This is a genomic window from Geovibrio ferrireducens, assembly GCF_026226615.1.
GTDB lineage: Bacteria > Chrysiogenota > Deferribacteres > Deferribacterales > Geovibrionaceae > Geovibrio > Geovibrio ferrireducens.
Window position 1 is genome coordinate 1 of record NZ_JAJAPB010000014.1, and the last position, 57,671, is coordinate 57,671.

Here is a 57,671-nt window from a genome sequence, read left to right on the forward strand (position 1 = left end):
TTTCTCATTTAACAATAAAAAATTCTCCCTCCGTGGGAATTTTTTATACACGCTCACGCCGCAGTGAATGCGGCTTCGCTGCGCACGGCGGCAGCACATCCTGTGCCTTACATTTTCTCAGGCTTGCAGAGGTGCTTGTCCTTTACGGCTTCTTTTCCGCATTTGCAGATGTATTTTGGCTTTTCGCCGTCAAGTTTTTCTTTACGTTCGGATTTTGATAGTTTGCACATCTTTGCCATGACCGCACCTTAATAAGATATATTCTGTCTTATTAAGATACACCTTAACAAAGCAAAAGGCAACATAAGCTTATGACTAATGCCCGATCTGCTTACCGATGAAAAACTCCTGAGTGTTATGAGGCTCTTCCCCTGATTCCGGCTTGAGTTTCCTGTATGTTTCCCCTTCCAGAACCCATGATTTGGTATTATCCTTAAGGTTGCTGGAAAGTATCGTCATCATAAAGTCCTTGGCGTTTTTATCAGTAATCTCGAAAAGATGCTCAACCCTTGAGTGCATGTTGCGCTCCATCCAGTCCGCTGTGGATATGAAAAGCCGCTTTTTGCCGCCGTGATAGAAACAGATTATACGGGGATGCTCCAGAAAGCGGCCGATAATGCTGCGGATGCTGATGTTTTCCGTCAGCCCCGTAACCCCCGCTGTCATACCGCAGATTCCCCGTATTATCATCTCTATCTTAACACCTGCGCAGGAAGCATCATGGAGTTTCATAATAAGCTCCTTATCTATCAGCGAGTTGATTTTCACGATCATCTCTGCCTTTTTGCCCGCCTTTGCATTTTCTATCTCGTAATCTATGAGTGAGAGGAGCTTCGCCTTGAGCCCGGTCGGTGCGACGCTTATTCTGTCCCAGTCAGCGTAGTCAGTATAACCCATCAGGAGGTTAAACAGGTTTGCGCACTCCTTGCCCACAGTTTCATCCGCTGTGATGTAGTCTATGTCCGTGTATATCTTCGCTGTCGCCTCATTGAAGTTTCCTGTGGAAAGATAGCTGTAGCGGACTATTCCCTGCGGTTCCCTCCTTATTATCTGGAGGTTTTTGGAGTGGATCTTAAGCCCCGGTATTCCGTAAGTGACTATGCAGCCCGCTTCCTCAAGCTTTTTTGCCCAGCCCACGTTGCGCTCCTCATCAAAGCGCGCCTTGAGCTCTATCACCACGCAGACCTGCTTGCCGCGTCTTGCTGCCTCGGAGAGGGATTCCACTATGCTTGAGCCGCGGTTAGCCCTGTAGAGGGTCATTTTTATTGCCAGAACCTGATCATCCGCAGCAGCGCGGCGTATCAGGGCGGAATGAAACCCGAAATCGTGATACGGGCGGTAGAAAACAAAGTCCCGCTCCTTAAGCCTGTCGAAAATATTCTCATCCGCAGTCAGCCCGTAGGGCACAAACGGCTTGTGCTCAGGGTACATAAGATCCGGATTGCCGTCTGCAATGGAGAAAAGGAATGTGAGGTCAAGGGGTTTGTCCACAATGTAAACATCCTCATCATCAAAGCCTATATGTTCCCGGAGAAACTTAAGCACCTCATCCGGCGCGGTTTTGTCAAGCTCAACCCTGACCACATTCCCCTTCTTGCGCGAGGGGAGCTTCTTTTCTATAATTTTCAGCAGATCCTCCGCCTCGTCCTCCTCCACTGTGAGGTCGGCGTTCCTTGTAAGGCGGAGAGTGTAGCTGTCCGTTACCTTATATCCCGGATAAACCTGCGGAAGGCAGCGGGCGATTATCTCCTCGCTGGTGATGCAGTATGTGCGGTGCAGGCGTATTTTGAACACTCTCTGGAGGTTTTCGGGAATAATTATTATGGAGTAGTGGGTTTCGCCCGCTCTCTCAAGCTTTACAAAAATGCACTGACGCAGGTTGTAGATAAACGGAAAAGGGTTCGCCGTGCTCAGGGTAACGGGGGAGATAAGGGGCTGTATCTCGTCATTGAATATGGATTCCACAATGTCAGAGAGCTCGCCGTCAATCTCCGGCTGGATGACTATGTGGTGTCTGGCGCATTCCTTTATCACTTTGCGGAAAATCTTCTGCTGATCCTTAACCAGCCTGTGCGCGGTTTCGGATATTTTCGCCAGAAGCTCTTTCGGGGTGTAGCCGGAGGCATCCTTAATATTGTATTTCGCGTCCACCTGATCATAAAGCCCGGCGACGCGGATCATAAAAAACTCGTCCAGATTGGACGAGAAGATAGCCAGAAACTTAAGCTTTTCCAGAAGCGGGACACTCTCGTCCTCCGCCTCTCTCAGCACCCGCTCATTAAACTGGAGCCAGCTTATTTCCCTGTTTATAAATTTATACTCACTCATAAAGTACCTTCATCTCCAGTTCAACGGGAATACCGAATGTTTCAAGGAACATACTCTTTTTCTGGTCAAACCCCAGTTTTTCCAGATACGCATGCTTTCTGGTTCTTGCTTTTATTATTATCCTGCTGCTCAGCACCTCAACATCCACACTCTCCACAAGCTGCATGTGGCTTGTATCCAGCGAGTCCGCTATGCGCAGAATGCTCACCAGCTTTCTGATGGTAAGCTGTGTTTCCATATTCAGATACGAAAGTCTCGTCTCTGCGGTTTCATCCGTGCCCACCCTGTGCATGAGGACAAGGAAGGCGATTATCTTTATCTGCTCCTGATCCAGGCCGGGCATGTCAAAAGCCTTAGCTATGTAATACGAGTGCTCATGGTGCATTTTTGCATCAATATAATAGCCTATGTCATGGAGAATCGCCGCCGCTTCAAGGAGCATCCTCTCGTTCATGCCGAGGTTGTGGAGATCGCCCAAGGCATCGAAAATCTGAACGGAGTAGTCGGTCACCACTTTAGAGTGGGGCTCGTCAAAGTTATAGCGTCTGCCCAGATGATAAAGCGTGTTGCGGAGCCTGCCCCTGAAACCGTTGTCGCGTATATTGTTTGAGTAATACCTCGTGAGCACGTTGGGGAACGACTTGCGGCTGAACTGCACCTTGTCCGTACCCACAAACTGCATAAGGCGCAGATAAGTCTCAAGCATGGGCACAAGCACCTTCGCCTCGCTTATCCTTATGCCCAGCATGGTCATGTTCTCCTGAGAGGTCTTGTCCTTAACTCTTTCGTAAAGCTCCTCAAGCTTTGTGCGGTGGAAATAGTTCTCCTTCGGGTCGAAGATGAACTGGAGGGTGTTTACCGAACTGCCGGAGCACACCAGATATTTTATCTTAGGCGAACCACCGAGGGACGAGTTTATGGTGTTGAACATTGTCTCCACATACTGGTTATACGCCTTGTACCTGCTGTGTATGGGTATTCCCTTGAAAAGCTGGCGCAGACGCAGACTGCCGTATGGGAGTGAGCCGGAGAAAATGCTTGTGTCGTCCTTAAGTATGTTTATGGATACGTTGCCGCTTGAGATATTGGCGAACAGAACACCCCTTTTCTCGTAGCTCTCAAAGTTTTTTATGTCGTTCTTAACGCCGATGTATTTTATGTATATCTCATCCGAAGGCTCAATAACATCAAGCTTAAGCCCTGTCTTGTTCATCACATGGTCTATGAGGAAATAGCGGTTGCGCGCCTCCCTCACTCCGCTGGTGCAGACGCATTTGTAGTTTTTCTTTATGCCGTACTCATCCAGCTTATGGCGGAACATCTGTAATATATTCGTTGCCTTGTAAACACTGTCCAGCGTTATGTAGCCCTTGGTGAAGGTGTCCTTGCCGAGACCGAGGGGCTTCACCAGAGTTTCCATTATCCGCTCCTGCCCTTCATTAAACTCGGAGATCTGCATGCGGAAAGCGCTGGCGCCTATGTTAATCGTTGCAAAAAGACCGTTTTTCATAGAATAGCCAGCTCCTTACCGCTTATCTCTTCCAGAAGGTCCTTTTTCATCTCGAACTTTTTCTTTTCAAGGGAAAGGTTGTACTCGGAAACAAGCTTAATCTCTATCTTCTTGGGCTTAACATGCACTTCCACATCCCTCACCAGAGACTTGTGCGATCTGTCCAGCCCGTCCGCAGCGCGGAGAACGGCGCTCATTGCCGCTGTTTTGTGCCGGTCGGCCTCGCCCATCATATTAAAAAGCCTGTGGGATGAGCGGGGCGGGCTCTTGCGGTGGTATCTGGCGATGTTGCCTATCATGTTTATTTCATCGTGGTTGTAGCCCATGAGGTCGGAGTTCATTATAAGGTACTGCGAATGTTTATGGTGCTTGGAGTATGAAATATAGTTGCCTATGTCATGCAGAAGGGAGGCAGCCTCAAGCACAGGCCAGTCGCTTTTTTCAAGACCGAGCTCAGCGTAAAGCCCGTCGAACATCTTTTTACAGAGCTTTGTCACCTGCCTTGCGTGGCGCTCCTCAAAGGTGAACTTGTTGCCTATCTCTATGAGTCTGGCATGGCGGATATTGTCCATATTCTGCTGAAAAGGGAGCTCAAGCCCCATCTTGTTTATGGTGTCTATGGTGAGTCCGCTTCTCAGTCCGCCGCTGAGGGTGTAGAGCCCTTCGCCGTCGGTCTCTTCCAGTACGGCATCCACCTGCATGGCGGCAGCCAGAATAATATCCGCCCTTTTCTCCTCCATGCCGGGAATCTGTATGCGCTCACTCATGGTTTTATTTTTTATATCATTTATCAGCTTTTTGAGGTGCTTACGCTCAAGGTATTTTACTGTTCTGTCAGCCCTCTGGCCGCCTGTCAGGTAATGGATTGTGGAAAGGTTGCCCATTGAGCCGCCGGTGCAGATAACCAGATCGATGGATTTGGGCAGCTTTAACCTGCGAACCTCTTTCACAAGGAAATCCTTCAATGTCTGGTACTCTGAGTTGGTCACAGGGTCGTTTTTGAAAAACATTTTGGTCAGCCTGTTGCAGCCCAGCTCCACACTGTGCGCTTTTTCAAGCCTTCCTCTGTTCACAATGGAATATTCCGCGCTGCCGCCGCCTATATCCAGCACAAGGGCGTGGTACTTGCTTATCTCAAAATTTGCCGAAGCAGCGATGAAGGTATAGCGCGCCTCCTCCTCGCCGCTGATTATCTCAACGCCGAAGCCGCAGGTGTCCATCACCTTCTGAATAACTTCGCTGTAGTTTGATGCCGCCCTGAATGAGGCTGTTGCCACAGCCCGGATCTGGTGCACCTTCCAGTTGTCTATTATTGCGCGCACCTCTTTCAGGCTCTGCAAAAGTCTGGCGAGGGCGGGCTCTGTAATCATTCCGGACTCGAACACCTCATCGCCGAGGCGCACTGATTCCTTGTATTCTTCAAGAACCCTGTAGCTCTTATCCTTAACCTGTGAAACCTGGAGGCGGACAGTGTTGCTTCCTATGTCCACCACGGCTATGTTTATTCCGTTTCCTAACATTGATACAGCTACCCCGGAATTACGAAATTTGTATGAGTCACATTACATTACAATACCAGTGTTTGTAACCATTTTAAGACGATTTTACAAAATATTTACAATTTCCCGCCAGATATTAGCATAAGCATCAGCCGCTTTGCTTTTCGGACTGAACACGCCTACCGGGGCGCGGTGAAGCCCCATTTTCTCAACCTCTGCGGAATAAGGCACATGGTTTTCAAGAAGCTTTACCCCCTCAAACTCAGTGCTGTCCATCACTTCACGGTGTATTTTTTTGCGTCTGTCAGCCATGGAGAAAAACAGAGCGGTTGTGACATCCTTCATTTTGTTCTCTTTCAGGAAATCAAGGAGCATTCCGCAGGTGCGGAGCGAAAGAACAGTGGGAATGAGGGGAACCGCCAGCACATCGGCAGCTTTCATAATACCTTCCGAGAGAAGGGTGATTCCCGGCGGCGCGTCAGCTATGGCAAGGTCGTAGTCCCCGCTTACGCTCCTGAACATGTCACGGACGGCTTTTTTCGGCTTATCCGCCGCATCCAGAAAAAGATCCATGTTCCGGCAGGAGAAATCAGCAGGAATTATATCAAGATTCTCAAAATCAGTGGCTTTTATCTCCGCCTCAAGGTCGCTTTTCCCCTGAACAGCCTTCTTCATGCTTTTGTTCAGCTTCGGCTTGACGCGGAAATAGAAAGTGGAGGCCGCCTGCGGGTCAAAGTCCCAGAGAAGCGTCCGCATTCCGCTCTGCGCCGCACAGTAAGCCAGATTCACCGCCGCCGCAGTTTTGCCCACCCCGCCCTTTATACTGTAAACCGCCATTATCTTCATCAGCCAGCTCCGTGTTTTTTATTTCAGCATTTCATTTATAAGTCCGCGTGTTTTTGCAGAGACAAAATCCTCAATCAGTTCAAGGCATTTTTCCCGTTCCGCCTTTTGAAGCTCATCCAGATAACGCGCAAGATAACCTGACGCAAGGGACATACTGACAGGCTTTTTAAGCCTTTTTGCAGCCTCTTCGGTATAGTACATCAGCTTTTCACGCTGAACCTCATAATCCTGATGAGCGCCCAGAGCATCCTGAAGCCTTTTCAGCCTTTTGGTGACTCCGTCCGCAGCCTTCTCCGGGAAAATAGTCCTGAAAAATTCAAGAGCATAACGCAGCTTTTTGCAGCCTATGCGCACCCTGTGAATCTCCTCCGCCGGGCTCTCCCCGTGCAGATCCCGCCCTTCCTTATATATTCTGCCGTATGCTTTTTTTATCACTTCCGCAGCGGAATCCCGGACACTGCGTCTGCCCTCTTCCGTGTGTGTTTCATGGGAGAGAAAGCTTCTCCATTCCGCTTTCAGGTCAGCATACTCCGCTGAACCCAGAAGAGACACAATCCGCTCATGCTCTTTTTTCCGTGAGCGTGCCAGATACTTCTCCACCGGCATCAAATCATCACGCATATCATCCGGCAGAAGGGTTCTGTATTCCTGTATTTTTCTGAGATAAACATCCAGATCACGGGCAGAATTTGTGCGGGAAAAGAGCTCGGAAAGCTTTGTCCGGAAATATGCATGCTCCTCCGGCGGAAAAACACCCTTAAACATTGTAAAGGCTGAGCGTGAACGCCTCAGTGCCACCCTGAAATCATGGAGAAACTCAGAGTCGAGCCCCTCAGCCGCCCCTGCTTCGTTCTGTTCCATAATATTGAGCAGTTTCAGGAGAATATCCCTCAGAACATCCGCAACGGGTGCATCAGGTGCGCAGTCAGCCTCTGCTGATGTGCTGTATGCACCGGGTCTGAGGCCTGATTTCCTCAGGGCATGGACAATGGGGGATCTGAGAGTTCTCTTTCCTCCCTGATCCTCCAAGGCGGCCTGAACCATAGCCCCTTCTCTGTCATAGCCTTTCAGCGGCATAAGTTCCGCGAATAAGCATGAGAAATCATTGATGCTAACAGTGCTCAGCCTTATACGGCAGATAGTTTTGCCGTCCTCATTGATGATGCCGAAGCAGTCTGTTTTTATCGCACACTGCGCTTTTATCTCCAGAATCCGGGGGCTGGTGTTCATCCGCACCAGTTCACGGAGCTTGCCTTCGGGTATATCTTCATAGTTTTTCGGCGCGGACACAGCCTCCGCACTGACTGTTTTTCCGTTTCTGTAAAGCCTTAAAAAAGAGCCGGAAAAGAAGAGAACACATTCCGCCTGCCAGAGCAGCCAGTCAAACGTATCCAGCAGAAAGCCGGATTCCTCCGCGCCGCTCTTAACGGCCTCGTCTCCAAGGCTCCAGCCGGTAAAGCTTTGCAGTTCATCCGGTGAAAAGGATTTAAGAACAAAAATATTATTCTTCAAAATATCAGCCTCAGTCAGTCAGCAGTTTCTGCTGTATGAGGTTAATGAGATGCCTGTTTTCCAGATGGCATATTGAGCCCTTCTTAAGCACCAGCTCCATAGCGTTTCCCGCCATGTAAAACGAGAGGAACTCAGTCATATCCGGCTCATGCCCCACAAAAGCGGTCGTGGAATAACCGGGATACTTCTTCACAGCCTCAAGCCAGCCCGCTATATCCGCTCCCGGATTCAGAAGAGGCTCAGTAACAAGCCCGCCCTTGGTCACTGCGCACACTATCTCCGCAGTCTGCACCGCCCGGACGGCCTCCGAGGTAATAACATGGTAAGGCGCAGGATAAACTGAGAAGAATCTCCGCACCGCCCTCTCCATCCGCCGTTTTCCCTCACCTGTGAGGGGGCGCAGCATATCGTCCCCCGTCCATTCATGCCTTTCTTCCGCGTGGGCATGGCGGATAAAATACTGCCTCATCACATTCACCTGATTAATTCTAACATTAAACAATGATTTTTCGCCCGTTTTTTCCATAATTAAAAGGATTTCCCCTCATTTTGCCGTTTCGCTGCGCATTTTCAGGCATTCATTTTTATAACTTTTTGCCGTACTATCGATTATACATCTTAAAATAATTATGGGTTTAATACTCTTGTGGCAGAAATGTCAGAAATTTGTCAGGCAAAGGGTGATGTTTTGAAACTTCATACACTTATACGTAAACAGACGCTCACTGTTGGCATAAACAGGGCATGGGAGTTTTTCGGTGATCCGGCAAAGCTTGCGGAGATTACGCCGCCGTGGCTGGGCTTTAAGGTCAGAACAGAGCTCCCGCCGGAAACATACGCCGGAATGGTTGTCCGCTACACAATTACCCCCTTCGGCGGGATTCCCGTTCAGTGGATTACCGAAATAACCCACGCGGAAAAACCGTTCTTCTTTGTGGACGAGCAAAGATTCGGGCCATATAAATTCTGGCATCACCAGCACATTTTCCGTGAAACAGATAGCGGAACAGAAATGACCGACATGGTGGACTACATCCTCCCCTTCGGTTTTCTGGGTGAGCTGGCGCACATGCTTTATGTGAAGCGGAAACTGGATGAAATCTTTACATACAGGAAAGAAACACTGGATAAAATTTTTTCCTGATGTCTGCTTGCATTAACAGGTATTCCCTGTTATCGTTCAGATTATTTTACAGAGGTAGCACGAATGCCCGAAATATACGTTGTGGGACACAAAAACCCTGATACTGATTCCATAGCCTCCGCATACGGATATGCAAAGCTCAAAAATAAGCTGGATAAAGAAAATATCTACACCGCCGCCCGATGCGGAAACCTTAACAAACAGACAAGATTCATTTTTGATAAATTCGGAATAACACCCCCTGTCTTCATAAAAGATGTTTACCCTAAGGTCAGTGACGTAATGACCAGGCAGGTAATAGCCCTCAATGAAAATGAACCGCTTTTCGGCGTAATCAGAAACATAGACGAGCTTAAAATACGCATCACTCCCGTTGTTGAAGGCGGGAATATATTTAAAGGGATAGTAAGCATATTCGAGCTTTCGGACTTCCTCGCCACTAAAGACGTAACTGCAAAGCCTGTTTTCCATTTCAGGGCGGAAAACTTTGAAAAGGTCATAGGCGGCTATAACTTTATAAGAGGCAGGAACGAGGAGTTCAAGGCCTCGGTCATCATCGGCGCCATGCCCTATGAGCGCTTTAAGGAGCGCATGGAGAAGAAGGAATCCAGCGACATGGTGCTCATCGTCGGCAAAAGACGCGACATCATAGAATATGCCGTCAAAAAACAGCTTCCCGCCATAATCCTCACAGGAATAAGGGACGAGAGCGATGTGGATCTTGATTTTTCAAACTACGAAGGCTGGGTTTTTATCTCCGAACTGGACACAGCCGAGACTGTGCGCCGCCTCCAGCTGAGCATACCCACCAAGGCAGTAATGAAGACCGACATACCTTCCGTGGACGAAGGGGACTACCTTGAGGAAGTGAAGGACAAGCTCCTCCAGATTGACCATAAAGGGCTTCCTGTGCTCAGGGACAACAGGCTCATAGGCATTATCACCCGCTCCGATCTTATCAAAAAAACCCAGAAGGGGCTTATACTCATGGATCACAATGAGCTTTCCCAAGCTGTGGACGGTGCGGAAACAGCTCAGATTCACGAGATTGTCGATCACCACAGGCTGGGAACCATCAAAACGAAAACACCCATACACTTCTTCGCAAAACCTGTGGGCAGCACATGCACCCTTGTTTATCAGCAGTATATCATCAACGGAGTTGAAATAGACAGGGAGACAGCCTCCATCCTGCTTTCCGGCATACTGTCCGATACCGTCATCCTTAAATCCCCCACAACCACCGAGGAGGACAAAAGAGCGGTGAATGCGCTGGCCGAACTCGCCGGAATAAATTACGAGGAATACGGAGTGGAGATATTCTCCGCCACGGACAGCCTTAAAACCAGAGACCCGCAAAGCATCATCAACACGGATTTCAAAATATACGAGGAATACGGCATCAAAGTGGGCATAAGCCAGGTCGAGGTGGTTACCCTTCAGGAGATGGATGAAGTCAAGAATAATCTGATTCAGGCAATAAGCAGAAATACAAATGAAAAAGGGCTGGACTGGGGCATGCTCCTTGTCACAGACATTATTATGGAAAGAAGCATACTCCTCACCACCGGATTTGAGGCGGCGGAGAAAATACTCGCCTACAACAAGACGGAGGACTGCTGCTTTGACCTGCCGGGTGTGCTTTCCAGAAAAAAACAGCTTCTGCCTGAGATACTGCGCGTACTCGAAGAACTCAACGGATAAATATAAGCTTTCGGGGGAGCCGACAGATGAACTACATTCTTGCATTAACCGGATTTTCTCAATCTGTTTCCATAAGCGCCACTCAGATTCTCCTTGGGATCATGATTATATGGACAACATGGATAATTTACAAAGAAGGTGATTTTTCCCTCTTCAAATCAAGGATGTTTATTTTCTTCTGCATACTCTACGGAAGCATACTGCTGACATTTTTATTCACGGAAAACCAGTTTGAGCACACAAAATCCCTGAGAAACTTCTGGGGCATGGCATTTCTTTTTACCGCAATGTTCCTTGTTACCGATACTGAGAAACTGAGAACAGTTATACTCTCTGTAATCGCCGGCGGGTGCTTCGCAGGCGTTTATGCCATTTACGAGTATTTTTTCATGGACGCTGGCAGGGTAAACGGCTTTATGACACATGCTCTTACTTTCGGGAACAGTATTGTAATCATCCTCATTCTCTGTCTGTTCACGGTTATTGATAATAAATTCAAATCACGCTACGACAGGCTGCTCTGCTGCACTGCACTTCCTGTCATGTTTTCTGCGCTGCTTTTGTCCGGTTCAAGAGGCCCCCTGCTCTCTCTTCCTTTAGCCGTAGCGGTTATGCTTGTCGCCAGATACAAAGCCAAAGGACTGGTATACAGCCTCATTCTCTGTACCCTGTTCACAGCGGCAGCCTTTACTGTCCCTTCGCTGTCTGAACGCTTCGGAAAAATATTTTCAGCGGAGTACAGAGTTTCAAACAGTTCAATAGGCACACGGGTAGTTTTATGGGAAACATCTGTTAAAATCATCAGAGATAACCCTGTATTCGGAGTAGGTTATAACAACTTCCAGAAAAATGTCCGCAAATATACAGATAAGCCTCTGGCATCAATGGCCCATGCGCATAACTCATACCTGCATCATGCGGCAATATACGGACTGACAGGACTTACGGCTCTTCTGCTGTTTCTCGGCGCAATAGGGCAGGAACTGGCCAAAGCGGTTAAACGGAAAATACCTTTTTCATTCGGAGTTCTGGCTGCTTTTCTCGTATTTCTTCTCTGCGGGCTGACTGAGAACAATCTGGGCGATTCCGAGGTGGCGATGCTCATGTGGCTTCTGGCAGGAAGCGTTATGGGGATAACTTTTAACGGAGATTCTGCTTAAGCTTCATAATCCTTACGTATGAGCGCTCAATCATTTCCATGCTGATCTGCCCCGTTTCAACAGCATTTTTTATGATCTCTGCTGCTTTTTCGGGAAACTCAGGATCATTGAAAAAGAAATTGGAATAAACAAGCACATCCGCCCCCGCCTGCACAGCCCGGACAACAGCCTCCTCCAAAGAAAAGTTATCCCTCACCGCACCCATCTGGAGGTCGTCCGTGAATATCACACCGTCATAGCCCATATCCCTGCGGAGAATATCAAGGTGCTTCTTTGACATTGTAGCGGGGTAAACAGGGTCTATTCCGGAGTTAAAAACATGGGCTGTCATAACAGATACGGCAAGCCCCTTCTCTATGAGAAGCCGGAAGGGCTCAAGCTCTTTTTCTGTCCATGTTCCGGTAACATCAGTAAACCCCAGATGAGAATCGTTCAGTGCGCTGCCGTGACCGGGAAAATGTTTCAGAGAAGTCACAATACCCGCCCTGCTGTGCGCCTTCACAAACTCTCCGGCGTATGCCGCCACAGTTTCAGCATCAGCGGAGAAGCTTCTGCCCAGCCTGCCTATAACCGGTGAGTCCTGATTTACATTGAGATCTGCTGACGGAGCGAAATTCACATTAAAGCCAGCCGCACTCAAATCGGCAGCCATTTCGGAGTACTGCCTGAAAGCCTGCTCAGGAGTGAGTTTCCCCGCTGTGTCCCGGTGGGATTTATAGCTTCTGAACCCTTTTTCCGCCACCAGACGCTGGACTTTTCCCCCTTCCTGATCCACTGCTGTGAAGAGGACAGGAGAGCCCTTTCCGGCGGCAGCTTTTAAATTGTTGTTAAATTCTCTTATCTGACGAGGGTTTTCAATATTGTATTTATAAAGCACTACGCCGCCGACTTTCCCCTTAGCTATCTGGTCTTTAACAAGAGCTATCCCTTCTTCGGATGTATCTTTGACACCTACCATGATCATCTGTCCCGTCATCACGGAAAGATCCGCGGCAAGGCAAAAACCGGAAAGAAAAAAAACTGACACGCATACAAAAAAAGCCTTAATCATCATAGCCCGAATAATACTACCGACAGATAAAAACAGCAACAGAACTGTTTTACGCGTTGGTAAAATGACCTTTTATTTTAAGCTGTCTTTAAATATTATCATGCTTATGGTAATATAATTTAATTCAACCAACAAAGGGGTTTAACATGAAAAAACTGGCAGTACTTCTCAGTATCCTGCTGCTCACGCTCGTCTTTGCGGGGTGCGGCGGAACAAACCTTTTCGAAGGCGCAGCGGACGACAGCAGCAGCGCGGCAAAAGAGTTTGACGCTATACGCGCTCTGGACAAAGGAGATTATGACAGCGTAATCAGCTACTACGCCTCCAAATCAAATCTCAACCCGAAACAGCAGGTCTATCTGGCTTCGGCTTATCTCGGCAAGGTCAATGTGGACTTCATCAACCTGATCGAAGTGGCAGATTCCGATCTTGACACCTTCGACATCATCGCATCTATCTTCGGCGGCGGTGAAATTGCGGCAGATCCGTCCTCTTCCTCATCGGTCAGAGCAAAAGCGGCGCTCACAATCTCAGACTACCTTAACGCAATTGAGCTCGCTCTCGGTGTGCTTGATGAAAATTCAACTGACAAAAACGTCAGAACTCTCAAAGGTGTCCTGGGCGCACTGGACACAGTACTGATTATCGCCAAAACCGTAATGGATGTAAGCGGTGTTGATTACCTTGTTCTCTCTCAGGAAGGGATAAGGGATGCTCTCAACGGCGTTATGGTTGATGAAAACGATGTCGTAAACAACGCCAGCGATGCAAATGACCTTGATGAAGCCAACGCGCGCATCAACAGAAACCTCACTGCGATAGCAGGCGCTATTGATGTTTTCAGCAGCATCAAAGGCGGCGACTCCAGCGACATCAAGGAAGATTTTCAGGATTTCCTCGATGATCTGGACTATGACAGCAACGATATTTACGATGCGGGTGATATTGCAGATTACATCAACCACGTGATAGTAGGGGGGCATGTAGGATGAAAAAATTAATAATTCTTATAACGATACTTATACTCCCCTCGGTGCTGTTCGCGGCCTCACTGGAGTATCCGTCCATAGTGCGCTCCACAAAAGCGCTCGGAATGGGTGATGCATACTACGCAATGGGTGAGGATCAGTACGCTCTTTTCTACAACCCCGCAGGACTGGCGAGGATTGACAAATCCAGATGGAGCATACTGAACCTTCAGATAGGCGCCAATGACAACCTCATGGACAATAAAAACGCCTACAGCGATACAGACTGGGACGATGAGTCCGAAGTCGCAGACTTTCTCCGTGACATAATCGGAAAACATCAGAACTTCAACGGTACTTTTTTCCCCGCCTATTACAAAAAGAACTTTTCTTTGGGCGTATTCGCCAGTGCGCAGGTGACAGGCATAGCCAGAAACAAAGTGTTCCCTGAACTGGATGCGGACGCTGTTATTGACTACGGAATTATAGGCGGTATATCCCGCTCATTCATGAGCGACAAGCTCGATGTTGGCGTTAGTGTGATCCTCATGAACAGACGCAGCCTCAGCGAAACCTATTCTGTAGCAGATATAGCAAGCGATGAGTTTGACGAAATAATTGAAGACGACCTCGAAGAAGGGACAGGGCTCCTTGCAAATGTGGGCGTTATTTACAACATTACTCCCAAAAACACCTCAAACCTCAGAGTGGGCGCCGCTGTCAACAACATAGGAACCACCAGCATGGGCGATGCGAAAGACCTTGAGACAACTTTTAACCTCTCAGTGGCTTACTCTCCCAAGTTCGGCCCCTTCTCAACAGACTTTGTTGCGGATTTCAGGGATGTGTTCCAGGCAAATGATCAGGACAGCGATATAGCCAAAAGAGTGAACCTCGGCGCACAGGCAAAATGGAAAGCTCTCGCACTGAGAACAGGTCTGCATCAGGGTTATTTCACAGCAGGCTTCGGTGTGGATCTGCGTTATGTAACGCTTGATTACGCTTACTATCAGGAAGAACTCGGCGCATACGCCGGACAGCTTGAGGACGAAAGACACGTTCTTACTCTCAGCTTAGGTTTCTGAGAATATAAGCATGATTTAAACACATAATGGGGGCGGAAATTATTCCGCCCCTTCTTTATTCAAGTCCGTACAGTTTGAGCTTTCTGTAAAGGGTTGCCACGCCTATACCCAGTCTGTCAGCAGCCAGCTTTCTGTTGCCTTTCACATAAGCCAATGCCCGTTCAATGGCGCTTCGCTCCATATCTTCCAAGGTAAGGAAACTTGTATTCTCATCATTTTCATTATCCGAAGAGATAATCTCAGGCGGAAGATCAGAAACGCTCACAAGCCTCGATTCGCACAAAGCAGCAGCCCGCTGTACAGCGTTTTGCAGTTCCCTTACATTCCCCGGCCACTCATATTTCAGCATCACTTCCGCCGCAGCGGGAGAAAATCCGGTGACATCTGTTTTCATTTCTGCGGATGCCTGTTTCAGAAAAAAATGTGCAAGAGGGAGTATATCCTCCGTTCTGGTTTTCAGAGAGGGTATCCTCAGCTCTATGACCCTGAGCCTGTAATACAGATCTTTCCTGAAACGGCCGCTTTTTATCTCAGCTTCCAGACACCTGTTGGTTGCAGAAATTATTCTTACATTTATCTTTCTTGCTTTGTTTTCCCCAAGTCTGCGGATCTCCTTTTCCTGAAGAACACGCAGCAGCTTAACCTGCATACCGGGAGAGGTTTCCCCTATTTCATCCAGAAAAAGTGTTCCTCCCTCCGCTTCTTCAAACAATCCCTTGTGGTCTCTGTCTGCTCCGGTAAAAGCACCTTTCACATGGCCGAAAAGTTCACTTTCCAGAAGAGAGTCGGTAAATGCACCGCAGTTCACCGCTATAAACGGGCAGGAGGAACATGAAGAATTATTGTGAATATACCGGGCAAGAACCTCTTTACCTGCGCCGCTGTCCCCTGCGATAAGCACCGGGCTGCACACTTTGGCTGTCCGCTCAGCGAGGTTCACAATATCCTGCATCATTTTGCTGCGGATAACCATCCCCTCCACAGCATGCTTTTTCATCTCAAGACTGTGAAGATGCATTTGGGTTTTTTTAAGTTTTTTTTCGGTGCTGCATATTCTGTCGGTAAGCTCTTTCATTATGTCATTTATTGAATCCATCCCATAGAACGGAAGCTGCTCATGAATTGCATCACCCCACTGATCGGCAAAGCGGCCTTCTATCTCGCAGTAATCATCCCCTTTGCCGACGCACTTGGTCTCTATGAAATAGACATCCCTGCCATGCTTGAACGATTCATAGCCGCTGGCAAATCCTGTCAGGGTCCAGCACACGGGTTCGTCAGACCTGCCGAAATGCATAAGGTGCTGTTCTGCCTCGTATGAGTTTTTAATTATGGAGTGAATAAGAGGCCTGCCTGCCGTTCCGTCTGTCTGCTCAAGCATTGTGGTGATAAAAAGACCAAACAGAATGTGCAGATGCGCCCCGCCGGTAGAACTTCCGAGCAGCTTCGGAAATTTATTTTTCAGCATCTCAGCAGTACGCCACCCGTGGGCGTACCCGTAACGGGTGAGAACATTCTTTGCGCCGTATTTACCGAAAATCTGTATGAGCTCCTTACGCAGCAGCCCCTTGGAAATACTGTCATCAATCAGCACACGCTGATTCATGAAATAAATTACTTTGCTCTCCGGATCAACCTTCAAAAGGTCATTGATTCTCATATTAAGAATATCCATAAAGTTTACCCTGAATAAAATAATAAAACTTAAACACTGTATCATCTTTTCTCCAGTCACCGCAACAGAAACTTATCATCATGATAGTCATGGCTATCATAATGATAGTTCTTCAAACATGCTTAAAAAATAAATATGTTTATTATAAATATATTAACCAACAAGACAAAAGTGGCATATCACATGCTTTATAGAATACACATTAATAAGCACACTAAACGCCTTTACTGCTGCGGCAAATATCCCTACGGAGAAATTTAACTTTTATTAAACACCGGAAAAAGAAGCTCTTTTTCCTGAACCACATAATAAGGAGAGTCAAATGGACGAAAAAACAAAATTATCCAGACGCAGTTTCCTCAAAACAGGTCTCGCCGGAGCGGCAGCGGCCGCAACCGCAGTCAGCTTCCCTGCCATAGCTGCGGAAACCAAGGAAGGGCATCCGCTGCCTAATGAATGCACTCAATGGAGCTGGGAAAAGCCGGTAAAACCCATCCCTGATAAGCAGATCAAAAACACAGTTACATCTGATGTTGTGGTAATCGGTGCGGGACTTTCTGGGATAGCCGCCGCTCTTTCCGCTGCGGAGTTCGGCGCCAAGGTTCAGCTTGTGGAAAAAAACAGTACATGGGCAGCCAGGGGCGGCCATATCACCGCTTTTGACAGCACAGTTCAGAAACGTATGGGAATAAAAAACGATTACAGACAGATTATCCGTGACTGGATCGCATGGGCGCAGGGCAGGGTTGACGAAAGGCTCCTCTGGAACTTCGCTGAAAAAAGCGGAGCTTGCATGGACTGGGCTGTGGGCATAGGCGAAAAATACGGACTGAAAGTCACCATGTGGGAAGGCTATTACAAAGGGCCGGACTATACAGAATATCCCGTCACTCATTTTTTCCACGAAGAAAATGCCGATCTTTCATATGTTTATGGTAACTCTACAGGCATAGGCAACGTTACTCTTGTTCCCGCTCTTGAGAAAGAAGCAAAATCAAAAGGGGTTGTTTTCAACTACGGAACCCCCGCAGTACAGATACTGAAAGACTCAAGCGGAAAAGTAACCGGACTTATAGCAGGCAAACAGGGGAAATATACTAAGTTTCTCGCCCCCAGCGTTATTATCGCCACAGGCGACTATGCTTCAAACAATGAAATGAAGAAATGCTTCTCCCCTTTCTCGCTCAAGGCAGATGCCCAGATATACTTCCCAAACAAATGCAACACAGGTGATGGTCTTATCATGGCTATGCAGGCAGGCGGATCAATGCAGAGGCATGAGCCCCATGCAGCAGTTATTCACCTTGAAGCAGGCGCAGCCAGCTACGGTTTTCTCCATGTAAACGCCGAAGGCAGACGCTTTAAAAATGAAGATGTAAACACTCAGTCCAAAAGCTGCACCAAAGAGCTTGAACCCGAAGGCATAGCATGGACAATATATGACCGTGACGGGCTTACCGAAGTCAAAAAGCAGGTGGATGCGAACCTCGGCGGCGGCCTTTTCTACGGACAGATGTGGCAGCCGTGGGGAAAAGGCTTCAACCTTGAAGTCGAGAAAATGACTCAGGAAGCGCACATAAAAGACGGAAAAGTTCTTGTGGCAAACACCATAGAGGAACTGGCGCGTAAAATGAATGTGCCGGTTGCCAACTTTACGCAGACAGTAAAAAGGTATAACGAGCTATACGCAATGCAGGACGACCCTGACTACGGCAAAAGAAAAGAACTGCTCACCCCGATCATCAATGCTCCGTTCTATGCGGGCAAACTCGCCAGCACTCTCCTTACGATGTGCGGAGGCCTCAGAACAGACAGCAGGCTTCTTGTACTTGACGGCAAAGGTGAGCCTATACCCGGACTTTACGTTGTAGGCGCTGCTCAGGGTGAGTTTTTCGCTAACGACTACCCGACAATATGCCCCGGAATAGGCCACGGAAGATGCCTCACTTTCGGAAGAATGGCAGGCATCAAAGCTGCAGGCAAAGACCCGTATAAAGTAATACCCTCAATAAAAATATAAGGGTTATAAAATGCTGAAACGGAAGCTGTTTTTCCCTCTTTACCTGCTGCCGCTTCTTTTTGTATCGGGGCTTGCCGCCGCAGACGCAAGCTCCGCATGCGGGAGCAAGTGCCATATAATAAAGCCTTACATTGAAGGACTGAAAGATAAAAAACTCCTTGTAAGCAAGCATTTTCAGGCAGGTATAGGATGCACGGAATGCCACGAATACACTGACGAAATCCACAGAAACGAAGAAGAAATGTACAAAAAAGGCGAATATGAGGAACCTATGTATACCCGTGAATACGAGCCTGAGTTCTGCTTCAGATGCCACGAAAGCTATGCCTCGCTGCAAAAGCTCACGGAAGGCTTCAAAGAGAAATGGGGACGTAATCCGCATGAGTCTCATATGGGGGAAATAGGGTGCTATGAATGCCATAAGGTACATCAGGCTTCAAAGTTTGTTTGTGCAGAGTGCCATCATGCAAACTGGAGTGAGAGGCTTCCCATAGGCTGGAAAACAGAATAAAGGAGAACCATATGCTGAAAAAGCTTATTTTTATTGCACTAGTGCTTACATTTACAGGACTCTCCCACGCACAGGACTACTCCCTCGGTTCCGAAGGAATAAAAGCGGGAACTGCTCCCGGACCGGGCTTTTATTATCTGATGTACAATAACTATTATACATCAGACAAATCTGTGAACAAAAACGGAGACGAGAATGACATAGGCTTTGATCTGTCCACCTTTGCAAACGTACACAGATTTGTTTATGTGACCGAGAAAAAAATCCTCGGAGGCTACTACGGCATGAACATTATAATTCCTCTGGTATACGCTGACCTCAATATTGATGCAGCCGGAGTGGACAAAGACGAAACAGCCGTAGGCGACATAGTTATCGAACCGATGTTTATTTCATGGCGAAAAGAGCGGTACGAAGCGGTTCTGGGAACAGCGTTATTTGTTCCCACCGGAAGTTATGAAAAAGACCGAGCTCTGAATATAGGCAAGGATCACTACACATTCATGCTTACTCTGGGCGGAACATACTACCCGGATAAAAACAGAGAATGGTCACTCTCAGTACTCACCCGTTATGAAAAACACTTTGAAAATCAGGACACAAACGTTACTTACGGCGATGACATCGACCTTGAGTGGGGAATAGCGAAAGCTGTTACGAAGAAAGTTGAAGTCGGTCTCGTCGGCTATGCCCACTGGCAGATAACTGATGACAAGGGAAGCGATGCGGGATGGGATAAAAGTGTTCATGACAGAATATTCGGAATAGGACCGGAGGTGGATATTTTCTCCGAAACTCTCGGTGCTGTATTTAAATGCAAACTGTATAAGGAATTTGAAGGAAGAGACACAAACGAAGGCACATCCGCGTGGCTCACGTTTGTAAAACCTTTATAATCAGTCTCAGCCTGATAAAAAATAGGGGGCGGAAATTATTCCGCCCCTTTTCAGCCTAAAGACACTTTTTATCTATAAACGTCACAGCCTCATCGACTATGCTTTTAAGAACCTCTTCCAGTGTGCCCTTTTTCAGGTCACGCATTATGTAAGTTTCCCTCAGCAGAGCACCCTTGCCGCTGAAAATTCTCACACTCACCTCAACATTGCCTGTACCGGAATTAACAAGGCTGTCGCTGAAAACCGGGTCAGAATATTCCACAAGAACAACGCGGACTATAATATCGCTGTTTTCGCCTTCAAACCCTTCCTTAACCTTAAGAGCCTTGAATCTGTCCGTTACTCCGTCTGTGAGTTTTTTCTGAAAATTTCTTCCGAAATCAATACCCGCACCCTGCGATGTGCTGTAATCCGCAGGCATGATAAGAACGTTTTTAGCCACCCTGCACTCCTTCGGAGTGAGGCATGCACTGAGAAAAACCGCGCAGAAAGCGCAGAGAAAAACTTTTTTGATCATTGTTTCTGCTCCTTAACTATGCTTCTTCGTCTTTATCCTGATGTTTCTTTGTTCCTTTGTAAAGCTCATATTCAAGCAGGCGGCACTCTATCTTAGAGTTGAAGAAAACAGTTTTTGAGGCTGTCCGCAGACCCACATGCTTAGCCAGATTCATGTTCCCGGTGAATATGTAGCCCCTGTAGCCCTGACACTTGGCTTTAAAGAAGTCGCCTATGCTGCCGTAAACGGATTCGAGGTGCTTTTCATCGCCGAGCCTTTTGCCGTATTCCGGGTTCAGTATAACCACCCCGCCGCCGTCCGGCACTGTGCAGTCGCGGAAATCGCAGAGCTGGTAATCCAGATACTCCTCCACTCCGGCGTATCCGGCGTTCTCTTCCACTGCCTTAAGGCATCTTTCATCATGGTCTGAGACTATGACCTGCCCTTTAATCTCCTTCTTCACCACACGGAGCGCATCGTTTCGTATATCGCTCCACTCCTTTTTATTGAAGCCTAAAATGTGCATGAAGCCGAAGTTCCGTCTTATTATCCCCCCCGCCATGTTAAGAGCGCTCATGAGCGCCTCAATGGCCAGAGTGCCGCTGCCGCACATGGGGTTAATGAAGCTGTCCGTTCCCTTCCAGCCGGTTTTCATGATGACAGCAGCAGCCAGAGTCTCCGTCATGGGCGCCATCATGGGGTTATACCTGTATCCTCTTTTGGAGAGCGCCTCGCCGGATGTATCTATGTACAGCGCGCATTCATCCTCTCTCCAGTGAAGAAAGAGAACCGCGGCATTTAGTTCAGGCCCGGTGTCCGGTCTTTTGCCCAGCTTAGCCGTCATTCTGTCCGCAATTGCATCCTTGCAGCGGAGGTTGGCAAATCTGGTGTCCCTTATATTGTCATTAAGAACTGATGAAGTTATGCTGAAATACCCGGACGGGTCGAGCATATCCTCCCATGGGAGTTTTTTTACCTCTTTGTACAGTTCATCGGGCCCTGCGGCGCGGAAACGGGCAAGCTGAAAAAGAACACGGCTGCCTGTTCTCAGCATGAGGTTAAGCCTCATGGCATCCTTCATGGAGCCTTCAATCTCAAGCCCTGCGGTGAACTCATTCTTTATACTGTAACCGAGAGCCTCAAGCTCAGCCTCAAGAAACGGGTTTATCCCCTTGGCGCAGGTTACTACTATTCTGCTTTTGCTGCGGAATGCGTACATATTTATAACACCTGTTAAACAAAAAACGGATAATAACATCCTAAAAAACTATAAACAAGAACAACCCGCAATGCGATCTTGAAGTGCGCGAAAAACAGCTTTATTATTAGCTGAACCCTGCGGAGGCTTTTTTTATGGAATCCGAACACAGAATCCTCATAGTGGACGATGACCCGGTCAACCTTGACATAATGATGGAGATACTGGCTTCTGAGTACTCATGCGCAGCTGTTGCCTCCGGTGAGGACGCACTCAGAGCGGAGAAAATATTCAAGCCTGACTTAATCCTGCTGGATATAATGATGCCCGGAATGGACGGGTATGAGGTATGCCGCAGGATACGCGCCGGGGAAACCCACAGGTTCACAAAGATAATCCTCGTCTCCGGCAAATCCATGACCGAAGACAGGCTCAAAGGCTACGAAGCCGGGGCTGATGATTACATAACAAAGCCATTCAACGATGACGAACTGCTGGCAAAAATAAAGGTATTTCTCAAGCTTAAGCGCCTTGAAGAGGTGGATGCGGTTAAGCGCGACATCATAAACATATTCTCCCATGAAACCAGAACACCGCTTTCGGCAATTGTAGGCCCGGCAGAAATCCTATTGGAGAACCGGAATCTGGATCAAGAGAGCCGCGAACTCACGGAGCTTATTCTTCTGGGAGCAAAGCAGATAGCTGATCTGGTGCATAAAACCACTATGCTTTGCAGACTGAAATCGGGCTTCAAGCTAAGAATCACCGAATTTGCGGCATCTGAGTGTCTGCGTGAAGCCGTGCAGAGAAAACAGCATGATGCGGATGACAAAAACATTAAAATCAGCACTGAAATCATATCCGACAGCCTGATCTGCGGAGACAGGGAAGCGCTGAGTGAGGCCTTAACCATGCTTGCGGAGAATGCGGTTATCTATTCCGGCAAAAACTCAGAGATAAAGCTTAAGCTTTTCTATGATAACGGATTAGCTGTTTTCCATGTGGAAGACTGCGGCCAGGGGCTTGATGATGACACAAAAGCCACGATTTTCAACGACTTCCGCATAACAGACAGCCGCAGACATATAAAAGGCATGGGCATAGGGCTCAGCATTGTAAAAAATATCGCGGAGATGCACGGCGGAACCGCTGAGGTTTCAGACTCAGACTGCGGCGGTGCTGTTTTCAGACTGTCTGTGCCGTGCAGAGGCGGACAGACATAAAACATTCCGCTGAATACGGCATTTTTGCAGCCCTTTTCCTGCTTCTGGCGGCTGCGGGAGCGATCCTTTTTTTCACTGACAGCATAATACGCTCCCCCCATGAGGCGCGCCATGCACTTGACACCAAAACAGAAATGGCTGCCAAGGAACTGAGGCAGGAGCTTGACGGCGCGGTAAACAGAATATCCTACATCCGCAGGCAGGAGGAGGCCGCAATAGATGGCAGACTCAAAAACCGCGCAGACACAGCCAGAAAATTCATAACAAAAATGGCTGAAAACAAAGAGCAGACTCAGTGGCTTGCATTTGCAGTATCAACCCTCAGAGCCCTCAACAGGCAGGACGAAATCTACAGAATCTATATATTGGGCAGGGACGGGAGAGCATACATTTTTCCCGCAGACGAACTTTATGAAAACTCATCTTTTTACGGATTCAGGAACAGTGAGGCAAAGAATATATTTGCTGAACTGACCGCAAACCCTGAGAAGTATAACGGACATTTCATTTCATACACCCTTGATTCCCCCCACGGCATGGCAATGAACAAAAAACTTGCTTATTTCACATCGGATGAAGAAACCGGAATCAGCGTGATAGCGGAAGCCGATCATTCAGAAGCCGAAAAGTTTATCAAAACAAAGGTCATTAATGACCTGACAAACCAGTACATGCTTTTCCCTGCTTACGACAGGATAAATATATTTGAATCAGTGCAGACCTTCACAGGGGACAGTTTCCTGAAAACCCTGATGAATGAAGAGCTTGAAGGAACCGAGGAGACAAATGCCGAAAAGAGCGCTGAGTTTGCTCCTGCCATATACGGTAATAAGAGCAGCCTGATCCACATCCGCAGAGATCCGGTATTCGGCAAATATTCAGAGGTGTTCACGCTGACAGCTCAGTACCCTGACTGGAACTGGCACATCACCAAGAGTCACTTTTTCGGCTATGAAAATATATACGCGGCATCAGCCGCCACGGACTCAGACGCGCCGGATGTGCCAAGCGGATACCTGATAATATCCCTGTTCAGCGCTATGGGGATTTTCACGGTTTTCATACTGTTCAAAAACACAATGCTTGCCTCCTCCGCCATGAAACCCGCCGGGAAAAAACTCAGCAGAATGCAGGAGATGAATTTCAGGCTGGCTGAAAAAATAAGTCTGCATATGGAAAAGGAAAAAAAACTTGATGCCGAAAGGCTGGAGCTTGAGGAAAAACTCGCCATTAAAACCAAAGAGTACAAAAAGATGAACGAAATGCTCATCGCTGAGAATATGGAACGCACTCAGCAGGATCATATCCTGCGCGCGGAAAAGGAAAAGGCCGAAGCGGCCAATGTAATGAAGCGCGAGTTCCTCACCAACACGTCTGATAAGCTCAAAACTATGGTAACAGACATCAAAACCTTTTCAGAGAACGGAAGTTCCCGTTTTGACGGGATGACACCTGAGGAAACTGCTGAGCTTTTCGGCAGAATACACGCTAAAGGCGGTGAGCTGATGAGCTTTCTTGGGCTTATCATCGATCTTTCCAAGCTTGAGGCAGGAAAGACTGAGGACAAAATATCACCCCTCGATTTCCGTGAGCTGTTCGCAAAACTCAGTTACGAAACAAACCCTCTGTTCGCATCGGCAGAAAGCACTCTTAATATAGAATTTTCCTCAGAGAACATGCGTGTGCTGACAAGATGCAGACATGCGGAACTTGCTTTTCTTCACCTCTTCACTTATGCGGCAAAAAACTCCGCACCGGGCTGCGCCCTCAGTCTGCGCTATTTCCCCACAAAATCTCTCCGTTCCGGTGTTCTTGTGAACGCCGCCACTGTGGAACTGGGATACATAGCAGGCCTTAATGAATTTAAGGGGCACAGCACCTTCAGCCTGTCCGCCTCCCCTGACAGTGCTTCAATCAACATCAGTATTTTCAACGAAGCCCTCAAGCGCTGCGGCGGCACTTTCTTCATAACAGAAACCGACAAAGGCAACATCTTCTCTGTGGTCATCCCCGACCTCATGGGGCAGCAATGAGCAAACGCAGCGTAATAGCCTCCATTGAAAGAAATTTCTCCCTGCTGGCAGCTCTGCTCCTTACAGGGATACTGTTTGCGGAGGCTGTGCTTCTCACGGTTTACTCAGACTCATACAAAACCAAGACAGAGGCGGCGGAAAGGCAGGCGGCGGAAAACAGAAGGATGAACCTTGAGCATCTTCTGGAGCAGCTTGAGGCGGAAATTGACTTTGTAATAAGACAGGAGCGGGAGGAAGCTCTCCGCGCCGCACGCCAAAGGGTGGAGTCTTTTGCAGCCTCGGTAAGAGAGGTTCGGGAAACCCCCGGAGCGGCTGATAACGAAGCTCTTTTCGAATATCTGAAAACTGCCAACTCATCAGCCGGAGAGGAGTATGTCTACGCACTGGCGGGTGACAAGCTGCTTGTGCACCCTCTTAAAGGAAGGCTGAAACGGGTAATCCTCAGTAATGAGCTTGAAAGACTGAAAGAACTGATGACAGAGATGCCTTACGGGAGTTCTGCTGTGACCGGCTACAGTGTTCATACTGAGACTGGGGATGTCGTAGAGAAAACCGCATATATAAAGAAGCTTGCCCCTGACGGAATGATAATCGGCTCAGGCTTCTGCAATGAAAAAAGCACGGAAAAAATACAAAACTACATAATCTCTCAGCTTGAGAATCTCAATGAAAACGGAAATTCAATAAACTTTTTTGCTGTTGCCGAAAAAAACAGAGACACTATAAAAATCATTAAAACTGCCGGGAATATACGCACAGACAGCGCATATATGGACAAGCTGGCATCCAGACTTGGGGAGGGAAAAGGCTCTTTCTTTTATGAAATACCGGAAGGTGACACGGGCAGCAAAAACCTCCGCATGACAGTGGTAAGAAGAATAACACCCTGGAACTGGCTGGTTGCCGCCGGGGTTAATGAACCCTCATCAGAGATAACGGGAAAAAACATTCTGCGGGATCACAGGCACAAGTTTTATACAAACGCCGCAATATCCGCTCTGACTGCACTTCTGCTGATGTATGCGGTGTTCGTTGTTGTCAGCCGGGGAAAAAGGCTTTTCATAGAGTCTGTGGAAAATTCATACAAAAAAGCGGAAGAGAGAGAAGAGGAACTGGAGCAGATAGGAAAAAGGCTTTCATCCGACCATGCTTCGGCCATGAAGAATGAAAAACGGCTGAAAGAGATAAAGGAAAACCTCGAAAAAACAGTTGAGGACAGAATAAAGGATCTGCAAGACATCAGCACTCATCTCAGAAGTGAAAACCTGAAAATATCCAAGGTGACGGAAGAACTTATTGCAGCGAGAAAAAAGGCCACGGAAGCCAGTATGGTAAAAACCGAGTTTCTGGCGAACATGTCACACGAAATAAGAACGCCGATGCACGCCGTACTCAGCTACTCATCATTCGGCATGAAAAAGTTCGAAAACACCAAAGATACAAGACAGAAAAACTATTTCGGGAAAATAACGGAAAGCGCCGACCGCCTGCTGTCTTTCATAAATGACCTTATAGACCTTTCCGATCTTGAATCAGGCAGAATGAAATACAAAATATCACAATGCAGAGCGGCTGACCTCCTCCGGGAAGCGGTGAAGGAACTGGAAAGAGCATTCCTTGAAAAAAAGATAACCGCGGAAATACCGGAAAATGACATTATGATCTGCGGTGATGCGGCAAAACTCAGGCAGGTTTTTCTTAACATTTATTCAAACGCAGCCAAATTCAGCCCGCCGGACAGTGTGATCACAACAGAAATCGAGCCGGAAAACTCATTCCTGAAAATAACAGTTACGGACTGCGGACCAGGTGTGGACGAATCTGAAAAGCTGCTTATTTTTGAAAAATTCACTCAGTCATCAAAGACAAAGACAGGTGCAGGAGGCATAGGTCTGGGGCTTGCAATATGCAGGGAGATTGTAACCGACCACGGCGGAAGGATATACGTGACAGACAACCCGGAAGGCGGCAGCCGCTTCACGGTGGAACTGCCGCTGTTCTGATTTACTTAAAATTGATAAGCACAAGACCTGCTATGCAGAGCGCAATTCCCAGAGCGCTTTTTGCGGTCAGCGTATCGCTGAAAAACAGGTAGCCTACGGGAATAAGGCACAGCCCCACCATAACGCTTACCACTATGCCCGCTATATTGATGTTCCACCCGGCTCTGTACACCAGAAGAAACCCAAGCTCAAGCCCGACAATGGAAATTCCCAGAACCGCACTGGGCAGGTTCAGCCTGCTTACTTCCTCAGCGAGCGTGCCTTTAAGCGGAAAAAACGGAATAAGAAAGAGTGAGGCGACAGCGGCGGTGATGTAAGTAAACACAAGAGAAACCACAGGATTTGCGTTCACGGAGATCGTCTTCTGACTTATGTGATAAAAAACATTGGAAAAAACCGCAAGAAGAATTCCGAACCAGTATATCATCCTTTTCCACCTCGCCTTTAAAAACGCAGATGAACTATTATGCAAAAGAAATAAATCTTCAAGAAGAATTGTATTCCTCTGAAAAAAACGACAACTTTTTCCATATTTAATGTTATCTTAAAGTAATTATAAACTAGTGCGCCGACAGATAAAACAGGCTGGCGCGAACCGATTTTCTGTTGTGTACCAGAGGTTATACGTGTTATTAATAACACATATCCGCCATACATGCGGATTGATTAATCTTATAACTTATTATTGACCGGAGATACGCAATGAACGGAAGCAGCAGAATCCTTATTGTGGATGATTCTGAAACGTCACTGAACATTCTTGAGCGCATACTTAATTCATGCGGATATGAAAATATACAGAAAGCCTCCGGCGCATGGGATGGAATAGAACTTCTGGATGAGGCGGAAAACAGTAAAGAAAAGCTGCCCGACCTTATTCTTATGGATATAGTTATGCCTCAGATGAACGGCATAGAGGCTGTGCAGAGACTGAAAACCCATCCTATCTACGAGCATATCCCTATCATAATGATCTCTGTTAAAAACGATGCCCAGACCCTTTCGGATGCATTTGAGGCCGGAGCGGCGGACTTCATACTCAAGCCTGTTTCAAAGCCCGTGCTCAAGGCGCGTGTGGATGCGATAATAAAGCTTAAGCTGGAAACCGATAAACGCAAACAGCAGGAGGAGGAGCTTAAGACCCTCAACCGCCGTCTGGAGGACTTAAATCAGGTCAAAAACCGCTTTCTCGGAACAGCAGCACACGATCTCAGAGGCCCGCTGGCCTCCATACGCGGATTTGCGGAAATGCTCACTGACGAGCTGGACGGAAAGCTTAACGGGGATCAGGCGGAAATGCTCAGCATGATACATGAAACCAGCCACGGAATGCTCTCTCTGGTGAATGACCTTCTGGACTACGCGGTCATAGAAAGCGGCAGGCTCTCCCTTCTGAAACAGGAAAGCGAACTCAGAAAAATCATAGACAGACGCATTAACATAAACGAACCTCTGGCAGCCAGAAAAAACATCACAATCAAAAGAGAGCTTGAGGATGTGGGCATTGTATCTGTCGATAAAAACAGGATTGATCAGGTTCTGGACAACCTTTTGGGCAACGCTGTAAAATTTTCACCGCAAAATACGGAAGTTACGGTTAAACTATATAAAGAGGGAAATTCCGCCGCATTAACAGTGGCGGATCAGGGTGTCGGCATTAGCGAGGAGGACATTCCCAAGCTCTTCGGCGAATACTGCACAGTAAGCAGCAAGCCGACCGACGGGGAAAAATCCACGGGACTGGGGCTTTTCATCATCAAAAGCATTGTGTACGCACATCACGGAAGCTTCAGCGTAAAAAGCAAAAAAGGCGAAGGAACGGAAATAACCGTAAAACTGCCTGCGGAGACAAGCATATGAGTGTAGCACCGAGAGTAATTATTGCGGACGATGAAGCCCATATTCGTCTTATAATGAAAAAAGTAATCCAGAGCATCAACTGCGAACTCGTTGGAGAGGCGCAGAACGGACTTGAGGCTGTGGAATTGTGCAGACAGTTTAAGGTGGACATAGTCCTCCTTGACATCAACATGCCCAAGCAGACCGGAACCGAGTCCATTAAAGAGATAAGAGAACTCCAGCCGGGCGCGCTGATCATAATGCTCACCTCTGTTGCTGATGTGGAAACTGTTGATGAGTGCATAAAGCACGGAGCATACAACTATATAAGAAAAGATACTCCCATAAAGGAAATAAGGCAGATAATCGTTGAGTCATGGAACTCTTTCCTGACAGCAAGGAGAAGCAAAAATGAGGATAAGGTACAACCTGAGGGAAATCCTTCTGGAGATCAAGGCTGACGAAGAATTTGAGAAAATGACCCAGCGCAAGCTCACGCAGGACGGAATCCAGAGGCTTATCACCAGCAAAGACAAAATAAAGCTTAAAAAAGGTGAATAGCCATGAAAAAAATAAATGACGAGTTCATGGAGCTCCTCGTTCAGGAAAAGGTTCTGACCGAAGAGGATAAAACCAACCTGCTTAAGAAATTCAACCGCAGCGCAGCAGACATTCTCCATTATCTCATTGAGGGCGGAGCCGCCTCCAGAGACCTCATGGCGAAGCTCTGGGGCGATTCCATAAACAAGGCCTACGTGGATCTTGGCAGAACCATGATCAACTATGAGCTTTTCACCATGCTCCCCTCCGATATTGCCAAAAAATACAGGGTTGTACCTCTCTATAAATTCGGCGATACAGTTACAATAGCAGTCTCAGACCCGGAAAATATGGAGGCGATACGCGCCTGCGAAAAATTCTTTGAAGCAAGCGTCAGCACTGTTTTTGCCATGCCGGAAGACCTTGAGGACACCCTTGAGATAAGCTATCAGGACAGCACGAAGATAGATGAGTTCCTTGCCAAAATATCTGTTGACTCACTGGTAAAGGGAACAAGCAAGATCACCGCCGGACAGCTCCAGAGAATGGCGGGGGATCAGTCGATAATAGAGCTTGTGCGCGCCATAATGCTCATCGGCATAAAAGAAGGCGCTTCCGACATACACATAGAGCCTCAGGAGAACTTTGTCCGTGTGCGCTACAGGATAGACGGCGTTTTGCAGGATCTCCTCAAGTTTGACGTTATCATACTCACAGGACTTATATCGAGGCTTAAGGTTATGTCAAACCTTGACATAACCGAACGCAGGCTCCCGCTGGACGGCAGATGCGTGCTTAAGCTTAAAAACCGCGCCATAGATTTCCGTATCTCAACTGTTCCCAGTATCTACGGGGAAAAGGCGGTTCTGCGTATTCTCGGTCAGAAGGACTCAAAAACAGTCCCCTCACTTACAGATCTCAACTTCTCCAAAAGCATATATTCCAAACTCAACCTGCTTATGGAAAACCCCAACGGCGTATTTTTCGTCACAGGGCCCACAGGTTCCGGCAAAACAACCACACTTTACGCCCTGCTGAAATATCTCAATGAGCCGGGAGTAAACATCATGACCATCGAAGACCCTGTGGAATACCGCCTCCAGGGGCTTACACAGGTGCAGGTCAATAACGCGGTCGGGCTTGGTTTCGCAAACACTCTGCGCTCATTCCTCCGTCAGGACCCGGACATCATACTCATCGGGGAGATCAGAGACACGGAAACAGCCAAAATAGCCGCTCAGGCAGCCCTCACAGGTCACCTTGTTCTCGCCACAATGCACACCAACAGCGCTATGGAGGCTGTTACCAGACTTCTGGAAATAGGTGTTGAGCCTTTCCTCGTGGCTCCGTCTATGATAGGCGTTATGTCCCAGAGGCTGATAAGGCGCATCTGCGATCACTGCAAGGAGCCCTATGACCTCAAACCGGAAGAGATAATGCGCTATTTTTATGAGTGGGACGGCAAAACAAAGGTGCAGTTCTACAAGGGAAAAGGCTGCCCGAAATGCTACGGCAGCGGGTATAAGGGCAGGATAGCGATTCATGAGCTCCTCATGATAGACCATGAAGTGAGAAAAATGATCGCCGAAGGCGCAAACATTCTTCAGGTTCAGGAATATACAATGGCCAAAGGGGGCTACAAAACCCTCCGTTACGACGGGCTTAAAAAAATACTCAGAGGCCTCACCACAATAGAGGAGCTTAACCGCGTGACAGTGAGCGAAGACATAGCGGAGGCCAATTTATGACCCTTGCCGTCATTGATGACGCGCGGACAGATCTGAAACCTTTGAAGGACGCTCTGTCCAGAATCGAGGAAATTTCATGGGTTGAGAACATGACCCTCCTCGAATCGTTCGACAAGCTGGCAATACTGAGCCCTGCTAAGCCGCTTATTCAGCCGGATATAATTCTTATTAACTTCGAGAACAATACGGAAGCATATGAGGTGACACTTGCCGTCAAGTCTGATGGCAAGTATACGGACACTGTGGTTATCTCCTTCGGCAATGCAAACAGCGAAGATATAGTCAGATCTATGCTTGAGACCGGATGCATGGACTATATAAAGGACTTCTCCGACAGAACGGAGATTTTCGCCCGTATGAGAACCGCAGTTGCCCTCAGAAAAGAGATAATCAGCAGGATAAGCCGCGAGAAGGAGATAGAGGAAAACAACAGGAAGCTGGAGGATATTTCCAATATTGACGGCCTCACCGGAGTTTTATCCAGAAGATATTTCATCTACAAGGTCGAGGAAGAGGTCAGCAGAGCAATACGCACTCAGGCGGCCATAGCCCTTCTCCGGATAGACATAACCGACTTCCGCGACTATAACGCAAAATACGGCTTTCTCGAAGGTGACAAGGTTCTGCGCAGAATATCCTCCGCACTGAAAAAATCCGCAAAGCGGCCGGGAGATCTTCTGGCGAGAGTGGGGGGAAACAGCTTCGCGCTTTTTCTGCCCTCCACCGACCTCAAAGGAGCCGAATTTATAGCCAAAACGGTGATAAAACACATAAATAATCTCGTCATCGAGCACGAAACCCCGGAAGGCAAGTTCCTCACAATCCATGTCGGCGGAATGAGCGTTACCCCGCGGATAACGGACGATGCGGCAGGTCTGCTGAATATGATTGCGGATATTACAATGGAGTGCAGCGTGGGGATAGACGCAGGACAGAACTTCTTCTGTATAAAAAACTGATCCGTTAATACATATTAAGGTTAAATTACCTTGCTCTGTGAAACCAGAGGCATAGATTATCCGTTATAAATTAAGACACACCTCTGAAAATGGTTTGCTTTGGTTTTCAGGCCGGGGGAAAAATGCGTTTAAAACTGCTTGCATTATTATTGATTTTATCTCTTTTCTCATCATTTTCTGCTGAGAGCCGCGCCGATACATCCCCCTTTGTGCTCAATAAGGCCGAGCTGGCAATGAAAGCGGCTAAAGACGGCTATGTGAGGATCATTGTCGGGTTCAAATCGGAAAACTATCCGGCTCTGATCAGCGCTTCCCGCAGTGCAGTGCAAAACCGTAAAAGCACAGCCGCAAGACGCGCCGCTGAGCGGGCGGATGACGCTGTCAAAGCGGAAACCGAACGCAGCAGGAGGGATGCTCTCTCGGCTGTAAACTCAAAAAACTATATCATCAAAAGGGCTTATGACTTCACTCCGGAGGCGGCAATGGAAGTTACCTCTGCCGGGCTTACAGAGCTTTTAAGCAATCCTCTGGTGGAATATATAATAGAAGATGTCCCGCAGAAACTCCCGGACACCCTCTCCTCCCCCTCAGCCGGGGCTGACTCCATAGGGAAAATAGGCGCTGATGATGCATGGACTGCGGGCTACACAGGCGCAGGCTGGTATGTGGCTATACTGGATACAGGAATAAGAAGCACCCATCAGATGTTTGCGGGTAAAAATATTGTGGAGGCGTGCTTCTCCTATAACGACTGTCCGGACGGCAGTGACGAGATGCACGGCACAGGAGCGGCGGCGCATTATGCATCAAGCTATGACAGCTACGACCACGGAAGCCACGTGGCGGGAATCGCCGCCGGAAACAGCCCAAGCCAGAAAGGTGTGGCAAAAGATGCGGACATAATAGCAATTCAGGTTTTCTCCAGATTTGAGAATGATCCTCTCTGCACAAACAATCAGCTTCCCTACAGGGACTGCGTTCTTTCATACCCTTCGGATCAAAGAGCAGCACTCCAGTATGTCTACGGTCAGAGAAACAATTACAACATAGCGTCTGTAAACCTCAGTCTGGGCGGAAGCTCTTTCAGCGCTTACTGCAATAATAACGATCCCACTTTTACAAACCATGTCAGCAACCTCACGGCAGCAGGCATAGCAGTTGCGGTCGCCACAGGAAACAGCGGTTTATGCGGCTATGTTTCATCTCCATCCTGCATCACCGATGCGATAGCTGTCGGAGCCACGGACATCAACGATGAAGAGGCAAGTTTCAGCAACTACCTGACCGGAGTTCTGGACATATTTGCCCCCGGAGTAAACATAAACTCCGCAGTGGGCAGCGGAGACACGGATTACGGAGCATGGAACGGAACATCAATGGCTACACCCCATGTTGCAGGAGCGTTCGCTGTTTTCAGACAAAAGAACGATGCGCTGTCTGTGGCACAGCTTGAAACTGCAATGAAAAACACCCGCTCCGCAGTTTCTTACGGCTGCACCACCCACGGAACCGAAGGGCGGATTAATGTTGACTCGGTCATAAATTCAATCGCAGACGGAAACGATGTCACAGCGCCTTATAATGTCACGGCCTCCATCAACAGCGGAAACGCCTTCACCAATACCAGAAGTGTCACGGTGAATGTCAAAGGAGCGGACGGAACAGGGATAAACGGCTATTATGTTTCCGAAAACAGCGCAACACCGAATGTTTCCGCTTTCAGTTCCACCTACACCACAAAAAGTCTTTCCGTTAATGTAAGCTTCACATTGAGCAGCGGAGACGGAACCAAAACAGTTTACGCATGGCTCAAGGATGAGGCAGAGAACATAAGCACAATAACCTCTGATACCATTGTCCTTGACACGACAGAGCCTTATGTTGTCAGTGTAACCCCTGCAAACAACTCTGTGAATGCGGCTGTCAGCACAAATATAAGTGTTGAGTTCAGTGAAAGCATACTTACCTCCACACTGAACACAACAAATCTGTCTCTTATTAACCAGTCCGCTATGACTGCCGTTACAAACGGCGATTTTATAATCTCCGGCAATAATGTGACTTTTGATCCTGCTGCAAACCTCAGTGCGGGAACAGCATATATCCTCACTATCTCCACAGGAATAAAAGATCAGGCGGGCAACTCCCTGAGCTCAGCGTTTCAGTCATATTTCGTAACTGCCGGTTCTTCCTCCGGCGGAGATGATGACGATGATGACAACGGAACAACCGGCGGTGATGATGAAGATCCGGGGGATAACGGCGGAAACAGCGATAATGACGGAGACTCATCAGGCGGTTCCGGCAGCGGAGGATGTTCCGCAGGAACAGAAGCGGATTACGCTCTGGTTGTGCTGATGTTGATTTCCGGAATAATATTAATAAGAAGAAAGATATAGAAAATAAAATCCCCGCAAGCACGGGGATTGATGACAGACTCAGAATTTGATATTGCGGGCAGATGAGATTGCTTCACTAAAGTTCGCAATGACAGGAAGCTGCGTCACTGCGAGGAGCAAGGCGACGCGGCAGTCTCAGTTCTTGCTTTTTGCACACAACAACTTCCCCCTTTAACAAAGGGGGACCAGAGGGGGATTTACAGATATGCGCAAGCCTGTCACGGCGTTTGTCATCAGCCTGAATCCCCGCTAAAGCAGGTAACATTCCTTACTAAGCTTTTCTTCTGCCTCTTTTTATAAACACTGCAAGTGCCGCAGACATAAGCAGCAATGATATATTGCCGTTTTCAGAAGCTGAGCACCCGCCGCCGCCTGAACCTCCGGAAGAGGAAGTATTGCCGTAGTCGAGTTCCCCTGTGTAGCCTTCCACCCATGCGAGATTATCCGCAATACGCGCATAAACACCGTATCTCCCTGTTATTGCGCAGGTTTCAGGCCCCCAGCTCACCAGACCGGCAACCACCCAGCCGCCGTTTTTTTCAACAAGCAAAGGCCCGCCGCTGTCACCGCTGCATGAATCCTTGCCGCCGGAGACATACCCGGCGCATATTTCATAGTCGTAAATATCATAGGGAGACATAGCAGCAGCACATACTGAATTGTCAATTATGGGAACTCTGACCTCCTGAAGCTTATCAGGATAAACACTAACAATTCCGCTTGTGCTCCCCCAGCCTATCACGGTTGACATATCACCGGGCAGGGCAAAATAATGCGCATCGGCAGTTCTCAGCACTGAGGCGTATTCAGCGCTCACTGCGGAGGAAAGCTCAAGCAGGGCAATATCCCTGTAACCGCTTCCGAGAACAGAGTTTGTTATATATGACGGGTGGACATATATGTTTAAGACTCCTCTCTGTATTCCGCTGGGGCTGGCAAGATCATACTCGCCTATGTAGAGAGCAAGTGATGCGGGATTGTCAATGACAACAGTTCCGCCGGATTCGCTGGTCACACAGTGCGCCGCCGTAAGAACCCATTCGGGTGCAACAAGCACTCCGCCGCAGAACTGCCTGTTTGTAAGAGGGGCAGCCCCCGCATAGGCAACTGCCACCATAAAAGGATATTCACCCTGAGAGGCAGTGTTCCCGCCCACAATAAAAGGCGCATCCAGAGCATGTGCACTCAGCGGAATGACAACCGCTGCAAAGAAAACTATTAGGATTTTTTTCATTAGACTATTCTCCGTAAAAACTATTTTAACACACTTTTATCCGCGAGGCGCACCGATTCGCCAAAAACCGCCTTTCTGAATTCCCTCAAGTCCGGGTAGCGTCCCTTTTTATCAAGCCCCTTCATCTGCCTGTTGGTGAGGATGATCACACTCAAACCCTTTTCAGGCACACTGACGGCTGATGTTCCCGTAAAACCGAGATGCCCGAATGTCCCATTGGTGATTCCCTCCGCATGGAGAGACTGCACTGTCATGGCAAAGCCCATCCCCTGCCCGGCTTCATCTTTCAGCATAAAACGCCTTACAGTTTCCGGCTTAATGTGTTTTCCGTCAGTGATCATTTCAGTGAGTGCCGCCAAGTCCTCAGCACTGCTGAAAAGCCCGGCATGCCCGGCAGCACCGCCGAAAACCATCCGCGCGTTGCCGTCATTCACTGCCCCTTTCAGAACCTCTTCCCTAAACCTTTTCCGGCATGCGCCATCCTTAATCATTGCTGCCTCAAAACCGCCGTACAGAGTGGGCATAACACCTGAAACATCAGCAGGTTTAAACCCTGCGGTTTTCAGCCCCATGGGTTTATAAAACTGCTCATTAACAAATTCATCCAGCGACATGCCGCTTACCTGCTCCGCTATCATCCCCAGTATCATGAATCCGAGGTCGCTATAGATTCTCTCTGATCCCGGCGGATATTGAAGAGGCATATTCAGCAGGTAATCCTTCGGCTTCTCCGCACAGTACAGCGGTTCCCACGCAGGCAGCCCTGCCCTGTGACGCAGAAGGTGCTCCACCGTGACTCCGGCTTTCTCCCCTTCCCTGAACTGCGGGAAAAATCTGCCGACTTTATCAGAAGGGTCAATAAGACCCAAGTCAGTGAGCCTCATAACGGCAAGGGTTGCGGCATATACCTTAGTGAGGGACGCGAGATCAAACACGCTCCCCTCTGCCGCAGTTCCGTACGCGCCGGAATGGAGAACCCGCCCGTTCTGCCTCACAAGAATAACTGCGCCTTCCGTGAGCCCGTCTTTGACAGCCGCTTCACCCAGCCTGTCCAGCTGCTGATCCGCAAAAGCGCTGGCAGCAAACAGGAAAAAAACGATTAAAACCTTAAGCGGCAGAGAGCAGCACCCGCTGCCAAAACTGTTGATATTCATGACGCATATTGTATATTTGTAAGTTGCAATAATCAATCAAGTTACGGAGGTAAATTAAATGGCGCAGGAAACTGTTCAGTTCAAGGCGGAGGTAAGCCGTCTGCTTGACCTTGTGGTAAACTCACTCTATTCCCACAAGGAAATCTTTTTGAGAGAACTGGTTTCGAACGCTTCCGATGCTATCGACAAACTTCGTTATCTTTCTCTTACGGATGCGGGCATGCTGGAAGGGGACGGAAATTTCAGAATCAAGCTGATTTGTGATCCGGAAAACAACACTCTCACAGTGTCCGACAACGGCATAGGCATGACGAAAGAAGAAGCGGTGCAGGCTCTCGGAACCATTGCCCACTCAGGCACAAAGGAATTTCTCAACAGGCTTAAGTCGGAAGATGTGAAAAACAACCCGGAACTCATAGGCCAGTTCGGCGTGGGCTTTTACGCTGCATTCATGGTGGCGGACAAGGTAACTGTGATCACCCGCAGAGCCGGGGAAAAGGATGCAGTGAAGTGGGAATCCGCCGCAGACGGTACATTCACAGTTGAACCCGCGGAAAAATCATCCAGAGGAACGGACATCATCCTTCACCTCAAGGAGGATGCCAAAGAATATCAGGACGAATACCGAATCAGAAGCATCATCAAAAAATATTCAGACTACATCGAATACCCTGTGGTGATGGATGTCACAGAAGAAGAGGAGAAGGACGGCAAAACCGAAACAACTGTTAAGGAAGAAACCCTCAACTCCATGAAGGCCATCTGGCTGAAAGACAAGTCGGAAGTGACGGAAGAGGAGTACGCCGAGTTCTACAAACACATCTCCCACGATTTCACTAATCCGCTGAAAACAATACATTACCGCGCGGAAGGCACGGCGGAGTTCACTGTTCTGCTGTATATACCCGCCAAGGCGCCGTTTGACATTCTGTACAAGGATTTCAAATTCGGCCCCGCGCTTTACGTTAAAAAAGTACAGATAATGGAGCACTGCGAGCAGCTTCTCCCGCTGTATCTGCGTTTCGTAAAAGGTCTGGCTGATTCCAGCGACCTCCCCCTTAATGTTTCAAGGGAGATTCTCCAGAACAATAAGATGATAGACGTGATAAGAAAAAACATCACCAAAAAGGTTCTGGACACCCTTAAAGAGATGAAAGCCAACGAGACGGACAGCTACGCCGTTTTCTACAGGGAGTTCGGCAAAATCCTCAAGGAAGGCCTCCACTACGAATTTACCAAAAAAGAGGAGATAGGCTCTCTTCTCATGTTCCGCTCAAGCAGAACCGAGGAAGGCAAATTCACCGACCTTGAAAGCTACCTTGCGGATATGAAGCCGGATCAGGAGGAGATTTACTACATCACAGGGGGCAATATAGCCGAACTGAAAAAATCCCCCTATCTTGAATCATTCACAGAAAAAGGCATTGAAGTTCTCTTCATGACCGACGAGGTTGACGAAATAGTCATCCCCTCCCTCGGCGAATATAAGGGCAAAAAACTCCGCTCCGTGGTCAAAGGGGACATAAACCTTGATGACAAAGCCAAAACCGAGGAACAGAAAAAGCAACTGGGCGGACTGCTTGACAGCATAAAGGATGCCCTCAAGGAAAAGGTTAAGGACGTTCGCCTCTCCGGAAGGCTGAAAAACACCGTCTGCTGCCTTGTGGGTGATGATAACGACATAGACCCGCACATGGCGCGCATGATGGAGGCTATGGGTCAGTTTATACCAAAATCCAAAAAGATTCTGGAAATAAACCCTGAACACGTCCTCTTCGCGGAGATGAAAAAACTCCACGAAACTGACGCAAAGTCATCCGTAATAAAAGACTATGCGGACATCCTCTTTAATCTTGCGCTGATTGTGGAAGGTTCCGCGCCGGAGAACCCGTCGCTTTTTGCCGGAAAAACAGCAGAACTCATGATTAAAGGAATGAGATAATTTAAGCTTCACAGGGGGGCTTCAAGCCCCCTTTGCTTTATTTTCCCATTATTCAGCATATTTTTTGCTACAAATATTAAAATATTTTCTTTCGGCGCAAGGAAAGGAAAAAATGATCAGTGATATTTCTCAAAACAACCTCAGTGGAGTTCAGTCCCCTAACACAACCCAAAAAGCAGACAAAAGCAAGGCCGAGCAGGAATTTATCGACATCATTAAAAACCTGCAGGCCGAACAGCCGAAAAACGGCAGGCACGGCGAACTGGGCGTACCCTATACCATGCCTTCTTCCTCAAGTGAGAGTATTCAGGAACGTACAGCAAAACTTGAAAGTATTTTCTCCGACAGCATGAAGGCAATAATGGAGGAAAGGAGCATTTCTTCCGACCCGTCCTTTGAGCTGACCACAGGCACGGACGGGCACGTGTACGTGAAAGGGGATCATCCTCAGAAAGCTGAGATAGAGCAAATGTTTCAGGATAATCAGGAACTCGAAAACCTTTTCAGGGGAATTTCAGGCAACCACGCAATGATAGACGCCTTTGACAGGCACATGAAGTTCAGCGAGGAGTATGCGATAAATCAGGTCGCAGCAGTTATGAAATATGCAAGCCTGTTTGATAACACGGAAGAAAAGAGCGTAAGCATGCGCATGGATGAAAACGGAAATATAAGCTGGTCAGTGAAGGATATTTACAGTTTCTCCGCCTGATAGGCAGCCCAAAGCTTAGCCAGCACAGGCGGAACGGGTGAGAGCCTTCCATTCCTCAGGTCAACAAACGCTCCGGACTGAACAGCAGTGAAAACAGTTTTACCGTCTCCGTTTGTTATGACCGCCTGTATTTCCCAGCGCACTTTTTCAAGGGCAGTCATTCGGATTTCCGCTGTCAGCCTGTCACCGAAAAAAGAGGAGCGTTTATAATGGGCATGGGTCTTGTTTACCACAGGAGCCATGCCGTCCTTTGCCATCACATCAACCGGATAATGAGCCTTAAGCAGGGCAGTGCGCAGGTCATCCATCCAGCGGATATAGACAATGTTGCTCACCACGCCGCCGTAGTCTATGTCATAGCCCTGAATCTCTATCTCTTTTTTAAGGATGAAAGGGTTATTCATTTTCCGCTTCCGGCGTTTCCGCAGGATATTCCCTGTAATCGTGAGAATCATTCAGCAGAAGCGGATAGACCAGAAGGCACACCCATGCATCCGTAGCCGCATAGTTTTTCTGCTTATCCGTGAGGTCTCTGCGCGCCCAGTTGGTCTTCTGAGCTGATTTCACTATCTTCCGGCCAAGGTATCTGGCTGCCAGTGCGCGGGCCCCGAACTGGATTATCCCTTTTTCCGCAGCTATATCACCGAGATCAACAAAACCTTTTTCCTCAAACGGGGTAAGCTCCCTCAGCTTTTTTATATCGTCCCGGATGCCGACACCTATCTTCTTCACTGACGGATCAGAGAAGATTTTTACAAGCCCGTCAGGCAGTTCAGTGTCTTTAAGCTGAAACAGATAGGCCTTGTCAAGGGTGGAAAGCTGAACAAGAGAAACCGGATAGCTCACTCCGCGCCTGAAAGAGGGTCTGCTTTCTGTGTCAAATCCGAGTTCTTTATATCCGCCAAGTTCCCTGCATACTTCTTCAGCATGCTCAGGCTCTGTAACCGTAACAATTTCCCCGTCAAATCTTATTGCTTCCAGTGAAGCCACATACTCTTTGCTGAGTCTGTTTTGTGTAGATATTATAAGTGCTTCGTCCATTCTTATTTTATATCACTAAATAAGCATTGCGTAAACCTGTCGGTTAAGTTTGTTTAACAACTATTTTTTATTAACCTGAAACCCCCTCTAAACAAGGCGTAACAAAGACGTTTTCAGACAAGTGTTCATAAATGATTTAAAACAGGAATAAAACATTCTTAGCTTATTATTATTCACAGAACCCGTAATCTCCGTGAACATAATAAAACAGCCCGGAAGCAAAACAGAAAAACATGCTGTGTACTTACAAAAAGCCCCAATGAAGCAGGTTTAAGATAGCTTAACCAAACCGATAAATAATCTTAATTATGCCAATAATGATTATAATACTTATATAAAAGCACAATTATGAACTGAATAATCATTTCACTTTATTTTTTTTTGAGTCGTATTAATTTTTTTTATTGTCATTTCATAAATTTCGTTAATATTATTTGAAATATAAGATTCTGTTAAGATTGTACTTTCATTATCTTTATGTTAATATAAATGAGCATACATACTTAATTGTGAATTTTCTTTTGACAGGAGACTTCCACGATGCTTTTGAAACTTACTCTTACCGCAACTGAAGTACCGGTCATTTTCAGAAACAGAATAGCCGAAATCATTAAATCCGCCGCTGAAACAGGCTATGAATCGCTGGGGATGGGGATTACTGATAAAAGTTTTAAGTTTTTCACCTTTAATCTGGCCTTTTCCAGGGACAGATTCAGGAAGGAACCGATCGTTTTTGACAACAGTTTCGAGGTTCAGGACACTGTATTTCAGATACCTGAAAACAAATTTGTGACCCTTTACATAAGCAGCCCCTATGAGAAATTTCTTCAGGCTGTTCAGGAAGGATTTGAGAAAAAGAAGGATATTGACTTCTCCCGCGGCGGGCAGATCCTTGTAGGCGGCAAAAAGCTCACCTATATGCTTGAAAACTCAAAGCTTCTCAACAAACCTTTCGTTATCGAAGGTTCCGATGTCACGCTGCACACACATTCACCTGTTCTGCTGGAAGCACTGAACTCAAAGAAACCCATCATCCCCCCTGTGGAGGACGGCTACTGTGAGCTTGAGGTGTCTGAAAAGGAATATTCTGACAGGCTGGCGGAGATTTCCTCCATGCGTATTTTCGGGATGACAGGAAAATATCCTCAGGAACCCATAGTGTTCAAATCAGTTAAGCTTCGCAAAACCGTAATTAAGCACACTCTGGACAAATTCAGGGAGAAGACCGGAAAATCGCTTATGATGCTCACAGGGATAACAGGAACATTCAGGCTCAGCGGTCACCCGGACGACCTGTCTCTCCTTGTGGAATCAGGCATTGGCATAAGAACCACGCAGGGGTTTGGAATGGCTGGTCCGTCAAAGCTTTAGAAGTTATTTGACGGATTTGATTTCCAGCGAGAAACTCTCATTCCAGCCGGAGATCAGCTTCTCAAACTCTGAGGCAGGTACAGGTCTGCTGAAATAATAGCCCTGCGCGAGGTCACATTCAAGCTCGCGCAGCAGACGAAGGTGGTTTTCATTTTCCACACCCTCAGCCACAACTTCAATACCTAAGTTCCGCGAAAGCTGAATAACCGACCGGACTATGGAAAGCGAGTCCTCACTGGTGTCTATACCTTGGGTGAAGGATTTGTCTATCTTTATGGTATCTATGGGTATTCTGTTAAGATAGCCGATTGAGCTGAACCCTGTGCCGAAATCATCAATGGCAAATGTTATGCCCAGTGAGCTGAGCTTGTCGAGAATATCTCTGGTGTTTTCGGTGTCCACCATAATTGTGCTTTCCGTTATCTCAAGCTCAAGGTGTCTGGGCTCCATTCCTGTTTCCAAAAGCACATTTTTGACAGACATATACAGGTCTTTCTGAATGAACTGCTTTAAGGAAAGGTTCACTGCCACTTTAAGGTTGTGCCCCATGGAGCGCCACCTCATCAGATCTTCGCAGGATTTTTTCAGAACCCACTGACCTATTGAAACAATCAGCCCTGTCTCCTCCGCAATGGGGATGAACATATCGGGGAAAATCCTTCCTAACTCAGGGTTATTCCAGCGGATAAGCGACTCCATGCCCACCAGTTCCATTGTTCTGAGATTGATTTTCGGCTGGTAATACACCTCAAATTCTCCGTTATCGAGAGCGCGGTTCAGCTTGGTCTCTATCAGCAGCCTGTCCTTAGCTGTGTCGTTAAAGTCAGTTGTGTATATCTGGAGCATGCCGCGCCCTTTTGACTTGGCGCGGTACATGGCAGCATCGGCATTCTTGGCAATGGTGAACACATCCTCGCCGTCATCGGGGTAGAAGCTTAACCCGGCGCTGCATTTCAGGAAAAGCTCGTAATCATCCACCTGAAAGGGTTTTTCAAGCTGCTTTATTATATTATATGCCACAGTAACGGCTCTGTTCTTGTCTGAGAGGTCTTCAATTATAACTGTGTACTCATCCCCTCCCAGACGGCTTACCGTTATGCTGTCCCCCACTGTGCCGACTATGCGGTCAGCTATTTTCTGGAGCAGTATATCGCCCACATTGTGGCCGAGGGTATCGTTCACATTTTTGAACCTGTCAATATCTATGGAGATCAGCCCCACATAATTGTGGTTCTTTTTTGCCCTTGAGATCGCCATGCTCAGTCTGTCGTGGAACAGATAGCGGTTCGGAAGGTTGGTAAGCGGATCGTAATGAGACTGATATTTTATCTGCTCTTCGTATTTCTTTCTTTCCGTGATGTCATGCATTACCCCGATGAAGTGGGATATATTGCCGCCGGAATCCCTTATGCTGGATATGTTCAGAAGCGCCGGGTAAAGCTCGCCGTTCTTGCGCCTGTTCCATATCTCCCCCTGCCATGTGCCGCTCTCCTTGAGGGCGTTCCAGAGCCCCTTGTAGAAGTGGTTTGCGTGTCTGCCGGAGCGGAGAATGCTGGTCTTGTTCCCTATGGCCTCCTCCTCGCTGTATCCGGTTATGCGAAGGAAGGCCTTGTTCACGCTGAGGATCACCCCTCTGGTGTTTGTTATATAGATTGCCTCTATGGTATTTTCAAACACCTTTGAAGCAAGCAGCAGTTTCTCTTCGGATGATTTTCTGTCGGTTATGTCTATGCCCTGCAATACCACACCGAAACTCTTCACGGGAGTGCCTGCCATTGAGAGGTTCCAGAGAATGTATTTCATCTCTCCCGTTTTGACATTTTTTACCATGGACTCAAAGTTAGACAGAGTATCCGCGCTTCCCGCAGCTTTCAGCAGAAGCTCCTTAAGCCTGTCCCCGGTGAGACAGGCGAAAATTATCTCAAGATCCTCGCCGACGGCGGAGGATTCGCTTATTCCGGAAAGCTCTTCCATCGCTTTATTGAAGATTACTATTTTATTTTCCGTGTCCCAGGCGATAAGCGGAACCTTGGCAAACCCAAGGAAATTGCTGAGATAGGCCTGAGTTTCCCGAAGCTCACGGTTCATTGAGGAAACAGCCGCACCGAGCCTGTTGAACTCCTCCACCGGGGTGGGGGCAAAGTCATCGGTACTGCCGGAAACGCTTATGCGGTGGGTATAATCTATCAGGTAAATAAGTGAGCGCGCAGTGATTCTGTGAAAACCGTAAACCGATACAGCGGTCATCAGGATGATGAGCAGCACGGCTGTTGCCGCTCTGCCTGTAATCTGTTTTTTCATAAGAGCAAGGGACTGGTTGTCAGTAAGCTGATAAATCATCAGCGGCGTGTCGCTCCCCTTAAGCTCAAGGGGTCTGCAATATGCTGAGAAACCGCCCTTAACAGGAAACACCTGCCCGGCATCAGCGCATGCAGCCGGCATGAACCGGCTGAGATCAAATCCGTCAGAGGCTGATATAATCTGTCCGGCGGTGACAAAGGCTATGCCTGCGCCCGCATCTGAGGCCGCTTTTCTGATTACATCGGGAGCGCCGTTGATTATTCTGCCTATATATATTTTTCCGAGAACCTCACCGTTTGCGGGGTTGCTGACAGGGGTGTAACCCAGAATAAGATTCAGAGGTGCAGTTCCGCTCTCTTCCGCTACCGAGTAAACCGAACCGGAAGCATCCACGCTGTCGCCGCTCTTCCGGAGAAAGCTGATAATTCCGTCAGTATTGAAGAAGGCTGAACCGACATTAATCACCCTTGTGCCGTCAAAGGAGACAAAGATCATGATGTCCAGATTTTCCCCGGCAGCCAGATCGTATATTGATGAAAAACCGTTTTTGAAATTCTCTGATTCTATATCAGGATTTCTCGCAAGAAGCTGCCTGACATTCACCCTGAGATCACGCGTTACCCAGCCGAGGTGCTCAAGTTCCTTTTCAAAAACCATGGATGCGGTATCATGGTTTCTTTTCAGAAGCCTTGACTGTTCATGTTTTATGATGGTTCCGGCATCCACACTGCTCCAGACGAGAATAACAACCGCGAGCACCACTGAAAAACAGGTGAGAAGCAAGGCCAGAAAGGAGGATATTTTTACAGACTTTATCCTATTCATTTTCACCGGAATACCTGAACGCATTCATTCTGAGATTTTTTATTCTATCTGCACTGTCTGCGGAAGTAACAAGGCTGAAATCCCCTGAAAACACAGTCGGAACCTCTTTCTCCCTGCCTGAGACGACAAACTTCACCGCCTCGGCCGCAGCTACGCTGCTGTCATCATTCATCCGCATCACCGTAAGGTCAAGTTCTTTTTCTGAAATAAGTTTGAGCTCAGCGTCCCCGCCGCCCCATCCGTTCAGGATCACCTTATCCGCGCGGAGCTCACGGAGAGCTTCCGCGGCTCCGACGGCTATATCTGTGGAGCATGCGAAAATAAAGCCTATATCAGGGTATTTTCTGATTATCTCCTTTGTTGCCGAATGTGCTTTTTCTCTGTCAAAGTCGGTTATATATTCGGCTTTTCCGGTGTACTCCCCGTGTCTGCGGAGCCTTTCCCGGAAGCCTTTTGTTCTCAGCCATCCCACCTCGCCTGCGGAGCAGTTAAGAACGGCATATGACGTGTTTCCGGTGCTCATGGCGGCCATGGCATCCGCCAGCATACCTGAACCGGTCATATGATCAAAGCCGGTATAAATCAGCGGCTGTTTCGGCTCCCACTCTTTAAGAGGCGTGGTGATGTTCTGGACAATAATTTTATGTTTTCCTTCAAACAGCAGTCTGCCCACAGCCCTGCGCATCTGAGCGGAATCAGCGGAGACAATGATGAAATCCGCCCCTTCCGCTGCGGCCTGTGCAAGCTGGGCTAGCTGAAGGCGGGTGTCCCCTGAGGGTCTGCTGAAATATGTCGCCATGGTGTAATTTACATTAAGCTCGTTCAGCCTTTTTTCCAAAACCTTAACGCTCCTCCGCCAGTAGTCTGATGCTTGCAGAGCGGGGTAGACAACGGCTATCTTCACAGGCCTTACATTCATAGCCTTGAGCGGTTCGGGCTGGCTGCGCACGATGTTTACAAAATGGTCGTATTTCCATGCCTGTTCAGGATGTTTAAGCATGTACTCCCTGACAGTGTAGAATGACTGTTCAGAGCCTAAAACAGGGAAAGACACAAAAAGAAAAAGAAGAAGAAAGAGAGCGCGCCCTCCCTTCATATCACACCAGCTCCTGAATTTTAGCAATCAGCTCGTTCACCATCAGGGGTTTGGTGAAATAACCTTCCACCCCAAGCTCTTCCGCTCTATTACGGTCAAACCTGTCACTGGATGCAGTGAGAACTATCACATGAACATCGGGAAGACTTTTACGGATTTCCTCTATCATATCAAGCCCTTCCATATGAGGCATGCGCAAGTCGGTCAGGATCACATCAGGCCTCACGGCCAGTGCTGTTTCAAGCCCTTTTCTGCCGTCATGGGCACTGTAAACCCTGCTGAAAGTACGTTTCATCCTGAGTTCAAGAGCTCCGGCCACAGCCGGATCATCCTCTACAATCAGTACAGATATATCCTTCATCCAATCCTTCCGCGATGCACAGTGGCAAAGCTTTCTGTAATAGTTTAAATTAGTTTATCTGATAATATTATACTACCGCAACAGAACAACGGCAATAATTTAAGGCGGGGCGGCGGAGCAAAAAGATTCAGAGTTCGCTCACGCGGAAAATTCCGTGCAGTTCGAGCTCTTCGAGCAGGGCAATGAGTTTTTTGTCCCCGGCGAGAATCCGGAGATCGATTTTATCAACATTAATAAGTTTAAGCATGAAGCCGATCATGGAAGATGTTATCGACACTGAATCAGTAAAGCACACATCAATGCTGCGGGCTCCTTTGTCTGCAAGCTCCTGAAGGGCGTTCTTCACAGCCAGATAGTCGTCTATGCTTTTGATGTTTCCTTTTATTTTAACACTGTTCTCTTCAACGCTTACAGCTACCATAACATTCCTCCCTGATTTACTGCTGAATTTATTGCATGGAATAACTTTTTTAACAATATAACATGGTTCATTTTAAGTTCAAAGAAAATTTATCATCAATTATATTGGTTTTCAGTATAAGCTTTAAAAAAAAGATTACAGGAATCTCCTGTTGACCGTTTGAGGCGGAAGTTGTACTGAACATTAATGGACGAAAGTTTTCAGCCCGCGGAGAAAGCGGGTATAATTTATATGCTTCTGGCTTCTGCTCTTTTTGCAAGCATGGGATACTATGTAAAAATACTCAGCCAGACACTGGGCACGGGCGAAATAGCTTTTTTCCGTAATCTTATAGGGCTGATCATCATAGTCCCCACCATAATCGCCCGTCCGTCCGGCGCAAAAGGCGGCAAACCTGTCATGCTTGTGATGCGCGGCATATTCGGCTTTCTGGCGCTGTTTTTCTATTTTTACGCCATAACTGTACTCCCTTTGGGAACAGCCGCTACGCTCACTAAAATCGATCCTATCTTCACGGCGCTTCTTGCATTTTTCCTGCTTAAGGAAAAACAGGGACCGATAATCTGGGCAGGGCTTTTAACCGGCTTTCTGGGAGTGATAATGCTGATGCGCCCGGAAGCAGGCGGACTGAATGCGGGCAGCATATGCGCACTGCTCAGCGGGCTTTTTGCCGCAACGGCTTACACCACAGTGAGCAACCTGCGCGGCTATTACTCGCCCCGCGCCATTGTAGCCTCATTCGCAGCGGCAGGGGTCATAGGCCCGCCGGTTGTTTATGCCCTCATTTATTATACGCCTCTGGGAAATGACGCACTCAAAGGGCTTTTCCACCGTCTGCCTTCCGGCGGTTATGAGTGGTACTGCATAATAATGGTCGGGCTCCTTGCCACCGTCTCACAATATTTTCTCACCAAGGCATATTCGCTGGCCAGAGCCTCGGTTGCGGCATCGGTGAGTTATTCCGGTCTGTTTTTCGCATCAATAGCAGGAATTATGGCGGGTGACAAAGTGCCTGATTTTATGGGAATATGTGGTATAATATTCATAGCATTAAGCGGTATGGCAGTGCACTTCAGTCAGAAACGGAGGAATTGATGAACAAAACAAGAACTGTAACCATGAAAGGAAACCCTGTAACCCTTGTCGGCAACGAGATCAAAACCGGTGATAAGGCTCCTGCATTCACTGTGCTGGACGGCGGAATGCAGCCTGTAAGCCTTGATACTTATAAAGGAAAAATTAAAGTCATAAGTGTCACCCCCTCTCTGGACACCGCTGTTTGCGATCTCCAGCTCCGCAGGTTTAACAGCGAGATAGCCTCAATGGGCGACAGATACGCCGTTATCAACGTAAGCATGGATCTCCCCTTTGCCATCAAGCGGTTCTGCACCACTGCAGGCATAGAGAACGCAGTTGCCGCCAGTGACCACAGGGAGGCAGCATTCGGAACAGCTTACGGGGTGCTGATTAAGGAACTCAGGCTCCTTGCCAGAGCGGTATTTGTCGTGGATGAGAATGATGTTGTGACCTATGCTGAATACGTGCCGGAAGTCACCTCCAGCCCGGACTTCGACAAGCTGATCGCTTTTCTGAAAAAATAAGCCAGACAGAATTAAAGTAAAGCATCTCAGAACCTATCAAAAAAATCCCCCTTGGTCCCCCTTTGCAAAGGGGGAAGGCAAAGACAAACACCCCTCTTTAATCTAAAGAGGGGTCGGGGGATATTTCTTCTTCGCTCCGCACGGCGAAGCCCCATCTTTTAACTTTCATGCTGATTACATCGTGATATTTTGTGTTCTGCGAAGCAAATTCGGTTTTTTGAAGGGTTTGGGAAACTTTTTACCGTTAAAAAAGTTTCCTGATAAGAGTTATATTCAATCCTTTCTCATGCTTTTTACCAAGAAAAACAATCAGTCAGAAAATATACCCGAAAGCCCCTTCCATGGGGCTTTTAAACCTTCTGACTTACAGGAACAAAACCTACGTCCTGTGGTTTTGTTCCACACGCTCGCGGCTTGCTGAGCAAGCCTTCGCTGCGCACGGCGAAGCCCCTTCCATGGGGCTTTTAAACCTTCTTTGTCTGCATAACCGCGTCAGCGATGAAGAGGCCGACGCAGATCCAGATGAGGCCGAAGGTGGCAGCATGGACGGGGGTAAACGGCTCGGAGTAGATAAATACACCTATCAGCAGGTGCAGAGTCGGGATAGTAAACTGGAAGATGCCTATAGTAATCAGCCTCAGCCTCTTCACTGCAAAGGCAAAGCCGAGAAGCGGTGCTGAGGTCACAACCCCTGCGAGAATAAACAGCGCATCATAGCCGGGGGAATAATGCCCGAAATAGCCTGCCGATATGCTTTCCAGATATATAAGATACCCTATGGCGATAGGGAACATAATCAGCGTTTCCGCCAGAAGTCCCGGAACAGGAAGCACACGCACATGCTTTCTCAGTGCCCCGTAAGCGGCAAAGCTTACGGCAAGTGAGACAGAAGCCCACGGGAAGCTCCTCAGTCCGGATGCATAGATCAATACGCCTGATGCTGCAAGAACAACCGCAAATATCTGGAGTTTATTGAGTTTTTCCTTGAAAATCAATATGCCGAAGAGCATGCTCACAAAAGGGTTCATGTAGTAACCGAGGCTGGCCTGTAGTATATGCCCCGTATTTACCGAGATTATGAAGACACCCCAGTTTATGCTGATGGCTATTGAGGAAAGAAACAGGAGGAGAGCGGTTTTCCTGTCAGCGAATGCGTGTATAACCTCACTGCCGCGTCCGAGAAGCAGAATGACCGCCAGCAGGAAAAAGAAAGACCACACAAGGCGGTGGGCAAGCACCTCAAGACCGGACGACTGTTCAAAAAGCTTCCAGTAAACAGGGCTGAGCCCCCAGAAAATATATGATGCCAGCCCCGCTGTGAGGCCGGCGGTTCTACTGCTCATTGCCTATCAAGTCAAAATAACCTGTTTCAAAATTGTAGTTATAAACTTCGCCCGTGGCGATTATGTAATACCAGCCGTAAAGCGTAAGCTCGCCCTTATTCACCCTCTCCTTTATATAAGGATAGGTCAGCAGGTTGCGCACCTGCTGGATGATATTTACCTGTTCCGTAACCCATTCCCTTTTTGCCGGGTCATCACCGCAGATCTCTGTTGCCTTTTTCTTAACCGGCTCAGCAAGCTCCAGCCATTTCCTGACCTTCGGCACATTTGCCAGAGACTCAGGAGACTGATAAAGGGCTGAGCAGCCGCCGCAGTTGGAGTGACCGCAGATGATGATATTCTGCACATTGAGAATATTCACGGCATATTCAACAGCGCTTGTTGTGGCAACATAGTCAGAAGTTTCCCTGTAAGGGGGAACCATGTTGGCAATGTTGCGCACCACAAAAAGCTCTCCCGGCATGGTGCGCGTGATGAGGTTAGGAACCACCCTTGAGTCCGAACAGCCCACAAACAGAGTGTGCGGAGCCTGCTTGTCCCCAAGGTTTTCAAAAAGCTCCCTGTGATCCGCGTAATCTTCGTCACGGAAGCGGACTACGCCGTTAAAAAGCTCTTTCACGGGGATCAGCTCTTCATATTGACATACTGAAGGGGTATGCCGAGTTCAGATGTCTTAAGGAACTGGATAACTTCCTGAAGATCGTCTATCTTCTTGCCCTGCACCCTTACCTTGTCATCCATTATGGAGGCCTGAACCTTGAGTTTTGAGTCTTTGATCATTTTCACGATCTTTTTGCTCACTTCCTTATCCAGCCCTTCCTTAACTATGACATCCCTTTTAAACTGCCTGTTGCCTGTGGGCTCAGGGTCTTTGAAATCCAGACAGTCAGGGTCTATGGAACGCTTTATAAGAGCGCCTATCAGCATCTCTCTGAGAGCTTTTATCTTCATGTCATCGTTTGTGACCATGTGGATCTTTTTGTCTTTTTTATTGAGTTCAACGGTTGTATTAGAGCCTTTAAAATCGTACCTGTTCTCGATCTCTTTTTTGAGAATGTTCACAGCATTGTCAAGTTCCTGACCGTCAACTTCGCTGACCACGTCGAAAGATGGCATGTTTTCCTCCGTAATGTATTAACCCTTTATTATAGCGGCGGACGCGGCGTTTTTCAAACATATAATTAACAGAGAACAAGTGAAAATGTTACCTATGTCCTCGGTTAATTATGTTACCTATGTCTATGCATTATACAAAGAAAAACACCCTCCTTTTGTAAAGGAGGGCGGGGGAGGATTTTAGCAAATATTTACGATTACTCTAAAAAGAGCTTTAAAAAAACTCAGGCGGGCATGAAAGCCCGCCTGATGTATCGCTTAGTGTGTCTGTGCTTTATTTATCGAAGGCGATGAATCTTCCGCTGCCTCTGCTGACAACCTTGAGGAAGACCACGTCTCCGGTTTTTATTTTGTCATACTTGGTGTAGAAGTCCTCTGCGGATTTTACCGACTGTCTGTTGACCCAGAGTATTATATCCCCGGTTCTCAGACCTGCGTTGTAAGCGTTTGTGGTTTCATCTATAGATGTCACCGCCACACCGCCGTCCACACCGAATTTCTTCGCTGTCGCCGCATCGATCTCCTTAACCGCTATGGGTTTTGAAACTTCGGGCTCAGAGGGAGCGGTGCTTGTGCTGTTGTCATCTTTTCTCAGTCCGAGCTTAACGGAAATATCACGCTTTTTGCCGTCTCTCACCACAGTGAGTTTCACCACACTATTGGGTTCATAGCCGCCGATTATATTTATAAGGTCTCTGCTGTCCTTTATCGGTTTACCGTTGATCGCCACAACAACATCCCCGGCCTTGATACCTGCTTTCTCCGCGGGGTCACCTTTTACAACATCCGCAATGAGAGCGCCTTCGCTGTTTTCCAGCCCAAGCCCCTCTGCAATTTTGTCATCAAGTGACTGCACGGTTACACCCAGCCAGCCTCTGTCCACTTTCCCTTTTTTCAGTTTGGGCAGAATGTCCTTAAGCATATTCACCGGAACAGCGAAGCCCAGACCCTGACCGGAGGGGATAATGGCGGTGTTGATACCCACCACCTCGCCATCAAGATTGAGGAGGGGACCGCCGGAGTTGCCGGGGTTGATCGATGCATCCGTCTGCATGAAATTATCATAAGGGCCGCTGCCGAGAGCTCTGGCTTTTCCGCTGATTATACCAGCGGTCACAGTCCACTCAAGGCCGAGAGGATTCCCTATGGCCACCACCCAGTCGCCGACTTCAGCCAAGTTTGAGTCACCGAGTTTAATAGGCGAAAGCTTCACGCCCTTGGGGTCTATTTTGATAAGGGCAAGATCAGTCATGGGGTCTTTGCCGACAACCGTCGCCTTGAACTCATGCTTGTCATTGAGCTTGATAATTATCTCATCCGCACCGTCAATAACGTGGTTGTTTGTGACTATGAGCCCCGCAGCATCTATAACAAAGCCGGAACCGAGGGAGTTTGTTTTATATTCCTGCGGTTTGCCGCCGCTGTTCGGCGCATTGAACTGATCGCCGAAAAATTTCCTGAAAAATTCATCATGGAAAATATCAGGCATTTTCCTTGTAACAGTCTTGGTAGTGGATATATTCACAACGCCGTCGCGCGTTTTCTTAACAACATCAGAAAAGCTGACGGGGGCTACCGCAGCCTGAGCCGCAGCGGCAGTAAAAATTATCAGCATTGATAAAAGAGCGGTAATCTTTCTTACCATTTATTTTTCCTCCTTGAAGGCAAGTCTGGCTACAACCTTTTCCATCTGCGGAAAAGGGATGGTTCCCACAACAGTGTAGAGAGTTTCGCCAACTTTTTTTCTGAAAACGTAGTTACCGTATAATATGCGGGCGGAATCCTTCATTTCGCCCTCCGCCTTACTGACAAAAACGGAGAACTTGTTGAGGCCGTCCGAGTAGAGCGTCTGGATTGTTCCGTCCTTAAGCTCTTTTTTAAACACAGCCTTAAAACCGGGGAACTCGTCCCTTCCGGTTGTAACCGCGGGGCGGGGCTGCTCCACCACAGGTTTGAGGTCACCGTCCCTGTCCTCGAAGCTGTAGGCGTAGATCAGTTTGCCGTCAGGGTCATAAACTTCCCTGCGGAGAATCTGGTCCCACTTCTCATCAACGAGGAGAACGTGCCTGAACCTGTCCGGCAGAATGGGCACTATGTCATACTGGGCGACATCGTGGCCGTAGTATTTCATGCCGTAATCGATTTTAATGTTGTAAAAATCCTTCTGAATCTTATCCATCTCCAGATGCTTCTCTTTGAGCCTGGACGCAAGATCATGCAGAGCAGAGTGGCCTGCACCCAGGTTTTCAAGAAGGAAGGAGGAATAAGCCCTCTCGTCAACGGCGATTTTGAAGAAAACCTTCACATCGCCGCCATAGCTGACAAAGGGTATAAGAAGGATCAAAAAAATAAGTCTTGTCATTGTCCGAAGTTGACTACTCCGATTTCATCGCCTGAGCTGCCGTATGTGCTCGCGACATGCTCAAATACATAGCGTTCCAGTTTTTCGTTGCCTGATGCAACACTCTCGGTTTCCGCAGGGTTCATAACGGCAAAAGCCATAAGCCCTGCCACAAGTGCCGCCGCAACCGAGCTGAAGCCGATTAATTTCTTTCTGCTTTTGCTCACTACGGCTACGGATTCGCCGGAGTCGGCCATAATGGAAGACATAATGGATGATGTAAAATCCACGTCTTCTGTTTTTGAGTATCCTTCTGTCACCATGGAACCGAGTGTGTACAGTTCCGAAAGTTCGTTTCTGCAGGGGGCGCATTTCTTAAGGTGCGCCTCCACAGCAGCGGACTCAAACTGCGAACATTCACCGTCTACATATGCCGACAACAATTTACGATGTTTTGTACAGTCCATCTGCAAGCCCCTGTTTTATGAGTCTTTCTTTTATAATATTTCTTGCGTTGAACAGTCTGCTTCTGACTGTTCCCAGCGGGATATTGAGCATCTCCGCTATTTCTTCGTAGCTCATGTCCTCCACCTCGCGGAGGATTATGACCACCCGGAGCCTGTCCGGCAGGGAGTCAACGAACATGCGCACATACCTTTTCATTTCCTCTTTCAGCGTAAGCTCTTCGGGGCTTTCGCCTGAGGAAATGTTTTCAAAGAAGCTGGATTCGTCATCTTCCGTCTCCACATCAAGAACACGCTTTTCTTTCTCAAAGTGGTTCAGCGCCATGTTAAGGGCAATTCGTTTTATCCATGGATAAAACTGGGAGCGGTTGTTAAGGGTGTCCAGCTTCCTGAAAGCCCTTAAAAAGCTTTCCTGCACTATGTCCTCGGCCAGTTCTCTGTTCTTGACCATATGAAGCACCGTGCTGAAAAGCTTGGACTGGTACTTACGGATAAGCAGCTCGTACGATGCCGCGTCCCCGTCAATTACCTTTTCTACTACGAGAGCATCTCCCATTTGTTCCTCCTGCTTACTTTGATAAGCACCGGCTTTAAAAGTTCATTGCCGTAAAAAAAATTTATCCCCGCGGGTGCAAATCCGCAAGGCGGTAATTTACATTTACAAAAAAAAGACCTGTCAGGTGTTTATTCTACTTGATATTAGCGCGCGAATCAATAGACTATAGAAAAGCCGCACAAAGAAGGCTGATTAATATACGGAGCAAGTGATTAATATGAGTAAAAAACGTCTTATACCGGCCGCTGTCATCGTACTTCTGATTGTCCTTTACATAGGCACATCCTACTACCTCAAACAAAAAGTTGTTGAACAGATCAACGAATTTGCATCTTCAGCGGGTTTCAGCGAAAAAATAAGGTATGAGGCGCTCAGTGTCAGCCCCATAACCATGGGCGGAACCATGAAGCAGGTTTCACTTGAGGAATCAGGGCTTGAGTTCAAAGCGGACGAGCTGAGCTTCAATGTACTCTCACGCAAGTCCAGAATCAGAGATCTCGTAATAGCCAACGGTGAGCAGGTTATAAAAGTTGATGAAATAGACATCAAAAAATACAAACTTGAAGACGGAATACCGAAAAGCACGATCATTGATGTCACTGCACTGCGTTTTCCGGTCGATTCACCGGAAATTAAAAGCAGAATCAAGGCTGATGAGCTTGTTATAGATATTCAGCTTGCCACTGAAGCGGACTTCAAAAAACAGGTCTACGAATATTCCAAGCTGAACTTCATGTTCAGAGACCTTGTTGACGTGAAAATGAACCTCACATTCAGCGGTGTGGATATAAAAAGCTACGCTAAGTTTGATGCTACAAATCCTGAGGCTCTCCAGAATAATCCCGAATTTGCACAGAAGGTTCAGCAGGATCTTGCAAATCTCAAACTGAACAGCTTCATCATAACAATGAAGGACAAAGGCGCTGCGGACAAGCTTTTCCTCAGCCCGGAGGAAGGCGATAACTCCACACTTGAGGAGCGTAAGCAGCAGCTTGCGGCCGAGCTTGATCAGGATATAGCCGAAACCGAATCCCCTTTTGAAAGAAAACTTGCGGAAGATATGAAAAAAGCCCTGCTGGAAAACAGAAAAGAGGTAGTAATCACCATGATGCCAAAAGAACCTGTAAGCATTCAGCAGGTAATGCTCAGCAATATGATGGGTGCGGGGATGGACGAACTGGCGGAAATAACCGGACTTAAATACGAATTTAAATAATAACACAAACACGGGCGGCTCTCAGGCTGCCCGTTTTCACCCTTCCTTTCCGCAAAAATATCCTTATATAAGCGCGGCCTAAACTTTTCCGCTTTAAGACTTAAAAAGACTTGTCTTTAATTGTTGACAGATGCAGACGTGCCTGATATATCTGTTTTTCTCTTAAGGAGAGGTGGCCGAGCTAGGTTGAAGGCGTACGACTGGAACTCGTATGTGCGTGAAAACGTACCGAGGGTTCGAATCCCTCCTTCTCCGTTTTACGAATCAAGAGAGTGGCTCGATGGGGCCTCTGCAATGGTTGCTGTGTGAACCCCGCCAGGCCCGGAAGGGAGCAACGGTAACATTTGCGATTATGTGCCGGAGTTTCCCTGTCGAGCCTTTTTAAGTTTAATTAAAAACTTCGGAGTCACCAAATGCTTACCAACTTCAGAAAACAAAAAACCGTCCTTAGATTTGCCCTTTGGTTTGTTATCATCGCATTTGTCGTTACCATCTTCCTTGTATGGGGTGTGGGTGATAAAGTTGCGAATGCAAACTTCCTCATGAAAATCAACGGACAGACAGTCTCCTACGAAGAGTATTCCAACGCTCTTGAAAACACCCGCAACTACATGAGAAGCATTTTCGGGGACAACTTCGACTCTCTCGCTCAGGACGGAGAGCTTGAGAAAAAGGTCATCGAAGATCTCACCAACAAATACCTCCTCATTCAGAAAGCCAAAGAAAACGGCGTAACCGTTTCCGATGACGAAGTGCTGGCTGTCATCACCTCCATCCCGTCATTTCAGGTGGACGGACAGTTCAACAAGGAAGCATACCAGACAATACTCGCCAGAAGCCGCATGACTCCCCAGCAGTTTGAAGAATCCGTAAGGACAGACAGGCTTGCTGAAAAAATGCGTGAGCTTATCACATCCTCAGTAGCTGTAAGCGATGAGGAAGTGGCGAAGGAATACACATACAGAAACAAAAAAGCCTCAGTTTCATACATAACCCTCGATGCCGAAAACTTCTCACACGAAGTGAAGGCAGAGGAAGCGGTGCTTAAAGAATACTTCTCCGCAAACGCAGAGAACTACCGCATCCCCAAACGGATCAAAGTCCTTTACACTTACTTTGATCCCGCAACTTTCACACCCGCTGCGGTTATCTCCGATCAGGATGCCGAAAGCTACTATGTGCGCAATCAGGATCAGTTCAACACCCCCGAAGCCGTACACGCAAGGCACATACTGATCCGTGTTGAGGACTGGCACAATCAGGAAGCAGTCAAAGCAGCGCTTACTAAAACAGAAAGCATAATAAACGAGATAAAAGGCGGACTCGACTTCGCGGAAGCTGCCAGAAAATACTCCGCAGACTCCTCAGCGGTGAACGGCGGCGATCTCGGATTCTTCACAAAAGGCCAGATGGTTCCTGAGTTTGAGCAGGCAGCATTCGCTCTTAACACAGGCGAGGTAAGCGGCGTTGTAAAAACAATGTACGGATACCACATAATAAAGGCTGAAGAGAAGAAGGAAGCAAGCAAACCCGCGCTGGAAGAAGTTAAGGAAGACATCAAAAAACTCCTCACCGCTCAGGCTGGTGAAGCCGAGTTCAGAGAGTATGTCTTCGGCAGATACACAGCAATAGTCAGAGCCGCAAACATCACCGCATACAACGGTACAGCAGAAAAACAGCTTCCCGTAAGGGAAACAGGCTTCTTCTCCGCTGAGGATATAGTGGAGCCCGTTTCCGCTAATCCCGATGTTATGAACAAGCTTTTCAGACTCTCCAAGTCAGAAGTAAGCCAGGTTGAAACAATAAACGGCGTAAGCTACATATTCGAAATAGCAGATGTTCAGGAATCCAGAATACCTGAGTTTGACGAAGTTCGCTCCGTTGTTCAGACTGACTACATAAGAGCGGAAGCTGTCAGGATTGCCGCTGCAAAAGCTGAGGAAGCCATGAAAGAGGCTGACATCAAAGCAGCAGCAGACAAACTCGGCTCAACCTTCACAACAACTCCCCAGTTCATAAGAGTTCAGCAGATTCCCGGAATCGGCATGAACCTTGAACTGAACGATATGATATTCGAAGCGGGCGCAGCCAAGTTCATCGCAAGACCCTTTGTAAACGGAAGCTCCGTTTACGCGGTTTACGTGAATGAAATAGCTGAACCCTCAATGGACGAGCTTAAAGACTACGCAGCTATGATTAAGAATGAGCTTCTCATGACTAAGTCTGACG

At 47.8% G+C, this 57,671-nt stretch carries 51 protein-coding genes, 1 tRNA gene and 1 other RNA gene (1 of these 53 running past the window's edge); 26 read left to right on the top strand and 27 right to left on the bottom strand.

Annotation, left to right across the window (positions count from 1 at the left end; translation table 11 throughout):
- Positions 1 to 107: 107 nt before the first annotated feature.
- The 7 genes from OSQ85_RS11950 to OSQ85_RS11980 all read right to left on the bottom strand — a co-directional run bounded on the left by OSQ85_RS11950 (position 108) and on the right by OSQ85_RS11980 (position 8,164).
- Positions 108 to 239, bottom strand: a complete 132-nt coding sequence (locus OSQ85_RS11950; protein ID WP_265823385.1) for a hypothetical protein — start codon at positions 237 to 239, stop codon at positions 108 to 110.
- 76 nt (positions 240 to 315) lie between these two features.
- Positions 316 to 2,328 (bottom strand): polyphosphate kinase 1, encoded by a 2,013-nt coding sequence (gene ppk1 / locus OSQ85_RS11955; protein WP_265823386.1) that lies wholly within the window; start codon positions 2,326 to 2,328, stop codon positions 316 to 318.
- Positions 2,321 to 3,838, bottom strand: a complete 1,518-nt coding sequence (locus tag OSQ85_RS11960) for a Ppx/GppA phosphatase family protein (protein ID WP_265823388.1) — start codon at positions 3,836 to 3,838, stop codon at positions 2,321 to 2,323. Before OSQ85_RS11960 ends, ppk1 begins: the two co-directional genes overlap by 8 nt.
- Positions 3,835 to 5,358 carry a Ppx/GppA phosphatase family protein gene (locus tag OSQ85_RS11965; protein ID WP_265823389.1) on the bottom strand — a complete coding sequence of 508 codons (1,524 nt, stop codon included), beginning with the start codon at positions 5,356 to 5,358 and terminating at the stop codon, positions 3,835 to 3,837. Before OSQ85_RS11965 ends, OSQ85_RS11960 begins: the two co-directional genes overlap by 4 nt.
- A gap of 84 nt (positions 5,359 to 5,442) precedes the next feature.
- Positions 5,443 to 6,183, bottom strand: a complete 741-nt coding sequence (locus tag OSQ85_RS11970; protein WP_265823391.1) for a ParA family protein — start codon at positions 6,181 to 6,183, stop codon at positions 5,443 to 5,445.
- 18 nt (positions 6,184 to 6,201) lie between these two features.
- A complete protein-coding gene (locus tag OSQ85_RS11975; RefSeq protein ID WP_265823393.1) occupies positions 6,202 to 7,695 on the bottom strand; it encodes a CHAD domain-containing protein in 1,494 nt (497 codons plus the stop codon).
- 10 nt (positions 7,696 to 7,705) lie between these two features.
- Entirely contained in the window at positions 7,706 to 8,164 is a 459-nt protein-coding gene (locus OSQ85_RS11980; protein ID WP_265823395.1) for a SixA phosphatase family protein, read from the bottom strand.
- Positions 8,165 to 8,383: 219 nt separating this feature from the next.
- Between OSQ85_RS11980 and OSQ85_RS11985 the strand changes: the two genes are divergently transcribed.
- The 3 genes from OSQ85_RS11985 to OSQ85_RS11995 all read left to right on the top strand — a co-directional run bounded on the left by OSQ85_RS11985 (position 8,384) and on the right by OSQ85_RS11995 (position 11,703).
- The gene (locus tag OSQ85_RS11985; RefSeq protein WP_265823396.1) at positions 8,384 to 8,839 is read left to right on the top strand and encodes an SRPBCC family protein; all 456 of its coding nucleotides are present in this window, start codon (positions 8,384 to 8,386) and stop codon (positions 8,837 to 8,839) included.
- Between the two features lie 63 nt (positions 8,840 to 8,902).
- Positions 8,903 to 10,543, top strand: coding sequence for a putative manganese-dependent inorganic diphosphatase (locus OSQ85_RS11990; RefSeq protein ID WP_265823398.1), 1,641 nt, complete (start codon positions 8,903 to 8,905; stop codon positions 10,541 to 10,543).
- Between the two features lie 26 nt (positions 10,544 to 10,569).
- A complete protein-coding gene (locus tag OSQ85_RS11995) occupies positions 10,570 to 11,703 on the top strand; it encodes an O-antigen ligase family protein (RefSeq protein WP_265823400.1) in 1,134 nt (377 codons plus the stop codon).
- On the opposite strand, the gene OSQ85_RS12000 is transcribed toward OSQ85_RS11995, so the two are convergent.
- On the bottom strand, positions 11,684 to 12,757 hold the full coding sequence (locus OSQ85_RS12000) for a glycoside hydrolase family 3 protein (RefSeq protein ID WP_265823401.1): 1,074 nt from the start codon (positions 12,755 to 12,757) through the stop codon (positions 11,684 to 11,686). The two genes, OSQ85_RS11995 and OSQ85_RS12000, sit on opposite strands and share 20 nt — an antisense overlap.
- Before the next feature lie 143 nt (positions 12,758 to 12,900).
- Here OSQ85_RS12000 and OSQ85_RS12005 point away from each other — a divergent pair, with 143 nt between their 5' ends.
- Positions 12,901 to 13,746, top strand: a complete 846-nt coding sequence (locus OSQ85_RS12005; protein WP_265823402.1) for a hypothetical protein — start codon at positions 12,901 to 12,903, stop codon at positions 13,744 to 13,746.
- Positions 13,743 to 14,807, top strand: a complete 1,065-nt coding sequence (locus OSQ85_RS12010; protein ID WP_265823404.1) for a PorV/PorQ family protein — start codon at positions 13,743 to 13,745, stop codon at positions 14,805 to 14,807. Before OSQ85_RS12005 ends, OSQ85_RS12010 begins: the two co-directional genes overlap by 4 nt.
- Before the next feature lie 55 nt (positions 14,808 to 14,862).
- Here OSQ85_RS12010 and OSQ85_RS12015 read toward each other — a convergent pair whose 3' ends face one another.
- On the bottom strand, positions 14,863 to 16,482 hold the full coding sequence (locus OSQ85_RS12015; protein WP_265823405.1) for a sigma 54-interacting transcriptional regulator: 1,620 nt from the start codon (positions 16,480 to 16,482) through the stop codon (positions 14,863 to 14,865).
- A gap of 322 nt (positions 16,483 to 16,804) precedes the next feature.
- Here OSQ85_RS12015 and OSQ85_RS12020 point away from each other — a divergent pair, with 322 nt between their 5' ends.
- The 3 genes from OSQ85_RS12020 to OSQ85_RS12030 are packed head-to-tail and all read left to right on the top strand — an operon-like array spanning position 16,805 to position 19,909.
- Complete coding sequence (locus OSQ85_RS12020; protein WP_265823407.1) at positions 16,805 to 18,502, top strand: FAD-dependent oxidoreductase; 1,698 nt, start codon at positions 16,805 to 16,807, stop codon at positions 18,500 to 18,502.
- Between the two features lie 10 nt (positions 18,503 to 18,512).
- Positions 18,513 to 19,013, top strand: coding sequence for a cytochrome c3 family protein (locus tag OSQ85_RS12025; protein WP_265823409.1), 501 nt, complete (start codon positions 18,513 to 18,515; stop codon positions 19,011 to 19,013).
- A gap of 11 nt (positions 19,014 to 19,024) precedes the next feature.
- The gene (locus OSQ85_RS12030; protein ID WP_265823411.1) at positions 19,025 to 19,909 is read left to right on the top strand and encodes a SphA family protein; all 885 of its coding nucleotides are present in this window, start codon (positions 19,025 to 19,027) and stop codon (positions 19,907 to 19,909) included.
- 55 nt (positions 19,910 to 19,964) lie between these two features.
- On the opposite strand, the gene OSQ85_RS12035 is transcribed toward OSQ85_RS12030, so the two are convergent.
- On the bottom strand, positions 19,965 to 20,426 hold the full coding sequence (locus OSQ85_RS12035; protein ID WP_265823412.1) for a hypothetical protein: 462 nt from the start codon (positions 20,424 to 20,426) through the stop codon (positions 19,965 to 19,967).
- A 16-nt stretch (positions 20,427 to 20,442) separates the two neighbouring features.
- Complete coding sequence (locus OSQ85_RS12040; protein WP_265823414.1) at positions 20,443 to 21,624, bottom strand: THUMP domain-containing class I SAM-dependent RNA methyltransferase; 1,182 nt, start codon at positions 21,622 to 21,624, stop codon at positions 20,443 to 20,445.
- Positions 21,625 to 21,758: 134 nt separating this feature from the next.
- On the opposite strand from OSQ85_RS12040, the gene OSQ85_RS12045 reads away from it, so the two are divergent.
- The 3 genes from OSQ85_RS12045 to OSQ85_RS12055 are packed head-to-tail and all read left to right on the top strand — an operon-like array spanning position 21,759 to position 26,862.
- Complete coding sequence (locus OSQ85_RS12045; protein WP_265823416.1) at positions 21,759 to 22,826, top strand: hybrid sensor histidine kinase/response regulator; 1,068 nt, start codon at positions 21,759 to 21,761, stop codon at positions 22,824 to 22,826.
- Complete coding sequence (locus OSQ85_RS12050; RefSeq protein ID WP_265823418.1) at positions 22,805 to 24,859, top strand: cache domain-containing protein; 2,055 nt, start codon at positions 22,805 to 22,807, stop codon at positions 24,857 to 24,859. The genes OSQ85_RS12045 and OSQ85_RS12050 overlap by 22 nt, the downstream gene beginning before the upstream one ends.
- A complete protein-coding gene (locus OSQ85_RS12055) occupies positions 24,856 to 26,862 on the top strand; it encodes an ATP-binding protein (protein ID WP_265823420.1) in 2,007 nt (668 codons plus the stop codon). Before OSQ85_RS12050 ends, OSQ85_RS12055 begins: the two co-directional genes overlap by 4 nt.
- Before the next feature lies 1 nt (position 26,863).
- Here the strand turns inward: OSQ85_RS12055 and OSQ85_RS12060 are convergent, their stop codons facing one another.
- Entirely contained in the window at positions 26,864 to 27,289 is a 426-nt protein-coding gene (locus OSQ85_RS12060; RefSeq protein WP_265823422.1) for an EamA family transporter, read from the bottom strand.
- Positions 27,290 to 27,564: 275 nt separating this feature from the next.
- Between OSQ85_RS12060 and OSQ85_RS12065 the strand changes: the two genes are divergently transcribed.
- From OSQ85_RS12065 to OSQ85_RS12090, 6 genes are all read left to right on the top strand, one after another.
- Positions 27,565 to 28,722: a hybrid sensor histidine kinase/response regulator gene (locus OSQ85_RS12065; protein WP_265823424.1), complete on the top strand. Its 1,158-nt coding sequence runs from the start codon at positions 27,565 to 27,567 to the stop codon at positions 28,720 to 28,722.
- Positions 28,719 to 29,162 carry a response regulator transcription factor gene (locus OSQ85_RS12070; protein WP_265823426.1) on the top strand — a complete coding sequence of 148 codons (444 nt, stop codon included), beginning with the start codon at positions 28,719 to 28,721 and terminating at the stop codon, positions 29,160 to 29,162. The genes OSQ85_RS12065 and OSQ85_RS12070 overlap by 4 nt, the downstream gene beginning before the upstream one ends.
- Positions 29,113 to 29,262 (top strand): hypothetical protein, encoded by a 150-nt coding sequence (locus OSQ85_RS12075; RefSeq protein ID WP_265823427.1) that lies wholly within the window; start codon positions 29,113 to 29,115, stop codon positions 29,260 to 29,262. Before OSQ85_RS12070 ends, OSQ85_RS12075 begins: the two co-directional genes overlap by 50 nt.
- 2 nt (positions 29,263 to 29,264) lie before the next feature.
- Complete coding sequence (locus OSQ85_RS12080; RefSeq protein ID WP_265823428.1) at positions 29,265 to 30,989, top strand: GspE/PulE family protein; 1,725 nt, start codon at positions 29,265 to 29,267, stop codon at positions 30,987 to 30,989.
- A complete protein-coding gene (locus tag OSQ85_RS12085; RefSeq protein WP_265823429.1) occupies positions 30,986 to 31,948 on the top strand; it encodes a diguanylate cyclase domain-containing protein in 963 nt (320 codons plus the stop codon). The genes OSQ85_RS12080 and OSQ85_RS12085 overlap by 4 nt, the downstream gene beginning before the upstream one ends.
- Before the next feature lie 122 nt (positions 31,949 to 32,070).
- A complete protein-coding gene (locus OSQ85_RS12090) occupies positions 32,071 to 34,347 on the top strand; it encodes a S8 family serine peptidase (protein WP_265823430.1) in 2,277 nt (758 codons plus the stop codon).
- Positions 34,348 to 34,618: 271 nt separating this feature from the next.
- On the opposite strand, the gene OSQ85_RS12095 is transcribed toward OSQ85_RS12090, so the two are convergent.
- Both OSQ85_RS12095 and OSQ85_RS12100 read right to left on the bottom strand, forming a co-directional pair.
- Positions 34,619 to 35,581 carry a S1 family peptidase gene (locus OSQ85_RS12095; protein ID WP_265823431.1) on the bottom strand — a complete coding sequence of 321 codons (963 nt, stop codon included), beginning with the start codon at positions 35,579 to 35,581 and terminating at the stop codon, positions 34,619 to 34,621.
- A 20-nt stretch (positions 35,582 to 35,601) separates the two neighbouring features.
- The gene (locus OSQ85_RS12100) at positions 35,602 to 36,735 is read right to left on the bottom strand and encodes a serine hydrolase domain-containing protein (protein WP_265823433.1); all 1,134 of its coding nucleotides are present in this window, start codon (positions 36,733 to 36,735) and stop codon (positions 35,602 to 35,604) included.
- 58 nt (positions 36,736 to 36,793) lie between these two features.
- Here OSQ85_RS12100 and htpG point away from each other — a divergent pair, with 58 nt between their 5' ends.
- Positions 36,794 to 38,677: a molecular chaperone HtpG gene (gene htpG / locus OSQ85_RS12105; protein ID WP_265823434.1), complete on the top strand. Its 1,884-nt coding sequence runs from the start codon at positions 36,794 to 36,796 to the stop codon at positions 38,675 to 38,677.
- A gap of 112 nt (positions 38,678 to 38,789) precedes the next feature.
- Positions 38,790 to 39,389, top strand: coding sequence for a hypothetical protein (locus OSQ85_RS12110; protein WP_265823436.1), 600 nt, complete (start codon positions 38,790 to 38,792; stop codon positions 39,387 to 39,389).
- Here OSQ85_RS12110 and OSQ85_RS12115 read toward each other — a convergent pair.
- Both OSQ85_RS12115 and OSQ85_RS12120 read right to left on the bottom strand, forming a co-directional pair.
- On the bottom strand, positions 39,371 to 39,793 hold the full coding sequence (locus tag OSQ85_RS12115; RefSeq protein WP_265823438.1) for an acyl-CoA thioesterase: 423 nt from the start codon (positions 39,791 to 39,793) through the stop codon (positions 39,371 to 39,373). The genes OSQ85_RS12110 and OSQ85_RS12115 overlap by 19 nt on opposite strands.
- Positions 39,786 to 40,430: a 3'-5' exonuclease gene (locus OSQ85_RS12120; RefSeq protein ID WP_265823439.1), complete on the bottom strand. Its 645-nt coding sequence runs from the start codon at positions 40,428 to 40,430 to the stop codon at positions 39,786 to 39,788. The genes OSQ85_RS12115 and OSQ85_RS12120 overlap by 8 nt, the downstream gene beginning before the upstream one ends.
- Before the next feature lie 540 nt (positions 40,431 to 40,970).
- Between OSQ85_RS12120 and cas6 the strand changes: the two genes are divergently transcribed.
- Entirely contained in the window at positions 40,971 to 41,801 is an 831-nt protein-coding gene (gene cas6, locus OSQ85_RS12125) for a CRISPR-associated endoribonuclease Cas6 (RefSeq protein WP_265823441.1), read from the top strand.
- A gap of 3 nt (positions 41,802 to 41,804) precedes the next feature.
- Here the strand turns inward: cas6 and OSQ85_RS12130 are convergent, their stop codons facing one another.
- The 4 genes from OSQ85_RS12130 to OSQ85_RS12145 all read right to left on the bottom strand — a co-directional run bounded on the left by OSQ85_RS12130 (position 41,805) and on the right by OSQ85_RS12145 (position 46,805).
- Positions 41,805 to 44,927: an EAL domain-containing protein gene (locus OSQ85_RS12130; RefSeq protein ID WP_265823442.1), complete on the bottom strand. Its 3,123-nt coding sequence runs from the start codon at positions 44,925 to 44,927 to the stop codon at positions 41,805 to 41,807.
- Complete coding sequence (locus OSQ85_RS12135) at positions 44,920 to 46,023, bottom strand: substrate-binding domain-containing protein (protein ID WP_265823444.1); 1,104 nt, start codon at positions 46,021 to 46,023, stop codon at positions 44,920 to 44,922. The genes OSQ85_RS12130 and OSQ85_RS12135 overlap by 8 nt, the downstream gene beginning before the upstream one ends.
- A 1-nt stretch (position 46,024) precedes the next feature.
- Positions 46,025 to 46,384, bottom strand: coding sequence for a response regulator (locus OSQ85_RS12140; RefSeq protein WP_265823446.1), 360 nt, complete (start codon positions 46,382 to 46,384; stop codon positions 46,025 to 46,027).
- Positions 46,385 to 46,511: 127 nt separating this feature from the next.
- Positions 46,512 to 46,805 (bottom strand): hypothetical protein, encoded by a 294-nt coding sequence (locus OSQ85_RS12145; protein WP_265823448.1) that lies wholly within the window; start codon positions 46,803 to 46,805, stop codon positions 46,512 to 46,514.
- Positions 46,806 to 46,991: 186 nt separating this feature from the next.
- Between OSQ85_RS12145 and OSQ85_RS12150 the strand changes: the two genes are divergently transcribed.
- Both OSQ85_RS12150 and tpx read left to right on the top strand, forming a co-directional pair.
- Positions 46,992 to 47,900, top strand: a complete 909-nt coding sequence (locus OSQ85_RS12150) for a DMT family transporter (protein WP_265823450.1) — start codon at positions 46,992 to 46,994, stop codon at positions 47,898 to 47,900.
- Positions 47,900 to 48,406 carry a thiol peroxidase gene (gene tpx, locus OSQ85_RS12155; RefSeq protein ID WP_265823452.1) on the top strand — a complete coding sequence of 169 codons (507 nt, stop codon included), beginning with the start codon at positions 47,900 to 47,902 and terminating at the stop codon, positions 48,404 to 48,406. The genes OSQ85_RS12150 and tpx overlap by 1 nt, the downstream gene beginning before the upstream one ends.
- A 464-nt stretch (positions 48,407 to 48,870) precedes the next feature.
- Here tpx and rarD read toward each other — a convergent pair whose 3' ends face one another.
- From rarD to OSQ85_RS12190, 7 genes are all read right to left on the bottom strand, one after another.
- Positions 48,871 to 49,749 carry an EamA family transporter RarD gene (gene rarD, locus OSQ85_RS12160; RefSeq protein WP_265823453.1) on the bottom strand — a complete coding sequence of 293 codons (879 nt, stop codon included), beginning with the start codon at positions 49,747 to 49,749 and terminating at the stop codon, positions 48,871 to 48,873.
- Positions 49,739 to 50,368 (bottom strand): carbonic anhydrase, encoded by a 630-nt coding sequence (locus tag OSQ85_RS12165; RefSeq protein WP_265823455.1) that lies wholly within the window; start codon positions 50,366 to 50,368, stop codon positions 49,739 to 49,741. The genes rarD and OSQ85_RS12165 overlap by 11 nt, the downstream gene beginning before the upstream one ends.
- Before the next feature lie 5 nt (positions 50,369 to 50,373).
- Positions 50,374 to 50,865 carry a YajQ family cyclic di-GMP-binding protein gene (locus tag OSQ85_RS12170; RefSeq protein ID WP_265823457.1) on the bottom strand — a complete coding sequence of 164 codons (492 nt, stop codon included), beginning with the start codon at positions 50,863 to 50,865 and terminating at the stop codon, positions 50,374 to 50,376.
- 274 nt (positions 50,866 to 51,139) lie between these two features.
- Positions 51,140 to 52,510, bottom strand: coding sequence for a DegQ family serine endoprotease (locus OSQ85_RS12175; RefSeq protein ID WP_265823458.1), 1,371 nt, complete (start codon positions 52,508 to 52,510; stop codon positions 51,140 to 51,142).
- Entirely contained in the window at positions 52,511 to 53,227 is a 717-nt protein-coding gene (locus OSQ85_RS12180; RefSeq protein ID WP_265823460.1) for a MucB/RseB C-terminal domain-containing protein, read from the bottom strand.
- Positions 53,224 to 53,673 carry a zf-HC2 domain-containing protein gene (locus tag OSQ85_RS12185; protein WP_265823463.1) on the bottom strand — a complete coding sequence of 150 codons (450 nt, stop codon included), beginning with the start codon at positions 53,671 to 53,673 and terminating at the stop codon, positions 53,224 to 53,226. The genes OSQ85_RS12180 and OSQ85_RS12185 overlap by 4 nt, the downstream gene beginning before the upstream one ends.
- Positions 53,651 to 54,226 carry a sigma-70 family RNA polymerase sigma factor gene (locus OSQ85_RS12190; protein WP_265823465.1) on the bottom strand — a complete coding sequence of 192 codons (576 nt, stop codon included), beginning with the start codon at positions 54,224 to 54,226 and terminating at the stop codon, positions 53,651 to 53,653. The genes OSQ85_RS12185 and OSQ85_RS12190 overlap by 23 nt, the downstream gene beginning before the upstream one ends.
- A 217-nt stretch (positions 54,227 to 54,443) precedes the next feature.
- On the opposite strand from OSQ85_RS12190, the gene OSQ85_RS12195 reads away from it, so the two are divergent.
- The 4 genes from OSQ85_RS12195 to OSQ85_RS12210 form a co-directional block, all read left to right on the top strand.
- A complete protein-coding gene (locus tag OSQ85_RS12195) occupies positions 54,444 to 55,442 on the top strand; it encodes a hypothetical protein (RefSeq protein ID WP_265823467.1) in 999 nt (332 codons plus the stop codon).
- Positions 55,443 to 55,608: 166 nt separating this feature from the next.
- A tRNA-Ser gene (locus OSQ85_RS12200) sits at positions 55,609 to 55,697 on the top strand.
- Positions 55,698 to 55,720: 23 nt separating this feature from the next.
- Positions 55,721 to 55,819, top strand: an RNA gene (gene ffs, locus OSQ85_RS12205) — signal recognition particle sRNA small type.
- Positions 55,820 to 55,855: 36 nt separating this feature from the next.
- Positions 55,856 to 57,671 carry the 5' portion of a SurA N-terminal domain-containing protein gene (locus tag OSQ85_RS12210; protein ID WP_265823468.1) on the top strand. It continues 83 nt past the right edge of the window, so the window shows 1,816 of its 1,899 coding nt (coding positions 1–1,816); the start codon lies at positions 55,856 to 55,858; its stop codon lies off the right edge, out of view.

Excerpts from the sequence above, each read along its gene's own strand:
- OSQ85_RS11950 (WP_265823385.1), bottom strand. The coding sequence starts at position 239 with ATGGCAAAGATGTGCAAACTATCAAAATCCGAACGTAAAGAAAAACTT.
- ppk1 (WP_265823386.1), bottom strand. The coding sequence starts at position 2,328 with ATGAGTGAGTATAAATTTATAAACAGGGAAATAAGCTGGCTCCAGTTT.
- OSQ85_RS11960 (WP_265823388.1), bottom strand. The coding sequence starts at position 3,838 with ATGAAAAACGGTCTTTTTGCAACGATTAACATAGGCGCCAGCGCTTTC.
- OSQ85_RS11965 (WP_265823389.1), bottom strand. The coding sequence starts at position 5,358 with ATGTTAGGAAACGGAATAAACATAGCCGTGGTGGACATAGGAAGCAAC.
- OSQ85_RS11970 (WP_265823391.1), bottom strand. The coding sequence starts at position 6,183 with ATGAAGATAATGGCGGTTTACAGTATAAAGGGCGGGGTGGGCAAAACT.
- OSQ85_RS11980 (WP_265823395.1), bottom strand. The coding sequence starts at position 8,164 with ATGAGGCAGTATTTTATCCGCCATGCCCACGCGGAAGAAAGGCATGAA.
- OSQ85_RS11990 (WP_265823398.1), top strand. The coding sequence starts at position 8,903 with ATGCCCGAAATATACGTTGTGGGACACAAAAACCCTGATACTGATTCC.
- OSQ85_RS11995 (WP_265823400.1), top strand. The coding sequence starts at position 10,570 with ATGAACTACATTCTTGCATTAACCGGATTTTCTCAATCTGTTTCCATA.
- OSQ85_RS12000 (WP_265823401.1), bottom strand. The coding sequence starts at position 12,757 with ATGATGATTAAGGCTTTTTTTGTATGCGTGTCAGTTTTTTTTCTTTCC.
- OSQ85_RS12005 (WP_265823402.1), top strand. The coding sequence starts at position 12,901 with ATGAAAAAACTGGCAGTACTTCTCAGTATCCTGCTGCTCACGCTCGTC.
- OSQ85_RS12010 (WP_265823404.1), top strand. The coding sequence starts at position 13,743 with ATGAAAAAATTAATAATTCTTATAACGATACTTATACTCCCCTCGGTG.
- OSQ85_RS12015 (WP_265823405.1), bottom strand. The coding sequence starts at position 16,482 with ATGGATATTCTTAATATGAGAATCAATGACCTTTTGAAGGTTGATCCG.
- OSQ85_RS12020 (WP_265823407.1), top strand. The coding sequence starts at position 16,805 with ATGGACGAAAAAACAAAATTATCCAGACGCAGTTTCCTCAAAACAGGT.
- OSQ85_RS12025 (WP_265823409.1), top strand. The coding sequence starts at position 18,513 with ATGCTGAAACGGAAGCTGTTTTTCCCTCTTTACCTGCTGCCGCTTCTT.
- OSQ85_RS12030 (WP_265823411.1), top strand. The coding sequence starts at position 19,025 with ATGCTGAAAAAGCTTATTTTTATTGCACTAGTGCTTACATTTACAGGA.
- OSQ85_RS12035 (WP_265823412.1), bottom strand. The coding sequence starts at position 20,426 with ATGATCAAAAAAGTTTTTCTCTGCGCTTTCTGCGCGGTTTTTCTCAGT.
- OSQ85_RS12040 (WP_265823414.1), bottom strand. The coding sequence starts at position 21,624 with ATGTACGCATTCCGCAGCAAAAGCAGAATAGTAGTAACCTGCGCCAAG.
- OSQ85_RS12045 (WP_265823416.1), top strand. The coding sequence starts at position 21,759 with ATGGAATCCGAACACAGAATCCTCATAGTGGACGATGACCCGGTCAAC.
- OSQ85_RS12055 (WP_265823420.1), top strand. The coding sequence starts at position 24,856 with ATGAGCAAACGCAGCGTAATAGCCTCCATTGAAAGAAATTTCTCCCTG.
- OSQ85_RS12060 (WP_265823422.1), bottom strand. The coding sequence starts at position 27,289 with ATGATATACTGGTTCGGAATTCTTCTTGCGGTTTTTTCCAATGTTTTT.
- OSQ85_RS12065 (WP_265823424.1), top strand. The coding sequence starts at position 27,565 with ATGAACGGAAGCAGCAGAATCCTTATTGTGGATGATTCTGAAACGTCA.
- OSQ85_RS12070 (WP_265823426.1), top strand. The coding sequence starts at position 28,719 with ATGAGTGTAGCACCGAGAGTAATTATTGCGGACGATGAAGCCCATATT.
- OSQ85_RS12075 (WP_265823427.1), top strand. The coding sequence starts at position 29,113 with ATGAGGATAAGGTACAACCTGAGGGAAATCCTTCTGGAGATCAAGGCT.
- OSQ85_RS12080 (WP_265823428.1), top strand. The coding sequence starts at position 29,265 with ATGAAAAAAATAAATGACGAGTTCATGGAGCTCCTCGTTCAGGAAAAG.
- OSQ85_RS12085 (WP_265823429.1), top strand. The coding sequence starts at position 30,986 with ATGACCCTTGCCGTCATTGATGACGCGCGGACAGATCTGAAACCTTTG.
- OSQ85_RS12090 (WP_265823430.1), top strand. The coding sequence starts at position 32,071 with ATGCGTTTAAAACTGCTTGCATTATTATTGATTTTATCTCTTTTCTCA.
- OSQ85_RS12095 (WP_265823431.1), bottom strand. The coding sequence starts at position 35,581 with ATGAAAAAAATCCTAATAGTTTTCTTTGCAGCGGTTGTCATTCCGCTG.
- OSQ85_RS12100 (WP_265823433.1), bottom strand. The coding sequence starts at position 36,735 with ATGAATATCAACAGTTTTGGCAGCGGGTGCTGCTCTCTGCCGCTTAAG.
- htpG (WP_265823434.1), top strand. The coding sequence starts at position 36,794 with ATGGCGCAGGAAACTGTTCAGTTCAAGGCGGAGGTAAGCCGTCTGCTT.
- OSQ85_RS12110 (WP_265823436.1), top strand. The coding sequence starts at position 38,790 with ATGATCAGTGATATTTCTCAAAACAACCTCAGTGGAGTTCAGTCCCCT.
- OSQ85_RS12115 (WP_265823438.1), bottom strand. The coding sequence starts at position 39,793 with ATGAATAACCCTTTCATCCTTAAAAAAGAGATAGAGATTCAGGGCTAT.
- OSQ85_RS12120 (WP_265823439.1), bottom strand. The coding sequence starts at position 40,430 with ATGGACGAAGCACTTATAATATCTACACAAAACAGACTCAGCAAAGAG.
- cas6 (WP_265823441.1), top strand. The coding sequence starts at position 40,971 with ATGCTTTTGAAACTTACTCTTACCGCAACTGAAGTACCGGTCATTTTC.
- OSQ85_RS12130 (WP_265823442.1), bottom strand. The coding sequence starts at position 44,927 with ATGAATAGGATAAAGTCTGTAAAAATATCCTCCTTTCTGGCCTTGCTT.
- OSQ85_RS12135 (WP_265823444.1), bottom strand. The coding sequence starts at position 46,023 with ATGAAGGGAGGGCGCGCTCTCTTTCTTCTTCTTTTTCTTTTTGTGTCT.
- OSQ85_RS12140 (WP_265823446.1), bottom strand. The coding sequence starts at position 46,384 with ATGAAGGATATATCTGTACTGATTGTAGAGGATGATCCGGCTGTGGCC.
- OSQ85_RS12145 (WP_265823448.1), bottom strand. The coding sequence starts at position 46,805 with ATGGTAGCTGTAAGCGTTGAAGAGAACAGTGTTAAAATAAAAGGAAAC.
- OSQ85_RS12150 (WP_265823450.1), top strand. The coding sequence starts at position 46,992 with ATGGACGAAAGTTTTCAGCCCGCGGAGAAAGCGGGTATAATTTATATG.
- tpx (WP_265823452.1), top strand. The coding sequence starts at position 47,900 with ATGAACAAAACAAGAACTGTAACCATGAAAGGAAACCCTGTAACCCTT.
- rarD (WP_265823453.1), bottom strand. The coding sequence starts at position 49,749 with ATGAGCAGTAGAACCGCCGGCCTCACAGCGGGGCTGGCATCATATATT.
- OSQ85_RS12170 (WP_265823457.1), bottom strand. The coding sequence starts at position 50,865 with ATGCCATCTTTCGACGTGGTCAGCGAAGTTGACGGTCAGGAACTTGAC.
- OSQ85_RS12175 (WP_265823458.1), bottom strand. The coding sequence starts at position 52,510 with ATGGTAAGAAAGATTACCGCTCTTTTATCAATGCTGATAATTTTTACT.
- OSQ85_RS12180 (WP_265823460.1), bottom strand. The coding sequence starts at position 53,227 with ATGACAAGACTTATTTTTTTGATCCTTCTTATACCCTTTGTCAGCTAT.
- OSQ85_RS12185 (WP_265823463.1), bottom strand. The coding sequence starts at position 53,673 with ATGGACTGTACAAAACATCGTAAATTGTTGTCGGCATATGTAGACGGT.
- OSQ85_RS12190 (WP_265823465.1), bottom strand. The coding sequence starts at position 54,226 with ATGGGAGATGCTCTCGTAGTAGAAAAGGTAATTGACGGGGACGCGGCA.
- OSQ85_RS12195 (WP_265823467.1), top strand. The coding sequence starts at position 54,444 with ATGAGTAAAAAACGTCTTATACCGGCCGCTGTCATCGTACTTCTGATT.